A 57,024-nucleotide genomic window follows, 5' to 3' on the forward strand; every position below is an offset into this window, starting at 1 on the left:
CGGCCGTTGAGGCGGGCGCCGAACTGATCCTGGCGAACGATCCGGATGCCGACCGGCTCGCCGTGGCGATCCCGGACGGCGCGGGCGGATGGCGGCGCCTGAGCGGCAACGACGTTGGACTGCTGCTCGGCTGGCGAGCAGCCCGGCAGGCGCGCGCCGCGGGGGCGCCCGAGGGCTCGTCCCTGGCGTGCTCGCTCGTGTCGTCGCCGGGGCTCGCGGCGATCGCGGGGCACTACGGCCTCGACTTTCACGAGACGCTGACCGGGTTCAAATGGATTTCGCGTGCGCCCGGAATGGTCTTCGGCTTCGAAGAGGCGCTCGGATACCTCGTCGACCCGCACGTCGTTCGCGATAAGGACGGGCTCTCCGCCGCGGTCGCGCTGCTCGAGCTTGCGGTTCAGGCGCGCGCGTCCGGCTCGACGCTGGGCGGCATGCTCGCGGACATGGCGACGCAGTTCGGGCATTTCGCCAGTGCGCAGGTGTCGATGCGGGTCGATGACCTCGCGGTGATCGGGCACATCATGGCGCGGCTGCGGGCGGAGCATCCGACCGACATCGGAGGCATCCATGTCTCCCGTGTCGACGACCTGCTCGAGGGTTCGGGGGCGCTGCCTCCCGGCGACGTGGTGCGATTGTGGCTCGACGACGGGTCGCGGCTGATCGTGCGCCCGAGCGGCACCGAGCCGAAGCTGAAGGTGTACATCGACGTACGGGGCGATTCGGCAGAGGACGCCGCCTCTCGCACGGCCGTTTTGGAGGACGCGTCGCGCGCCCTGATCGCCCGGCTCCAGGGCTGAGATCGCCCATCTGACGCGCTGACGCGCTGAGGCGCGCGACTGGGGCAGGTTTGGTGCTCTGGGGCAGGTTCCTGCATGCCCCGCAGCACCAAACCTGCCCCAGTTTGCGAGCGCCCTCCCCAACGCCGGGCGAGGCTACCCCTCCCCCCGGCGGCTCCGGATTGCGTGGCAGCGTGCTGGTGCGCGATCAGGATGGGCCGATGATCGATCCGTACGATGTCGAACTCACCCGTACCTCTGACCTGACTCGAGCCGGGCTGACATCACGCCAGGTGCAAAAACTCATCGATGACGGCACGTTCGTGCGCGTCAGGCGCGGCATCTTCGCGCAGGGGAAGGGGTGGTCGGAGCTGCGGGCCGAAGGTCGGATGGTGGTGGTAGCTCGCGCCTGGCAGATGAGCGCCGGCATCGAGCCGGTTTTCTCGCACATCACCGCCGCCGCGTTGCACGGACTGCCACTGTTCCGGACCGGTCCTCATCGTGTGCACACCGTGATCCCCGAGCCCCGCAAAGGTTCGGCTCCCGGAGTCATCCGGCATCGCGGGGCGACAGATGTCGGACTGACGACTGTTCGCGGACTGGTCGTGACGGATGTCGCGCGCACGATCGCTGATACGGCGCGCGCATTCAGCGCGGAGACGTCCGTCATCGTCGCGGATGCCGCGTTGAGAGCTGTATCGACCGATCATGAGTATCCCGGGGTGGAGTTGCTTCGGGCGCGGGCGCGGGAAGTCGCCGCATCCCTCCCGCGTGGCTCGGCCCGGAGCCAGCGTGTGATCGAGTTCGCCGACCCTCGAGCGCAACTGCCCGGAGAGAGCGTGAGCCGGCTTTACCTCGTGCGCCTCGGCTTCGCGGTTCCGCGTCTGCAGGTCATGGTCGTGGGGCCGAACGGACGACGGTTTTTCGTCGACTTCGGCCTGGCCGACGTGAACGCGTTCGGCGAATTCGACGGAGACGCCAAGTACACCGATGCCGCGTACCTCGGCGGTCGCACGACTCAGCAGGCGCTCCTCGATGAGAAGTGGCGCGAGGACTGGATCCGGGGCACCACGCAATGGCGATTCGGTCGCTGGGGTTCGGCACACCTCGGGTCCCATCTCGTGCTGGGCACCCGGCTCGCCCAGTTCGGCATCGTGCCGAGGAGCCACCGTTGACCGGAATCCTGCGATGTGGGGCAGGTTTCGTGCTGTGGGGCATGGAGAAACCTGCCCCACAGCACCCAACCTGCCCCGCTTCCGGCCGGTGCCGCGTGAGGGGGCGCGAAAGACAGTACGGAGAGGACGACGCCGTGGCCCGCTACCCCGGGTCGAGAATGGCCTCGAGGCGGTCGAGTAGCGCCTCGGCCTCGGGCCCGTCGACCGCGACGACGATCGTCTCACCGCGATCGACGTCGAGCGTCATGAGCCCCAGGATGCTCGCGCCATCGACCGGCGGGCGGCCCTCCGCGCGCACCTCGACGGCCCCCGGGTGAGCACTCGCAAGGCGGACGAACTCGGCCGCCGGACGGGCGTGCAGTCCGGCCGTCGCCGCGACGGTGATGGCGCGCTCCACGCTGCCAACCCCCATGTCACCTCCCGCGACCCCGCAATCGATGAGCCCCGTGGGGCATGTGCGCCCACTGTACGTGACGGGCCATCACCCGCCCTGCGTCAGCCGTCGATGACCGCGACGAGTTCGTCGAGGAAAGCCGGAAAGTCGGTACCGCGGCGAAGGATCCGCTGCACGCTCTCTCGCTCCGAGAACACTTCGACGAGCTGCTCGAACACGGTCTGGAACGCGGCCCGATCACCCTCGCTGAAAGCCACCAATGCCACGACCTGGACGCGCGAATCGCCCCACGGCACGGACTGCTCGGACACCGCGATCGAGATCGCCGTGCGCGTCGCCGTCATCGTGAGCGCGTGCGGCACGGCGAGGGCGTCCGTGAAAGCGGTGGAAGACAGGCGTTCGCGCTCGATCGTGCGCTCGATGTAGTCGCCGTCGATCACCCCGGCCTCGAGCAGAGGCGCCCCGAGTCGCCGGATGATCGCCTCGTCCGATTCCGCGGGGTCGAGGCCCCGCACGAAGGCGGCGGCATCAAAATACTGCTCGAGTTCGCCCCGCAACCGGGCTAGGCGGCGTCCTCGCCGCACGCGCGCGGCGGCCGTGCCGACCCGTTCGACATCCCCTTCGGTCAAGAAGGGCTGCACGCGCACGATGCGATCGGATGCCTCGGGTGGCGCAATCGTCGTCAGCACCAGATCGGTCGAAATCGCCGCCCAATCCGGGTCGGCACGTGTCTCGACGGTCACGACCTCGATCGAGCGGCCGAGTGACCGGTCGACGCTCGATCGCAACAGCTCGTGCAGTTCGTAGTAGCCGGGGCAGACGATCGTGGCGGTGACGATCGCATCCGCTCGTCTGCTGCGCTCGAGCCGCCCCCCGACGTGCATCGCAATGTAGGCGAGCTCGTCGTCGTGCAGTTCGAGACCGAGGCGCTCCTGCAGTTGGAGCGCCAGGAACACCGCGACCTCGAAGATCATCGGATAGCTCGACTTGATCGAGCGCGTCAGCGGGTTGCGCGACCACGCACCGACGCGGGAGCGGTGCCGCAGGTTCTGCACGTGCAGGGCGAGGCGCAGCACGAAGTCCTCGTGGCCGAGGTCGACGCCGAACTCCTCGACGGCACGGCCCACGGCATTGCGCACGGCCGCTTCGACATCGGGTTCGAGGAGCTCGCGCTGGTCCCCGCCCTCGTCCGCGGGCGCGACCACACGCGTCTGCAACAGTGTGGCGAGGTGCCGCCGGTCGGCGAGGCCGAGATCGACGCCGAAGCGATCCTCCGCGAGCCTTCCGACGATCGCCGCGACACCCGAGTCAGCACCCGAGTCGGCAGCGTCGGCGATCACCCGGCGACGGCGCGTGCGGTCCACCGCGATCGCCACGTGGAGCAGCACATCGGTGATCGCGTACTCGTTGATGTAGAAGCCGTGGGCCGCGAGCTCGGCCACGAGATCGTCTTTGAAGCTGGCCAGCGCGTCCGGATCAACGTACTCGGCGGCCAGGGAGCGGCGCAGGAGAGGTGTTTCCAGAGCTCCGGCATCCATCTCGTCGTGGACGAGCCGACTGAGCAGACGCCGTTGGGCTTCTTCCGGCCCGCGCAACCGGAGGACGGAGCCCGAACGCTCGAGAGACAGGCCCGCACCGGCGAGCAGCGCCCGCACTCGAGCCAGGTCCCCCTCGAGCGTCGCCTCGCTGACGAAGAGGCTCGCTGCCGTCGCATACACCTCGATCCCGTCGTCGGCATCGAGAAGGGCACGCACGAGGGCATGCAGGCGGTCCCGCGGTGTCGAGGCATCCGGAGCCACATCGCGAAGGGATGCGACCGTCGCCGGATCGATGCGGTACCCGAACGGCCCGGACTCGATGGGGTCGATGTCGGCGAGACGTGCATTGATCGAGGTGACGTAACTCCGGATGCTTCGTGGCGTGACGCCGAGCGCGTCCGCAAGCGTCGCGGCGGTAACCCACTCGCCATCACGCGCCAGCAGGGCGATGACCCGGTCTTGTCGCGCCCTCGTCACGCGTCGCCACCTTTCCCGGATGACGCGCGGCGAGATCGCGCGTCCCGCTCAGTCAATCACGTCGGTCGTGTCCAGGGCTGGTCACCCGAAAGCGCTTTCCGCGGGGGCGGAAGGCGGAGTGCATTGTCGGCTCACAGCGATCTCACAACAATGGAACAGAAGGAGGTACGGATCGATGAGGATCCTCGTGATCTGTGGCGCGGGTGCGTCCAGCACCTTCGTGGCGATGCGACTGCGCCATGCTGCGCAGAACGCCGGGCTCTCCGTGCAGGCTCTCGCCGGCACCGTCGAATCGCTCGCCGTCGACCTCGACTCCACCGACATTCTTCTCGTCGCGCCGCACCTCGCCCGCGAACTCCCCGATCTCGAGCATCTCGCCGCGCAGCGGAGCGTTCAGGTCATCCTGCTGCCGGAAGACGTCTTCGCCGATATGGACGGCACGCGCACACTTCGAGCCGTTCTTCCAGCGCTGACCACCGATTTGCCCCTGACCCCAACCGACCACTGACTCCCCCATTGAAAGGACACCCCATGGCTGAGATCACTCGCACCGTGCGTATCGGATCTTCACACGGACTGCACGCCCGCCCGGCGAAGATGTTCGCACAGGCGGCGAAGGAGGCCGGTTTCCCGGTGACCGTCGCGAAGGACTCGGGCAAGCCCATCAACGCCGCCAGCATCCTCGGTGTCATCTCGCTGGGTGTCGAGCACGGCGACTACGTCACACTCGCGGTCGACACCGACGACCAGGATGCCGGTGAGGCGACGCTGGACCGCCTCGCCGAGCTGCTCACCACCGACCACGACGCGGCGTGAGCATGGCAGAGCTGCGGGGAGTCGGCATCGGACTGGGCGTCGCCCAGGGCCCGGTCGCCCGCATGGCCGAGCCCCTGCCGTCGCCCACCGACACAGCGAGCGAGCGGACTCCGGAAGAAGAGACCGCCCGCGCCCGCGCCGCGGTCGCGGAAGTCGCCCGCGAGCTCGAATCCCGCGCCGTCACGGCGGGCGGCATGGCTCAGGAGGTGCTCGAGGCCCAGGCCATGATGGCCGAGGACCCGACCCTCGAAGAAGAGCTCGACACGCGGATTCTGGCCGGCAAGACGGCCGAGTTCGCGGTGTTCGATGCCTTCCAGTCGTTCCGCGCGCAGCTCGAAGCGGTCGGCGGATATCTCGGCGAACGAGCCGCGGATCTCGACGACGTGGCGCAGCGTGTCATCGCGAACCTCCGCGGCGTGCCGGCCCCGGGTGTGCCCGACCCCGGGCATCCGTTCGTCCTCGTGGCAAAAGATCTGGCGCCGGCCGACACCGCGCTGCTGGACCTCGACATGGTGCTGGCGCTGGTCACGACCGAGGGCGGGCCGACGTCGCACACGGCGATCCTCGCCCGCGAGAAGTCCATCGTCGCCGTGGTCGGCGTCGCGGCCGCGAAAGAACTCGCCGACGGCGACACGGTGATCGTGGATGCCGCGGCGCACGTCGTCGTCACCGACCCGACCGCCGAGGAGCTCGCCCGGGCGCAGAACCGGGCGGACGCGCGACGTGACGCGGCGTCAGCCCCCATCACCCCGGGAGCCCTCGCCGACGGGACCCCGGTGCCGCTGCTCGCGAATCTCGGGTCGCCGAAGGGCGCAGCCGAGGCCATCGAACTCGGCGCCGAGGGCGTCGGGCTGTTCCGCACCGAGTTCCTGTTCCTGAGCGCCAGTCAGGCGCCGACGATCGCCCAGCAGCGGGACTCATACACCCAGCTGCTCGAAGCGTTCCCGGGCAAGAAGGTCGTCGTGCGGGTGCTGGATGCCGGAGCCGACAAGCCCCTGCCGTTCCTCAACGACGCGCACGAAGAGAACCCGGCGCTCGGGCTCCGGGGCCTGCGGGCGCTGCGCGCCAGCGAGGACATCCTGCGCGAGCAGCTGACCGCGCTAGCAGAAGCGGATGCCCGGACGTCGGCCGACCTCTGGGTCATGGCGCCGATGGTGGCGACGGTCGAAGAGACGGAGTACTTCGTCACGATCGCCCGCGAGTACGGCCTCAAGACGGCCGGTGTGATGATCGAGGTGCCCTCCAGCGCGCTGCTGGCGGACCGTGTTCTCGCGCACGCCGACTTCGCGTCGATCGGCACGAACGACCTGACGCAGTACACGCTGGCCGCGGATCGTCTGCTGGGGTCGGTCGCCTCGTTCCAGGACCCGTGGCATCCCGCGGTGCTCCGGCTGATCCGCGAGGTCGGCGACGCCGGCCGCGAAACGGGCAAGCCTGTCGGCATCTGCGGCGAGGCGGCGGCAGACCCGCTCCTGGCCGTGGTGCTCGTGGGTCTCGGCGCCACGACCCTCTCGATGGCGCCCACAGCGATCGCCGACGTTCGTGCGATCCTGCTCGACCACTCGCTCGGGGATGCACGCCGCATCGCCGAGGCCGCCCTCGCCGCGAACGACGCGGCATCCGCACGATCCGCGGCCTTGGCAGCAGCCACCGCCGCATCCACCCCGGCATCCTCGCCGACCGACACACGAGAGAAAGAGACACAGTCATGACGACGACGTCAACCCCTGCGAAGAGCGGGGTCAACAAGGCGCGAGTCGGAGTCCAACGCTTCGGCACGTTCCTCTCCGGCATGATCATGCCCAACATCGCGGCCTTCATTGCGTGGGGCTTCATCACCATGCTGTTCATCGCCGTGGGTTGGCTCGGCGGATGGACCCCGGTCGCACCGCTCCTCGGCGGCTTCGGCAACGCGGACCTGATCAACTGGCCGGGCGCCATGACGGCGCTGGCGGTCGATGAAGACGGCAACACGTTCCCGCAGTTCGTCGGCCTCGTCGGCCCGATGATCACGTACCTGCTGCCGCTCCTCATCGCCAACACCGCGGGACGCATGGTCTACGGCGAGCGCGGTGGCGTCGTCGCCACGATCGCCGTGATGGGTGTCATCGTCGGCACGAACATCCCGATGTTCCTCGGCGCGATGATCATGGGACCGTTCGCGGCCTACGTCACCAAGTGGATGGACAAGATCTGGGACGGCAAGATCAAGCCCGGGTTCGAGATGCTCGTGAACAACTTCTCGGCGGGCATCCTCGGCATGCTGCTGGCGATCCTCGGCTTCTTCATCTTCGGACCGGCGATCCTGTGGTTCAGCGACATCCTCGGTGCCGCGGTCGCGTGGCTCGTGAGCCTGAGCTTGCTGCCCTTCGTCTCGATCATCGTCGAGCCGGCGAAGGTGCTGTTCCTCAACAACGCGATCAACCACGGTGTCTTCACCCCGCTCGGCATCGAGCAGGCGACCGAGACCGGCAAGTCGATACTGTTCCTCATCGAGGCCAACCCCGGCCCGGGCCTCGGCCTGCTGCTGGCGTTCTCGTTCTTCGGTGTCGGCGCGGCGAAGGCCTCGGCACCGGGTGCGGCGGTCATCCAGTTCCTCGGCGGTATCCATGAGATCTACTTCCCGTACGCACTGTCGAAGCCGATGACGATCCTCGCCCTGATCGCGGGTGGCGCAACCGGTGTCACGACCAACATGCTTCTGAACGGCGGACTCGCTTTCCCGGCAGCGCCCGGCAGCATCATCGCCGTGACGGCCGCGGCTTCCAGTCCGGCTGCTGGTGGAATCACGAACCTGCTGGTCGTGTACTTGTCGGTGCTTCTCGCCGCGACGGTGACGTTCCTGATCACCGCGGTCATCCTGCGGGCTTCGCGCAAGCGGGACCTGCTCGCCGAAGCCGACACGTTCGGCGCCGCGATCGCTCAGACCGAAGCCAACAAGGGCAAGTCCTCGGCCGCGATGGACGCACTTCGCGTCTCGTCGGGTTCGGACCGCGCCGCCGACCGTGACGCGGATGCAGCGCTCGACAAGCTCGAGACGGAGCGCGAAACCGGCGGCCGCGCCGACGGCGGACTGCTCACCACGAAGCAGGTCAAGACGATCGTCTTCGCGTGCGACGCGGGTATGGGTTCGTCTGCCATGGGCGCGAGCGTCCTGCGCAACAAGATCAAGAAGGCGGGCATCGACGATGTCACGGTCACCAACAAGGCGATCGCGAACCTCGACGGATCGGCCGACCTGATCATCACGCAGAACCAGCTCACCGACCGGGCTCGCCAGAAGACGCCCGAGGCGATCCACGTCTCGGTCGACAACTTCATGAACTCGCCGAAGTACGACGAGGTCGTGGAACTCGTGCGCGACCAGCACCAGGATGGTGCGTAGGGTCTGATCCGTTGCGGGGTCGGTCGGCGCTCTGCCGCCGGCCCCGCAGCACCAGCCCCGTACGACCGTGTCCCACTTTTCCTCGCTATCGGCCACCCGAAGCGAGGAAAAGTGGGACACGCTAGAGGTTGTTCAACAGAAAGGCATCACCATGGCACGCGACGTCCTCACCCTCGGTCAGGTCCGCATCCACTCCGGCTCCGCGACGCGGGAGGAGGCCATGAAAGAGGCCGCCGACATCCTTGAAGCCGCGGGCGCCGTCACCTCGCAGTACTTCGATGCGATGCAGCAGCGCGAGATGACGGTCTCGACCTACATGGGCAACGAGCTGGCCATCCCCCACGGCACGAACGAGACGAAGGATGCGATCCTCGGGTCTGCGCTTTCGGTCGTTCGCTACGACGGCGGCGTGGATTGGGGCGGCGAACCTGTCACGTTCGTCATCGGTATCGCCGGCAAGGGTGATGAGCACCTCGAGATCCTGTCGCAGATCGCGCTGGTCTTCTCCGATGAGGACGAAGTCGCCGTTCTGAAGAACGTCTCGACCCCCGAAGAACTCTTCGCGATCCTCAGCGCGGTGAACGAGTCGTGAAGGCCGTCCACTTCGGCGCCGGAAACATCGGGCGCGGCTTCGTCGGGCTGCTTCTGCACGAAGCGGGCTACGAGCTCGTGTTCTCGGATGTCTCGGCGGCGCTCGTCGACGCGATCAACGCCGAGAAGAGCTATACGGTGCACGAGGTCGGCGCTGGCGGCGTCGACAAGGTCGTGACCGGGTTCCGGGCGATCAACAGCGCGGAGAACCCGCAAGAGGTGATCGACGAGATCGCGGGAGCGAATATCGTCACCACGGCGGTCGGCCCGACGGTCCTGAAATTCCTGGCCCCACTCATCCTGTCCGGCGTGGCGCTGCGCGATCCGTCCTCTCCCCCGCTGCAGATCATGGCGTGCGAGAACGCGATCAACGCCACCGACGTGCTGCGCGACCACATCCGCGAGCAAGCGGGCGAAGCCTGGGACGCCATCGCGAGCCGCGCCGTGTTCGCGAACACCGCCGTCGACCGCATCGTGCCGGCCCCCCAAGACAACCCGGGTGTGGACGTGACGGTCGAGCCCTTCTACGAGTGGGCGATCGAGCGTCCCCCGTTCGGCGACGACCCGCCGCAGATCCCCGGTGCGCATTTCGTGCACGACCTCGCCCCCTACATCGAGCGCAAGCTCTTCACCGTCAACACGGGTCACGCGACGACGGCCTATTACGGCGCGCGGGCGGGCGTGGAGCGGATCTCGGACGCTCTTGCGGTGCCCGAGATCGCGGAACGCGTCAGCGCGACGCTGGAAGAGACATCCGCGCTGCTCGTCGCGAAGCACGAACTCGACCCGCGCGGGCTCGCCGAATACCGCGAGCGGATCCTCGAACGGTTCCGCAATCCCGCTCTGCCCGACACGGTGTGGCGGGTGGGTCGCCAGCCTCTTCGCAAGCTCTCACGCCACGAGCGCTTCGTCGGCCCTGCCGCCGAAGCGGCTGAGCGTGGGCTACCCACGTCGGCTCTCGTCGCGGCTATGGGCGCCGCTCTCGCGTTCGAGGATGCGGAGGACCCCCAGTCGGCGGACGTACAGCGGATGCTGCGGGAGCTGGATGCGGCCGAGTTCACCGCGACCGTCACGGGCCTGGAGCGGGAGCATCCGCTCTTCGCACGGGTCGAGGCGGTTGTCGCGGCTCGACAGGCAGAGCTCCCCTGAGCGGAGCGAGCTTGTCGCATCGCTTTGCAAGGCTGCGCGTGTTCGCTTAGCCTTACCTAAGTGAACACTCAGACGCGGACCCTGCCGAAGCGCTCCCCCGACGTCGCCTTCGTGCCCATGCTGGCCGAGGTCGCACGCATCGAGGTCGTGAGCCCGACGTTCCGTCGTTTCACACTCACCGGCCCCGAACTGCACACGGTCGCCGACAACCGGTTCGACCAGCGATTCAAGATCCTCTTCCCCGTGCCGGGCTCGGACATCACCGAGCTGCCCCTCGACGTGTTGGTCGACAGCAACGACTGGTACGGAGCCTGGCGCGAGCTCGATAACGCGGTCCGTCCCCCCATGCGCACCTACACCGTGCGGACGGTCCGGCCCGAGGCATCCGAGTTCGATGTCGACATCGCGCTGCACGGCCGACTGGGCCCCGCCTCGGCCTGGGCACTCGACGCGAGCGTCGGAGACCGAATCATCGTGTGCGTGCCACACACGGGTTACACCGGTGGTTTCCACGGGGGTGTCGACTGGCGGCCGCCTGCCGAGGTCGGCCGCGTGCTCATCGCCGGCGACGAGACCGCACTGCCGGCCGTCTCCGGCATCTTGGAGCGTCTGCCCGCCGGCGCGCGCGGCATCGCGGTCGTCGAAGTGCCGGATGCCACGGATGCCCGAGCCCTCAGTCAACCGCCCCGGGGCGTGGAGCTGCGGGTCGTGGTTCGCGGCGATGCGGCCGTGGGCACCGCGCTGATTCCGGCTGTGCACGCCGCCGCGGCCGAGCTGCTGGACGCGCAGGACGCCTCGGCCGCCGTCCTCGAGGACGTCGACATCGATGCCGGGCTCCTCTGGGAGGTTCCGACCGACGCACAGGGCGACCCCCTGTTGGCGAAGGCACCCTTCTATGCGTGGCTCGCCGGTGAGGCTCAGCCGATCAAAGAATTGCGGCGGCACCTCGTCTCCGAGCGGGGCGTCGACCGCAAGGCCGTTGCCTTCATGGGTTACTGGCGGCGCGGCCGCGCCGAGATGTGACGCGAACGAGACCCGTCCGATTCGAAGCCTGCACTTCGTTAGGTTAGCCTTGCCTTAGCGAGAATCCTCGCGCCCTCCTCCCGAAAGGACCTCCCATGAGAGTGCCCCGCAGCATGGGTCTGCTCGCCGCAGCCGCCCTCACCTCGCTCGCCCTCACGTCGTGCTCCACGCCGGCCGGCGATGACAGCACCACGACCGAGGGATCGGCAGACGGCTTCCCCGTCACCGTCGAGCACGCCTACGGCGAAACCGTCATCACCGAGAAGCCGGAGCGCGTCGCCACCGTCGCCTGGTCGAACCACGAGGTGCCCCTCGCGCTCGGTGTCGTGCCCGTCGGCATGAGCAAGGCCACGTGGGGCGACGACGACGACAACGGCGTCCTCCCCTGGGTCGAGGACCAGCTCGAAGAGCTCGGCGCCGAAACCCCGGTGCTCTTCGACGAGACCGACGGCATCGACTTCGAAGCCGTCGCCGACACCGATCCCGATGTGATCCTCGCCGCATACTCGGGCCTGACGCAGGAGGACTACGACACCCTGTCGCAGATCGCGCCCGTCGTGGCCTACCCCGAGGTCGCCTGGGGCACCTCCTACGAGGACATGATCCGCCTGAACTCCGAGGCCATCGGTCTCGCCGAGGAGGGCGAGCAGCTGATCTCGGACCTGGAGGGCCAGGTCGCCGACGCGCTCGCGGCGTACCCCGAACTGGACGGCAAGAAGGTCCTGTTCTCGTACATCGACCCGACGGACTTCAGCCAGATCGGCTTCTACACGAGCCACGACACGCGCCCCGGCTTCCTCGAGGCGAACGGTCTTCCCGCACCCGCCATCGTCTCCGAGATGTCCGCGGACACCGAGGAGTTCTATCTGCAGGTCAGCGCGGAAGAGGCCGACCGCTTCTCGGACGTCGACATCTGGGTGACCTACGGCGACGCCGACGGTGCGCTCGTCGAGGCGATCAAGGCCGACCCCCTGCTGTCGCAGATCCCGGCGATCGCGAACGGACAGATCGCGGTGCTCGAAGACTCCACCCCCCTCGCGGCATCGGCGAACCCCTCGCCCCTGTCGATCGGCTGGGGCGTCGATGAGTACTTCGCGGTACTCGCCAGCGCGCTCTCGCAGAACGGCTAGCACCCACCCGTGACCACCGTCAGGCCGGGCTTACGACCGACCGGAGTCGCCGCGCTGCGGCGCCCGGTCGGCGTTCGCCTGGCCTGGCTGTTCGCGGGGCTCGTACTTCTCGTCATCCTGGGCGCGGCATCGCTCGCATTCGGTGCTCGGGATGTCTCACTCACCGAGATCTTCGCCGCCCTCGGCGGCGGCGCGGAGGATGTGGGCGAGGCAGCCGTCACCCTCCGGATGCCCCGCACCGTGCTCGCGATGCTCGTGGGCGCAGCCCTCGCCCTGTCGGGTTGCGCCATGCAGGCGATCACCCGCAATCCTCTCGCCGACCCCGGCATCCTCGGGGTGTCGTCCGGAGCGGCCCTGGCCGTTGTGATCGGCATCGCGTTCTTCGGCCTCAGCAATCCGTACTCCTATATCGGAGTCGCGACCCTCGGAGCGGCCGGGGCATCCGCCTTCGTGTATGCCGTCGGATCGATGGGACGAGGCGGCGCGACACCGCTCAAGCTCGCGCTCGCCGGGGCCGCATCCGCCGCCGCCTTCTCCTCGCTCGTGAGCGCCATCCTGCTGCCCCGCGTCGACATCCTCGAGACCTTCCGCTTCTGGCAGATCGGCGGCGTGGGCGGTGCGAGCTGGGATCGGATCCTCGTGGTCGCCCCCTTCCTCGGACTCGGTGCCCTGATCTGCCTGATCAGCGCGCGGGGCATGAATTCGCTCGCCCTCGGCGACGACATGGCCGCGGGCCTGGGCGTCCGAGTCGGACAGACGCGTCTCCTCGCGGCGGTCGGCGCCGTCATCCTCGCGGGGGCAGCGACCGCGATCGCCGGCCCCATCGGGTTCGTGGGCCTCGTTGTCCCGCACCTGTGTCGCCTGCTGGTGGGTACCGACCACCGCTGGCTGCTGCCCTTCTCCGCCATCGCGGGCGCCGCGCTCCTGACCCTCGCCGACGTCATCGGGCGCCTCATCACCCGCCCGGAAGAGATCGACGTCGGCATTGTCACGGCGTTCATCGGGGCACCCGTCTTCATCTGGATCGTCCGGCGACAGCGGGTGCGGGAACTATGACCCTCGACTCCGTCATCGCCGGGCGCCGCAGCCGGTTCCGCCGCCGCGCGGTGATCATCGCGATCCTCGGCATCGCCGTTTTCGTCGCGTACGCCGTCACGCTCATGGTCGGGCAGACGTTCTATTCGCCGGGCGAAGTGGTCCAGGTGATCCTCGGGCAACAGGTACCCGGCGCATCCTTCACCGTCGGCACCCTGCGCCTGCCGCGCGCCACCCTCGGACTCCTCGCGGGCGCCGCATTCGGCCTGGCCGGCGTGACGTTCCAGACCCTGTTGCGCAACCCGCTCGCCTCGCCCGATGTGATCGGTATCAGCGCCGGTGCCAGCGCCGCCGCCGTCTTCGCGGGGGTGACGCTCGGTCTGGGCGACCGTGAGGTCTCGATCTTCGCACTGGTCGCGGCCCTCATCACGGCCGGCACCATCTACCTCCTGTCGTACAAGGCGGGCTTCTCCGGCATCCGGCTCATCCTGATCGGTATCGGCGTCGGCGCGATGCTCGACAGCCTGATCACGTATCTCCTCTCCCGCGCCGCGGCATGGGACCTGCAGGTCGCGATGCAGTGGCTGACGGGAAGCCTGAACGGCGCCTCGTGGGAGCGGGTGCTGCCGCTCCTCGTAGTCGTCGCCCTGTTCGGGCCGCTCCTGATGGGTTCGTCGCGGTCGTTCGCCGCACTGCACCTCGGGGATGACTCTGCCGCGGCTCTGGGAGTGCGCACGAACCGCACACGCTTGCTCATGATCCTGGCCGCCGTCATCCTCCTTGCCTTCGCGACCGCCGCCAGCGGTCCCATCGCGTTCGTCGCGTTCATGGCCGGTCCGATCGCCGCGCGGATCGTCGGACCGGGTGGCTCGCTGATGCTGCCCGCCGCACTCGTCGGGGCGCTGCTGGTACTCGTCGCGGACCTCATCGGCCAGTTCGCCTTCGGCACCCGCTACCCCGTCGGTGTCATCACGGGCGTGCTCGGCGCCCCGTACCTGATCTATCTCCTCATACGGAACAATCGCGCGGGAGGCTCACTATGACGCACGCGGATCGGCTCTCAGCAGAGTCACTGACCCTCGCCTACGGTGACCGCGAGGTCGTGCACGACCTCGATCTGTCGATACCGTCGGGGCAGATCACCGCGATCGTCGGGGCGAACGGATGCGGCAAGTCGACCGTCCTGCGTGCCCTCGCCCGGCTGCTCAAGCCGCGCAGCGGCGCGGTGCTGCTCGACGGGGAAGAGATCCATCGGCTCCCCTCTCGTGAGGTCGCCCGGCGCCTGGGGCTCCTGCCGCAGAGCCCCACGGCACCGGAGGGAATCGTCGTATCCGACCTGATCGGCCGAGGGAGGCATCCGCACCAACGCTTTCTCGCCCGGTGGAGCGCAGCGGATTACGAGGCCGTCGCCGACGCACTCGACGCGACCGGAATCGCCGACCTCGCGGACCGGGCCGTGGACGAACTCTCCGGCGGCCAGCGCCAGCGGGTCTGGATCGCGATGGCGCTTGCGCAGCAGACCGACATCCTGCTGCTCGACGAACCGACGACGTTCCTCGATGTGACACATCAGATCGAGGTGCTGGACCTGCTCACCGACCTCAACCGGTCGCGGGGCACGACGATCGCCATGGTGCTGCACGACCTGAACCTCGCGTCTCGTTACGCCGACCGCCTCGTGGCGGTGTGTGAGGGCCGGATCTACGCATCCGGGGTCCCCGCCGAGGTCATCACCGAGGCGAACGTGGGGGCGGTTTTCGGCCTGGATTGCCAGGTGATCGCCGACCCCGTCTCGGGCGCCCCGCTGGTCCTCCCCCGCGGCCGCCACCACAGCTGACGCGCCCGCCCCCCCGGGTGTCCCACCTTTTCACCCCATGAAGTCCCATGGGGTGAAAAGGTGGGACATTCAGGGTTGCCATCCCCTCGCGATCAGCGCCTTGCGAACTCGGGAGACGGCCGGGCGGCCTCCGTCTCGCATGTGGTGGTTCAGGATGCGGACGTGCAGGATGCCTTCGTCGCGTATCGCGTCCCAACGGTCGGAATCTCGGCGATACTGACGCTCGTCGATCGCATGCTGCCGCCCGTCATACTCCACGGCAACGCGGTAGCGGCGATAGAAAAGATCCAGTCGCGCCACGAATTCGCCGTACCCGCCGTAGATACTCACGTTGAGTTCGGGTTCCGGTAGTCCGGCACCGGTGAGGATCAACCGCAGCTCAGTCTCCCGCGGGGACTCGGACCCGACTCTCAACTGCACGAGCGCAGCACGCAGGGCGGGCGTTCCCCCCATCACATGCAGCTCGTGCCGCAGTTCTTCGACAGTAGCGAGCGGCCGTCGCCCTCCGATGAGAAAGTCTCCGATCTGGGTGAGGGCAAGCGCACTCCACCTTCCGCCCACCTGCCGCCACGCTCGCACGGGGTGCTCGACGCGCAGTCCATGTACCCACAGCGTCGCGGAATCACGCACCTGCAGCCGATGTCCGACGACACCGCGCGTCCTCGGCTCGCGAGAAGGCCGGTGTGCGGCGACGTGCATCTCGCCCGACGCGCCCGAGGGAGTCGGCGCACCGATCAACCGAAGAGCCGTACCGTGCGAGAAAAATTGGTGATCGGGCATCCGTGCAGCGAACGCCCGGCAGCTGTCGAGAAACGAGTCATCGCTCGATTCCTCGGAACGCTCCCGGACGACGCCCCAAAACGGGTGTTCCACGGCGGGCGAAGCGAGACGGCGGCGGCCGATGCCATTCGCGACAGCGTCGTGAAACGACAACGGGTCGGCGAGCTCAACGATGGGCGAACGACGGCGAGGCATCCTCCACCCTGTCGCGCAGACAGTCGCCAGAACCTCGCCGAGCCTCGACCTGCACCCCACAACGCGCCGCTGGGCCGCTGTGGAGGAAGCAACCGCTCGTCGATGTCCCCTCTTTTCACCTCAAACGGAAGCTTGAGGTGAAAAGGTGGGACATTCAGCGAACGGACGCGGGTCAGGCCGCGAAACCCTCGGCAATCAGCTCGATCAACTCCTCGCGCTCTTCCACCGAGAGGAATGCTGCCGCCGCGGCATTCAACTGGAAAGCCTGCAGATCGTCGAGGTCGTAGTCGAACGTGCGCGCGAGAAGCGCGAGCTCGCGCGTGAGCGACGTGCGGCTCATCGTGCGGTTGTCGACGTTGACCGTCACCGAGAAACCCAGCTGGTACAGCAGATCGAAGGGATGATCCGCCAGCTCCGTGCCCCACGCCTCGATCGCCCCGGTCTGCAGGTTCGACGACGGCGAGAGCTCGAGGGGAATCTCGCGGTCACGCACCCAGCGCGCGACCGGTCCGAACGTGACCGCGACCTCATCGCCCGCGCGAGAGACGACGTTCAGATCGGATGCGAGGCGCACACCGTGACCGAGGCGGAGCGCCCGACCATCGATCAGCGCGGACCGGATCGAGTCGATGCCCGCCGCCTCGCCCGCGTGCACCGTGACGGGGAAGAACTCCGAGGCGAGATAGTCGAAGGTCTCGCGCAGGCGCGAGGGCGGGAAGCCGTCCTCGGGGCCCGCGATATCGAACCCGACGACGCCACGCTCGCGGTGACGCACGGCGAGCTCGGCGATCTCGAGCGAACGGTCCGTGTGGCGCATCGCGCTGAGGATCTGGCCGACGCGGATGCTCCGGCCCGAGCGGTCCGCGACATCCTCGCCCTCCTCGATCCCCGCCTGAACGGCCTCTACGGCCTCGTCAAGGCTCAGTCCCCCGGCGACATGCAGCTCGGGCGCCCAGCGCACCTCGCCGTAGATGACGCCGTCCTCGGCGAGGTCCTCGACGAATTCGCGGGCGATCCGTGTGAGCCCCTCGCGCGTTTGCATGACGCTCACCGTGACATCGAACGCCGACAGGTATTCGACGAGCGAGCCGGAGTCGGTGCGTTCGTCGTACCAGCTGGCGAGCCCGTCCACCCCCGCGCCCGGCAGATCGATCCCGGCCGCTTCGGCCAGCTGGACAACGGTCTCGATGCGCACAGCGCCGTCGAGATGATCGTGCAGGCTGACCTTCGGCAGCGATCGCACCGAGACCCCCTGCACCCTGAAGTCGCCGTTCGCGTCGATCGTCATGCGATCGCCTTCCTCTCGAGTGGGTCGTGCGTCATGCTGTGATGCGTTCGCGGACGAGCGGTGCGCGCTCGGCCACCTCTGCGGGGTCGCCGATCGACCACGCTCCTTCGAGCGCCGCGAGTGCGCGGTCGAAGCGTGCCGCGTCGTCCGCGAGCAGGGTGAAAACGGGCTGACCCTGCGACACGGTGTCGCCGGGCTTCACATGCAGGTCGATTCCCGCGGCGTGGACGACCGCGTCCTCGGCGCGGGCGCGTCCGGCGCCCAGCCGCCACGCGGCGATGCCGAACGGCAGGGCATCCATACGGGACACGGTGCCCGCCCGCCCGGCCGTGATGGTGTGCGTCTCGCGCGGCGTAGGGAGCGGGGCATCCGGGTCGCCGTCCTGCGCGCGAATGAGCGCGCGCCAGGCGTCCATGGCCCGCCCATCGGCGAGCGCACTCTCGACGTCGGCGTCGGGCTGCCCCGCGAGCGCGAGCATCTCCCGCGCGAGCGCGATGGTCAGCTCGACGACATCCGCGGGGCCACCACCCGCGAGCACCTCGACCGACTCGCGCACCTCGTTGGCGTTGCCGATCGCGAGGCCGAGCGGGGTGTTCATGTCGGTCAGCAGCGCGGTCGTCGCGACGCCCGAATCGGTGCCGAGCGCCACCATGGTGCGGGCGAGTTCGCGCGCACGATCGATGTCCTGCATGAACGCGCCCGAGCCGAACTTGACGTCGAGCACGAGCGCATCCGTGCCCTCGGCGATCTTCTTCGACATGATGCTCGACGCGATGAGCGGGATCGCCTCGACGGTGCCCGTCACGTCCCGCAGGGCGTAGAGCTTCTTGTCGGCGGGAGCGAGCCCCGAACCCGCGGCGCAGATCACCGCGCCGACGTCTCGGAGCTGGGCGAACATCTCATCGTTCGAGAGCGCCGCGCGCCATCCGGGAATCGACTCGAGCTTGTCGAGCGTGCCGCCGGTGTGTCCGAGGCCGCGACCCGAGAGCTGCGGAACGGCGACGCCGAAGGATGCCACGAGTGGCGCCAGCGGCAGGGTGATCTTGTCGCCCACACCCCCGGTGGAGTGCTTATCGACGGTCGTCTTGCCGAGACCCGTGAAGCTCATCCGCTCGCCGGAGGCGATCATCGCCTCGGTCAGCACGCGGATCTCGTCCCGCTCCATGCCGTTCAGCAACACCGCCATCGCGAAGGACGACATCTGCGCGTCGGAGACGTAGCCGCGCGTATACGCGTCGACCATCCAGCGGAGCGCGGGCTCGGGCACCGCTCCCCCGTCACGCTTGGCGCGGATGACGTCGACCGCGTCGTATGCCTCGATGGAACCGGATGCTTCGCTGCTCGCAGCGGTCACCGCGCAGCCTCTTCGAGGTCACGGGGACCGAATGCATCCGGCAGGACTTCATCGATCGTGCGGATGCCCGACACGGTCTCGAGCAGCATGCCCGGCAGGGCGAACTCGTTCAACAGTTGCCGGCAGCGTCCGCACGGCATGATCGTCTCGCCCGCATTGTTGACGCAGACGAACGCGACGAGCTGTCCGCCGCCCGACATGCGCAGGTCACCGACCAGCGCGCACTCAGCGCACAGGCCGACTCCGTAGGAGGCGTTCTCGACGTTGCAGCCCGAGACGATGCGGCCGTCGCTCACGAGCGCCGCAGCACCCACGCGGTACCGCGAGTAGGGGGCGTAGGCACGTTGCATGGCGTCGGTTGCCACCGCACGCAGCTCGTCCCAGTCGATATCGGTCACGATCACTCCTTGATGTAGGGCTTGCCCGCGGCCTTCGGACCGATCACTCGGCCCGCGACGACGGCGACCGCGATGATCGTGACGACGTAGGGCGTCATTTCGATCAGGTCGGGCGGAAGGGCGGAGCCGGCTTGGCCAGCCCACACCCGGAAGTTGCTGCTGAAGCCGAACAGCAGCGCGGCCGCGGCCATGCCCCACGGATTCCACCGACCGAGAATCACTGCGGCGAGCGCGATGAAGCCCTGCCCGGCGCTCATTTCTCGAACGAACGGCCCGACGGCACCGATCGTGAGGGCGGCACCGCCGAGACCGGCGATCAGCCCCGAGAGCGTCACGGTCCAAAAGCGCCACCGGTTGACGTTGATGCCCACGGTGTCTGCTGCCTGCGGATGCTCACCGAGGGCACGGATGCGCAGTCCCCACTTCGTGCGGAACAGGAAGAACCACACCAGCGGCACGAGCAGGAACATCAGGTAGGTCGTGATCCGCTGGTTGAAGATCACCGGACCGAGCACCGGGATGTCGGCGAGGAACGGGATCGCGATGCGCGGGAGCGTGCCGGGATTGTTCAGCTCAGCGGAGTTCTGCGACAGCACGGCCGAGTAGAGGAAGTTGGTGATCGCGCTGACGAGCACGATCAGAACGACGCCCACCACGACTTGGTCGACGAGGTATCGGATGGCGAACACCGCGAGGATCACGGACACCAGCGACCCGGCGACCATCGCCGCGACGAGAGCCACCAGGTAGTTGCCGGTCGATGAGGCGACGAACGCCGCAACGAACGCGCCGGCGAGCAACTGAGCCTCGATCGCGATGTTGACGACGCCCACGCGCTCGCCGAGAACTCCGGCGAGCCCGCCCAGCACGATCGGCGTGGACAGGGCGATCGCTCCGGTCAGCAGGAACACCACGGGCACGTTGCTGCCGCTCCCCACCCACGCGACCAGCCCCACGAGGAAGGCGAGGCCGACGATCAGGATGAGCCAGACCGGAACCTTGCGGCGGTTTGCGGCGTACCAGAACGAGGCCGCGGCGGCGATCGTCGCGATGAGGCCCATGACGATACCGACGAGACGGGAGGTCGAATCCAGCGCCGGCAGCACGACCGCATCGGAGGCATTCGACCAGACGAAGCGCACGGGCTCGTCTCGTCCGAAGAGTCCGAACGCGACGAGTCCGAGCACGGCGACGATTGCGAGCAGCACCGGGGTGCGCCACTTGCGCGGCGCGAGCGGCACGGCGTGTGCCACGGGTGACGGGGTGGGCGCGACGGCGGTCATTGCGCCCCCTCCTTAGCCTCGAGTTGCGGTTTGGCTCCCGTGTTCAGCTCCGTCACTTCCCGCTGTTTGGGCAGGAATCGGAAGATCGCGCGCACGAGCGGCGGGGCGGCGATGAACAGGACGATCAGACCCTGGATCACACCGAGGATCTCGGGTGAGACATCCGCGAGCTGCATCGTGGGGCTGGCGGCGCGGAACATGCCGAACAGGATGCCTGCCAGCAAGACGCCGGGCGCGGTGGAGCTGCCGAGAAGGGCGACGGTGATGGCGTCGAATCCGATGCCCGCGTCGATGTTGGGCCCGAAGTTGCCGTCGCGGCCGAGCGACTGATTCATGCCGGCGAGTCCGATGAACAGACCCGACAGCACCATGGCGGTGATGTACATCCGGCCGACGTTGACGCCTGCGGCACGTGCCGCATCGGGGTTGAGCCCGACCATCCGCAGCCGGAAGCCGAGCGACGAGCGCTCCATCAGCCACCAGTACACGATCACGGCGACGAGGCAGAGGATGAACCCCAGCCGCAGGTCGAAACCGTCGCCGAGGATGCGCGGGAACACCGCGGTCGGGTCGGGGGGTCGCGTCGACGGGTTGTTGCCCGCATCCATGTCGTGAAGGACGGGCGTGCGCATCAGGTAGGTCGCGAGCGAGACGGCGATGTAATTCATCATGATCGTCACGATGACCTCGTGCGCACCCGTCTTCGCCTTCAGGAATCCGGCGATGCCCGCCCAGAGACCTGCGCCGACGAATCCGAAGATCATGGCGACGATCAGGTGGATTCCCCAGGGCAGGTGCAGCTGGAAGGACGCCCAGGCCGACCAGATCGCGCCCATGATGAGCTGCCCCTGGCCACCGATGTTGAACAGCCCCGAGCGGAAGGTGAGGGCGACGCCGAGTCCTGCGGCGATCAGCGGCCCCGCGAACCGGAGCGACTCCAACAGAGGAGTGATGCCTGCCTCGAAGCTCGACGCGTTGTAGTTGTAGATCGCGCCGCGGAAGAGCGCGGCGTAGGCGTTGCCGATCGCCTGTCCGGCTGCCACGAAGAAGTCTCCGGGCCGGGAGAAGAAGTAGCTGAGGGTGCCGAGCACGTCGTCGTTCGTGAAGACGATCAGCACGGATGCGACGAGGAGCGACAGGATGACCGCCGCGATCGTCCGGACGAAGCCGCCCGCGGCGATGTCGTGCAGCACGTCGTTCCAGCGCGGCCGCGGAGAATCGGCGGGTGCGGGAGTGGGGGCCTTCGGGGAAGCCTGTGCCGTGCTCATTCCGTGACTCCTGCCATGAGGCGACCCAGCTGTTCGCGGGGTGTGTCGGCCGGGACGATGTCGATGATCGCGCCGCGGTACATCACGGCGATGCGGTCCGCGAGCGCGATGACCTCGTCGAGCTCTGTCGAGATGATCAGAACGGGAACGCCCGAGTCTCGCACCTCGATGATGCGCTCGTGGATGAACTCGATCGACCCGACATCGACTCCGCGTGTGGGCTGCGAAGCGACGAGAAGCTTGAGGTCCCGCCCGAGTTCGCGGGCCAGCACGACCTTCTGCTGGTTTCCGCCGGAGAGGCGGCCGACGAGCGTGTCTCTGTTGGGTGTGCGGATATCGAACTCCGTGATCGCCTGTTCGGCGAAGCTGTCGCGGTGTGCGAAGTCGATCGAGGGTCCCTTCGTGAAGGGGCCGGAGAATGAGCGGTCGGTCATCAGGTTCTCGGCGACCGAGAACTCGGCGACGAGCCCGTCGACCTTCCTGTCTTCGGGAACGAACCCGACGCCGCTCTCGAGAACGTGGCGAACGTCGGCAGAGACGAGCTCCTTGCCATACAGCGTGATGGAACCGCGCGCCTTTTCGCGCAGACCCACGATCGTCTCGGTCAGCTCGGTCTGCCCGTTCCCCTGCACGCCGGCGATCGCGAGGACCTCGCCCTCGCGGATCGAGAACGACACCTCGGCGAGTTGACGCTGACCACCCTCGCTGAAGAGCGTCAGGTCGCGGACGACGAAGACCTCGTCGCCGAGCTTCGGCTCGTTCTTGTGCACGGTCAGTTCGACGTCGCGGCCGACCATGAGAGCCGCGAGTTCGTCGGTGGATGCCGTGGGCTCCGCTTCGCCGACGACCTTGCCGAGGCGGATCACCGTGATCTTGTCCGCGACGGCCTTGACCTCGCGCAGCTTGTGGGTGATGAAGACGATCGATGTGCCGTGCTCGGCGAGGCGGCGCATCGTCGCCATGAGCTCGTCGGTCTCTTGCGGCGTCAGCACGGCGGTCGGTTCGTCGAGCACCAAGACCTTGGCGTCGCGCGAGAGCGCCTTGACGATCTCGACGCGCTGCTGTGCGCCCACGGGCAGATCTTCGACGAGCGCGTCCGGATCGATGTCGAAGCCGAACCGCTCGGAGATCTCGCGGACGCGTCGTCGCGCCTCGGGCAGGTCGATGACGCCCGCCTTCGTCGGCTCGTGGCCCAGCATGATGTTCTCGGCAACGGTGAAGACGGGAATCAGCATGAAGTGCTGGTGCACCATGCCGATGCCCGCGGCCATCGCCTGGCCGGGGCCGGAGAAATGCTGGGGAACGTCGTCGAGAAGGATCTCGCCGTGATCGGGCTGGTAGAACCCGAACAGCACGTTCATGAGGGTGGACTTGCCGGCGCCGTTCTCGCCGAGGAGGGCGTGGATCTGGCCCGACTCGACGGTGATGCTGATGGCGTCATTGGCAACAAGGGATCCGAATCGCTTCGTGATCCCGCGGAGCTCGAGTTTCATGGTCCACCCATCCTGCCGGATACCGGCCCCAGACGACACAAACCGGGGCGACCGATCGGCCGCCCCGGCGTGTGTTCGTGCGTTGTTGCTGTGATCGTTCCTAATTACATCGCAGCGAGCGGGTCGATCGACCCGTCGATGATGCCGGCCTTCAGCTCGTCGAGCTTGGTCTTGATCTCGTCGGAGACCTGGCCGTCGAATTCGCCGAAGCCGCTGAGCGCGGTTCCGTCGTTCTCGAGGGTGCCGACGTAGGGCTCGATGTCGAACTCTTCACCGTCGACCAGCGCGGCGATCACGTCATAGACGGCCTGCGTCATGCGCTTCTCTACCGAGGTCAGCGTGATGTCGGCGAGCTCGGGCTGCGTCACGGCGATGTCCTTGTCGACACCGAGCATGACGGCGTTGCCACCCGACTCGCGGATCGCTTCGGCCGTGGCCGTGAACAGTCCACCCGCGACCGGGAAGATCACGTCGGCGCCGGCGGTGAGCTGGCCTTCCGAGATCGACTTGGCGAGGCCCGTGTTCTCGAAGTCACCGACGAAGTCGGTCATGCCGACGACGGTGACCGGGGTGCCGGTCTCCGACTCGTAGTACTTGGCGCCGTTTTCGAAGCCCTGCATGAAGACGGTGACGGCGTCGATGTCCATGCCGCCGTACGTGCCGACCGTCTTGGTGGTCGAGTACGCCGCCGCAAGGTAGCCCGCGAGGAAGCTGGACTCGGCCATCGAGTACTGGATGGGCTTGAGGTTGGTCTCGCCCGAGTTCCAGCCGTCGATCCAGACGAAGTGCGAATCGGGGTTCTCGGTCGCGACGTTGGTCATGACGTCGTTCAGCGAGAAGTTGAAGCCGACGGCGAAGGTGACGTCGCAGCCCGCTCCGACCATGGCCTCGAGGTTGGGCTGGAAGTCTTCGGGGCTTCCCGACTCGGCGTCGTGGATCTCGATACCGAGGTCTTCTGCAGCCATCTCCAGACCGCCGTAGGCAGCCTCGTTGAAGCTCTTGTCCTGCCAGCTGCCCTCGTCGGAGACGGCGCAGGCCAGGAAGTCGTTCTCAGGCGCGGCCGAGCCGTTGCCTTCGTCCTCGGGCGCAGCGCCACAGGCGGAGAGCATGAGGGCGGCGACGCCGGCGATCGCTACGGCACCGAGTGCACGCTTGCGGGTGAATGATTTCACGGGATTCCTCTCTTGGTTCAGCCCCGGGCGGAGGAAACCGCGCCGGGACAGACAAAGAAACGTTACGTCGTGTGACGCGACTCTCGACACCGCCAACGGCCTCCGCGCACGAAGCGTTATCAAAGCGCTATCGATCCGAAACATGAGCGTTCGCCGGACAGCGCTGGGGGCGCGAAATCACGCGGTCAGAGGCCGCGGATGCTTCGGCTCGGGACGACGGCAGAAGTGAGGAGTTCGCGGATGTATACGAGGAATCCGTCCGCATCCACCCGCTCGATGACCCGTGCGTTCGGTTCGAGGTCGTGCACGCCCCACGACATGGCGGAGTACCCGCGCGTCAGGTCCGACGCGGTCTCGATGTCAACGGCGTACCGCGAGGACTGCAGGACGAGTTCCGGATGCACGAGCACCGCGGCCGTCAGCGAGTCGGGGTGCGTCGAGCCCGGGATGCCGACGGACTCGTCGAACGCGAGCGTGGTCTCGACGATGCGCGTGAAGAAGGCGGCCAGCGGTGTGCCGATCTCCGCGATCTCGGCGAGCCGGTCTCGCGAGAAGACGGCGTCGCGGAGGGTCAGCGGATCCCACGGGATGACGGTGATGTCGAAGCCCGCGGCGAAGACCGCCTTGGCGGCCTCGGGGTCGACGTAGAAGTTGTACTCGGCCGCGGCGGTGATGTTGCCGCGCCCGTTGTTCGAGCCGCCCATGATGTAGAGCTCGCCGACATTCCGGACGAAGTCGGGATCCTTCACCAGCGCCGTCGCGATGTTCGTGAGCGGCCCGATGGCGACGATGCGCAACTCTCCCGGGTTTTCTGCGGCGAGGCGAATGAGCGCGTCGACGCCGTGTTCCGCCGAGACCTCGAGCCCCTCTTCGTCGATTGAGAGTCCGCCCGAGCCGTCGCCGTGGACGTTCTCGGCCGAGACCCACTCGCGGACGAGGGGGCGACGGCAGCCGAGATGGATGGGCACCTCGCCGAGGCGACCGGCCGCGGCGAGTGTCAGATGGGCGTTCCGGACCTGCTGGTCGAACCCGACATTCCCGGCGACCATCGTGATCGCTCGAAGGTCCGCGGCGGGGTCCAGCAAACCGATGAGCAGGGCGACACAGTCATCCTGAGCAGTGTCGGTGTCGATGATGAGAGGAATCGGTCCCTGAGCCTGTCGAAGGGTCACAGCACTTCCCCCTGTCCGCTCAGCTTCAAGGCATCCACAACACCCTTCACGCGCTGCGCGTGCTCACTGGTCGTGACGAGGAGAGCGTCCTCGGTGTCGACGATGACGATGTCCTGCACGCCGATGACACTGATCACACGCTTGGTCTGAGAGACGACGATGCCGCTCGAGGCATCCGCCAGCACCCGTGCGTTGCCGCCGAGGATGGCGAGTTCGCCCCGGCCACGGGAGTTCAGTTTCGCGAGGCTGGCGAAGTCCCCGACGTCGTCCCAGTCGAAGTGCCCCGGAATGACGGCCAGCCGGCCGCGTTCAGCCGCCGGCTCGGCGACGGCGTAGTCGATCGCGATCTTCTTCAGCGTGGGCCAGATGCGGTCCACGACCGGACCCCGACGGTCGCGGTCGTCCCAGGCCTCGGCGAGCTCCATGAGCCCGGCGTGCAGCTCGGGCTCGTTGCGCTCGAGCTCGGCCAGCAGCACATCGGCGCGCGAAATGAACATGCCCGCGTTCCAGAGGTACGACCGGTCGGCGAAGTATTCCTTGGCGGTATCGAGGTCGGGCTTCTCGACGAATCGTTCGACAGCGGCGGCCTCGGGCGCGCCCTCGACGACGAGTTCGTCGCCCTTCTTGATGTAGCCGAAGCCGACGGATGGCTCGGACGGCTGAATTCCGATCGTGCAGATGTACCCGTCGCGCGCGACGGCGACGGCCTGCTGCACCGCGAACTCGAACGTCCGCATGCCACGGATCACGTGGTCGGCCGCGAACGAACCGATGATCACGTCGGGCTCACGGCGCGAGAGCACCGCCGCCGCGAGGCCGATCGCCGCTGCCGAATCCCGCGGCTCGGACTCGAGCAGAACGTTGGCGTCGGGTATGCCGGGCAGCTCAGCTTCCACGGCCGCACGGTGGGCGCGACCCGTGACGACCGCGATGCGGTCCTCGCCCGAGAGCGGCGCGAGCCGATCCCAGGTGTCGCGCAGAAGTGTCTGCCCCGAACCGGTCAGGTCGTGCAGAAACTTCGGGGCGTCAGCGCGCGAGAGCGGCCACAGTCTGCTTCCCACGCCGCCGGCCGGGATGACGGCGTAGAAGCCTTCTATCGGTTGTGCCATGCAGTCAGGGTAGCCGCGGCGCTCCCCCGCCATCGAACCCGCGCAAAGTTTCTCGATGTCGAGATAGTTAGGATGGCCTAATCGCCGCACCCGCGCAGAGCGGGAATAGGATGTTCGTAGCGCTCGAGCCGCGTCGGCCCGGCGCATCCGTACCTCGCACCGATCAGGGAGGACGACCGTGTCCGCAGACACCCGCCAGGCACTGTCGATCTCAGAGACCACCTCCAAGCGCCCGGCCGGCACGCTCTATCGCGGCCGTGAGGGCATGTGGTCCTGGGTTCTACACCGCATCACCGGCGTCGCCATTTTCTTCTTCCTCTTGGTGCACGTGCTCGACACGGCACTCATCCGCGTCTCGCCCGAGGCATACGACGCCGTCATCGGCTTCTACAAGAACCCGATCATGGGTCTTGGCGAGGTCGTCCTGGTCGCGGCGATCGCATACCACGCGTTCAACGGCCTGCGCATCATCGCGATCGACTTCTGGTCGAAGGGCGCGAAGTACCAGCGCCAGATGTTCTGGATCGTCATCGGGGTCTGGGTCGTCACGATGGCCGCCTTCACACCCCGACATCTCATCAACGTCTTCGCGGGAGGTGGTGAGTGATGTCCAGCAACACCCTGGCCGCTCCCCGTTCGCCCTACGCTCGACCGAAGCGCCGCGGCGTCAACCTCGAGAAGTGGGGTTGGGTCTACATGCGTGTCTCCGGCGCGATCCTCGTCGTCCTGATCTTCGGGCACCTCTTCGCCAACCTGATGGTCGGCGATGGAATCCACGGAATCGACTTCGGATTCGTCGCGGGCAAGCTGGCAAACCCGCTCTGGCAGTGGTGGGACGTCGCGATGCTCTGGCTCGCGTTGATCCATGGCGGCAACGGCATGCGCACCATCGTCAACGACTACGTCACGCACCAGACCGCGCGCCGCGTGCTGGTGTGGGCGATCGGGCTATCGGCCGGATTCCTGATCATCCTCGGCACCCTCGTTGTCTTCACGTTCGACCCCTGCATCGGGGTCACCGAATCGAGCACCCTCTGGGAGACGTGCCAGGCCGCTGCCTGACGCACGATCCCCAACGACCCCTCTCAGTAAGGCACCCCCTGTGACGACGACCGTGACCGGCACCGACAGCAAGACCGACGTGCACCACCATCAGTTCGACATCGTCATCGTCGGCGCCGGCGGCGCCGGCATGCGCGCGGCGATCGAGGCAGGTCCGCACGCGAAGACCGCGGTGATCTCGAAGCTCTACCCCACGCGCTCCCATACGGGCGCCGCGCAGGGCGGTATGGCCGCCGCGCTGGCGAACGTCGAAGAGGATTCGTGGGAGTGGCACACCTTCGACACCGTCAAGGGCGGCGACTACCTCGTCGACCAGGACGCGGCCGAGATCCTCGCGAAAGAGGCGATCGACGCGGTCATCGACCTCGAGAACATGGGTCTGCCCTTCAACCGCACGCCCGAAGGCAAGATCGACCAGCGCCGCTTCGGCGGGCACACGGCCGACCACGGCAAGACGCCCGTCCGCCGCGCCTGCTACGCCGCCGACCGCACCGGTCACATGATTCTGCAGACGCTGTTCCAGAACTGCGTCAAGCTCGGCATCAACTTCTTCAACGAGTTCTACGTGCTCGACCTGCTGACATCGAAGGATGCCGACGGCAAGACCCAGACGTCGGGTGTCGTCGCGTACGAACTCTCGACGGGCGACCTGCACGTCTTCCACGCCAAGGCGGTCATCTTCGCGACCGGCGGCTTCGGCAAGATCTACAAGACGACGTCCAACGCGCACACCCTCACGGGCGACGGCGTCGGCATCGTCTGGCGCAAGGGCCTGCCCCTCGAGGACATGGAGTTCTTCCAGTTCCACCCGACAGGGCTCGCAGGTCTCGGCATCCTTTTGACGGAGGGCGCCCGAGGCGAGGGCGCGATCCTCCGAAATGCGAGTGGTGAGCGCTTCATGGAACGCTACGCGCCCACCATCAAGGACCTCGCGCCACGTGACATCGTGAGTCGCTGTATGCAGCAGGAGGTCGCAGAAGGTCGCGGCGCCGGTCCTCACAAGGACTACGTGCTGCTCGACTGCACGCACCTGGGTGCCGAGGTGCTCGAGACGAAGCTCCCGGACATCACCGAATTCGCGCGCACCTACCTCGGCGTCGACCCGGTCGTCGAGCCGGTTCCCGTCATGCCGACCGCGCACTACGCGATGGGCGGCATCCCCACGAACGTGGCCGCCGAAGTGCTCGCCGACAATAACACCGTCGTGCCGGGGCTCTACGCCGCCGGCGAGTGCGCGTGCGTCTCGGTGCACGGATCGAACCGCCTCGGTACGAACTCGCTGCTCGACATCAACGTGTTCGGCAAGCGCGCCGGCAAGAACGCCGTCGAATATGTCAAAACCGCCGACTTCGTGCCGCTCCCCGAAGACCCCGCGGGCGCCGTCCGCGACCTGATCGAGGGTCTGCGTGCCGGAACGGGCACCGAGCGCATCTCGGTTCTGCGCAAGACGCTGCAGGAAGAGATGGACAAGAACGCGCAGGTGTTCCGCACCGACGAGTCCCTCACCCATGTCCTGAACGTCATCGAAGAACTCCGCGAGCGCTTCTTGAACATCCACGTCGACGACAAGGGCAGGCGCTACAACACCGACCTGCTCGAGGCCGTCGAGCTCGGCTTCCTCCTCGACATCGCCGAGGTTGTCGTCGTGACGGCCCGCAACCGCAAGGAAAGCCGTGGCGGCCACATGCGCGACGACTTCCCCAAGCGCGACGACGAGGTCTACATGAAGCACACGATGGCCTACCTCACCGGCGATCCGCACTCGTCGAAGGCCGACGACCATATTTCGCTCGATTGGAAACCCGTCGTGATCACGCGCTACCAGCCGATGGAGAGGAAGTACTGATGTCCTCCACGCTCGTCGTAGAGACGACCGACGCCCAGGCCGAAACCGAGGTCGTGAACGACACGGGCATCCAGTCCTTTCTGGTGACCTTCATCGTCCGCCGCTTCGACCCCGAAGTGGACGACGAACCGCGCTGGGTCGACTACGACGTCGAGCTCTACTCGACCGACCGTGTGCTCGATGCCCTGCACAAGATCAAGTGGGAGGTCGACGGTTCGCTGTCGTTCCGCCGCTCGTGCGCCCACGGCATCTGCGGATCCGACGCCATGCGCATCAACGGTCGCAACCGGCTGGCCTGCAAGACGCTCATCAAGGACCTCGACATCTCGCAGCCCATCTACGTCGAGGCGATCAAGGGGCTGCCGCTCGAGAAGGACCTGATCGTCGACATGGAGCCGTTCTTCGCGTCGTTCCGCGAGGTCAAGCCGTTCCTCATCTCGAACACCGCACCCGAGCCGGGCAAGGAGCGAGTGCAGTCGATCGTCAACCGCGAGATCTTCGACGACACCACCAAGTGCATCCTGTGTGCCGCGTGCACCTCGTCGTGCCCCGTGTTCTGGACCGACGGACAGTACTTCGGCCCCGCCGCGATCGTCAACGCGCACCGCTTCATCTTCGACTCGCGTGACGACGCGGGCGACATGCGCCTCGACATCCTGAACGACAAAGAGGGCGTGTGGCGCTGCCGCACGACCTTCAACTGCACGGATGCCTGCCCGCGCGGCATTCAGGTGACCCAGGCGATCGCCGAGGTCAAGCAGGCTATCCTCCGCGGCAAGTAGCCACCTCGTGACCGGCGCGCCTCCCCTCGAGATCCGCCGGTCACGTGTTGCGGTGACCGCCGCGTATGCGGCTCAGGGCCTCGGTTATGCCGTTGTCGTGACGTCCTTGCCGTCCTTCACGGGGCGTCTCGGCATCGACGACGTCGCGGTGTCGCTCATTGTGCTGCTGGTCTGCGCCACGGCGGCCGGCGGCTCGGTCGTCGCCGATCTGCTCGCGCGCTGGCGAGGAAGTCGGACAGCCCTCGCCGCGGGATTGATCGTCCAGGCCGCCGCGTTCGCCGTGATCGCACTCGGTCCGCCCTTGCCTGTTTTCGTGGCCGCCTTCGGTGTCTACGGGCTCGGTCTCGGCGCGGTCGACGCATCCGCCGCCATGCAGGGTGTGCTCATCCAGCGTCGCTACCGCCGCGACATCATGGGCGCCTTCTTCGCCGCGTACACCGCGGCCGCGATCGTTGGGGCACTCGTTGTGGCAGGATCCGCCGCGATCTCGATCGGCCCCGCCCTGGCGCTCGGCGCCGCCGCCGTCGTTGCGGTCGCGGTTGCTGCCAACGGCACGCGAGCCTTCGACCGCGCCCGCGCCGCCGCACCGGTCGGTGAACGACCGCGCATCCCGCTCCCCCGTCGCGGAATCTGGCTGTTCGGATTTGTCATTCTGGTGGCATTCACCCTCGATTCCGGTGTCAGCACCTGGAGCACGATCTATCTCAACGACGATCTCGTCTCCGGTGCGGCGATCGCACCGCTCGGTTATGCCGCCTACCAGGTCGCGATCCTGGTGACGCGTCTCACGACGGACCGCGCGACCGGACGGTGGGGGCGCACCGCGGTCGTCGTGACGGCGACGGCGGTCTCGATTGTGGGGCTGGTCCTGGTCGCGGCACTCCCGTGGACGATCGCGGCGATCGTCGGATTCGCTCTCGCCGGAGTTGCGGTCGGAGCGCTCGTGCCGCTGTCGTTCACGTCCGCGGGGGCGCTCGCACCCGCCCGGGGCGATGAGGTGATCGCGCGCGTCAACCTGTTCAACTATGCCGGCGCGGTCCTTGGGGCGGTTCTGCTGGGACTCCTCGCCGATGCCCCCGGACTTGGCGTCGCCTTCCTGCTTCCCGCCCTGATGCTGGTGCCGATCCTGTTCCTCGCCCGGCGTTTCGGTCGGGCGGTTGCGGCGACCGAGTCATCCGCCGGCGCCTCGGCGTATGCGGACGGCGCCGACCCGAGTCGCTAGCCTGGGGGCGTGAGTTCCCGACGATCGTCCGACCCCGAGGTGTATCCCGACGGCCCGGACGATGAGGGCGCGGCGGGCCGCACTGACGACGACGACGCCGGACGCTGGGAGTCCGCGCAGGAGACGCTCCGGCGCCACCTCGAAGAGCCGGTGCAACGCGCGACGCAACTGACCCGGCGGACGCTCGCCTGGTTTCCGATCCGGGTATGGCGGCACTTCCTGCGTCACAACGGGTTTCTGCTCGCGGCAGGGGTGAGTTACCAGTCGCTGTTCGCGATCTTCGGTGTTATCTACCTGGCGTTCGCGGTGGTCGGGCTGTGGATCGGTGCGAGTCCCGCGGCGATCGATCGGATGATCGACATCATCAACGAGTACATCCCGAACCTGATCAGCGAGAACGGGCTGGTCACCCCGGAACAGGTGGAGTCTGTCACCACCGCCACGGCGACGACCCTCGGCATCACGGGGGCCGTCGCGCTCGTCGTCGTCGTGTGGACGGCGATCGGATTCATCACCTACGCCCGCCGGGCCGTGCGAGATATCTTCGGCCTCCCCTTCGATACCCGCTCGTACGTCCTCTTGAAGGCCCGCGACTTCCTCGCGGCCGTGATCCTCGCCGTCGCACTTCTCGTCGGCTTCGCCGTCAGCGGCATCGCCACCTGGGCCCTGACGCTGCTGTTCACCCTTTTCGGGATCGGGGATCTGAGCGTGCTGTCGAACGTGACCGCGCGAACGGTGTCCCTGCTGGTCTCGTTCGCGATCAACGGGGCCGCGCTGGCCGCACTGTTCCGGTTCCTGACGGGGGCGGCACTCGCCTGGCACCGGATCTGGCCGGGCGCCCTGCTCGGCGGTGCAGCAATCACCGTGCTGCAGGTGGGCGCTGGTGTGCTCCTGATCTACACACCCTCGAACCCTCTCCTGGCCACCTTCGCTGTGCTGATCGGGTTTCTGCTGTGGTTCCGCCTGATCGGCATCGTCATCCTGGTCGCGGGGGCGTGGATCGCGGTCGGCGCCGCCGATCGAAACCTCGCACTGACGGAGCGCACGGAAGAAGAGGCGCGGCTCGACGAGTACCGGGCGCTGCTCGTGGCCGCGGAGGTCCGCCTACGCGAAGCACGGCTGACACGCGACACCGCGCCCTGGTATCGCTCCTGGCGCGCGGGCCGCGATGTGCGCCTGGCCGAAGATGAGCTCGCACGCCTCCGGGCTGATCCCCCGCCGGAGCCGAAAACCCGCGGCTTCCTGCTCGACTGAGCATCGGAGCGTAGCGCGGAGCGTGTCGGGGGCCGTGGCTACAGTAGATCGCGTGCCTCGACCCATCCGTATCGCCTCTGTCAACGTCAACGGAATCCGGGCGGCGGTGCGCAACGGCATGGCTGGATGGCTCGACCGGGCAGACGTTGACATCCTGGCGCTGCAAGAGGTGCGCGCCGAGCTCTCGCACGTCGAGAGTGCGCTGCCCGGGTGGAACCTCGTCCACGACGAGTCGCTCACCAAGGGGCGCTCAGGGGTCGCCGTGGCCAGCCGATTGCCGATCGCGGCCTGGCGTGTCGAGCTCGGCGACGAGACGGTCGACTCGCGCGGCCGATGGATCGAGGCCGACATCGACGTCGATGGCGAGCGCCTGACCGTCGTCAGCGCCTACGTGCACTCCGGCGAAGACGGTACCCCCCGTCAGGACGCCAAGTACGGATTCCTCGACGCGATGGAGCGCCGGATGCCCGACCTCGCCGCCGACGGCTCACTCGCCGTCATCATGGGCGACCTGAACGTCGGCCACCGCACGCTCGACATCAAGAACTGGAAGGGCAACGTCAAGAAGGCCGGGTTCCTCCCGCGCGAACGGGCGTACTTCGATCGGTTCCTCGGCGACGCCGGCGAGCCCGTGACGGGCGTCGACGGTTCGGTCGGGACGGGGCTCGGATGGGTCGACGTGGGGCGCCGCTTCCACGGCGAGGTGGACGGGCCATACACGTGGTGGTCGAATCGCGGTCAGGCCTTCGACAACGACACCGGCTGGCGCATCGACTATCAGCTGGCAGCACCCGCTCTCGCGGACCGAGTCACCGACTACCGAGTCGCCCGGGCGGCCGCCTACTCGGAGCGGTGGAGCGATCACGCGCCGGTCATCGTGGACTACCTGCTCGGCCGGTAGACCCGACAGCGCCGGCCTCCGGGCGACGGCGACCGGGCTGAGGCATCCCGCAACCTAGAATCGACGAGTGAGCAAAGCGCGCCTGTACTCCGGAATGCAGCCCTCGGCCGATTCCCTCCAGATCGGCAACTACATCGGTGCGCTGCTGCAGTGGCGCGATCTGCAGGAGTCCTACGATGCGTTCTTCTCCGTCGTCGATCTGCACGCGCTGACCCAGCCCAACGACCCCGCCGAGCTACGCGAGAAGACCCGCCGCACAGCCGCGCAGTACATCGCCGCCGGCATCGAGCCCGCCAAGTCGACGCTGTACGTGCAGTCGCATGTGCCCGCTCATGCCGAGCTCGCGTGGATCCTCGGCACGCTGACGGGCTTCGGCGAGGCGGGTCGCATGACCCAGTTCAAGGACAAGTCGAGCCGGTACGGCCAGGATGCGACATCCGTCGGTCTCTTCACGTATCCCGTGTTGATGGCGGCCGACATCCTGCTGTACCAGACCGCGGTCGTGCCTGTCGGCGATGACCAGAAGCAGCACATCGAGCTGACGCGCGACCTCGCCGAGCGCTTCAACGCACGCTACGGCGAGACGTTCCGCGTGCCCATGCCGATGATCCAGCAGGAGTCCGCCCGCATCTACGACCTGCAGAATCCGCTGGCCAAGATGTCGAAGTCGGCGGAGTCGGATGCGGGTGTGCTCTGGTTGCTCGATGACCCGGCCGCGACCGCGAAGAAGGTCATGCGCGCGGTCACCGACAGCGACGGCACGGTGCGGTACGACCGCGAGAAGAAGCCGGGCGTCTCGAACCTGCTCGTGATCTACGCGGCGCTGACCGGGCGTCAGATCCCCTCGATCGAGGACGAGTACGCGGGGCGCGGGTACGGCGACTTCAAGAGGGGTCTCGCAGACGTCGTGGTGTCGGAGTTCGAGCCCGTCCGCGCGCGGGCGCTTGAGTTGCTCGACGACCCGGCAGAGCTCGACCGTGTGCTTGCGGCCAACGCCGACCGAGCGGAAGCCGTCGCCGACACGACCCTCGACGCCGTGTACGAGCGCGTCGGGCTGCTCCGCCGCCGCTGAGCCGGCCCGGGCGCACTCACCCGCGTTCACAATTCAGTCCGCAGGCCGCATCCGTCGGTGCCGACCGCGAGATTCCGCGGGCTGGCCTCGATGGGCCGCTCGCGCAGACTGAATTGTGAACGCCATCAACGCACGGTTCCCTGTCGAAGAAGCCCTGTGAGCGCTGCAAACACATCCTGCTCGCGGTAGAGAATGTCTTCAGCAGTGAGTCGCAGGACGCAATAGCCCTGGCGCGCGAGCTCGAGATCCCGGCGGTAGTCCTTGCGTTGCTGCTCCCAGCTGCTGTGATGCGCTTTGCTGTCGCACTCGATGACCAGCCAGCCGTCCACGACGAGATCCACGAACCCGACGCCCACGATCGGCACTTGCAAATCAACGGCACAGCCCAACCGCAGCAACAGCAACCGCACCAGCGACTCGGGACCGGACTCGGCTCGCGGATCGAGAAAACGCCGCAGCACACGGAAGCGACTCGGTAGCGCCGCGAAGACGAAGTCCAGGTCATCCGGCCCCAGGAGTGCCTTGTGCAGCACACTGTCGAGTGTCGCAATCGCATGTTTCGGCTGCTGGCACCGGATGGCCTGGATGGTCGCATCGACGACATCCACCGCGCCCCGCAGAGGTGGCGCGACGAACCGGTGCCAGTGCAGCACCAACCCGTTTCGGGCTCGCTGGGGCACTGGCGTATCGACCGCGAGCGGTGAACGCATACGACTGTCGCCGCGCTCCATATGAACGTGAAGCGCCGAGGCATCGAAGACGAACACCCCCAGCGCTTTCAGCAGGGAGAGGCAGCCGAGCCGTCCGCCGACCCGCACCGCCTGGACGAGCTCCGCCGGTGCGTCGGCCGAGAGATAGTTATCGCGCCGGGCGCGGATGAGCGTACGCATTCGCACCGCAACCGTGATCGCTCGAGAAGTCATTCCGTTCGCGCGAAGCTCGGCGCGCGTCCACACATCCCACATGCGTCGAGATTGGCGGGGCGGGGAGTAGGCGCACGGGCCGTCTGCCGCAACCGGTGGATGACGGTGCACAGACCCTCGCTGGGGAGGACGGGCACTGCCCAGTCCGGCGCGGTTGCGAAACGATCGCCGTTCGCAATTCAGTCCCGGGTGAGAGCGCACCCCGGGCTCGGCCCGGAAAGACACGGGACCCCGCTGGAGCGCACCCCGACGAGACTGAATTAAGGACGGCGAGACGCGTGAGACAGGGGCCGGGTACGGCCGCGGGGCAGATAGGGTCGCGGGGTGGAACCCGTCACCCTGCGCACCGCGCGCCTCGAACTGTCGATCCCGACGCACGCCGATGTCGACGCGATCACGGAGGCCGCGCAGGATTCGGAAGTGCCGCGCTGGACAACACTGCCCTCGCCGTACACACGCGCCGACGCCGAAGAATTCATCGGGAAAGCCGCGAGCTGGTGGGAGTCGACGAGCGAGTTGACCTGGGGCATCCGCATCGACGGATCCTGGATCGGGATGATCGGGTTGCACGCCACGCAGCCGGGCGGTGACGCCGAGATCGGATTCTGGATGGCAAAGGATGCCCGCGGCAACGGGTACCTGACCGAGGCAGCCGTCAGCGTTATCGACTTCGGGTTCGCCGCGCCGCTCTCGCTCGCACGTATCCAGTGGCGCGCGATCGTCGGCAACGTCGCCTCGGCTCGCGCCGCGAGGGCGCTGGGCTTCCGCTACGAGGGCCTGTTGCGTCAGGGACTCTCCGACGTGCGCGGTCGGCACGACGGGTGGGTGGCCGGCTTGCTCGCGTCGGACGACCGGAGGCCACAACCCTGGCCCGTGCTGGACTGAGCGGGCCACGCGGCGCCACCCCGTGGCAGGATGGGCCCCATGCCGGAGATGCCCGAGGTACAGGGACTCGTCGAGTTTCTGCGCGGGCGCATCATCGGCCTGAGCATCGTCAAGGCATCCGTGGCGCAGATTGCGGCGCTCAAGACCTTCGACCCGCAGATCACGGCATTGCACGGGGCATCCGTCGTTTCGGTCGATCGGGCCGGCAAGTTCGTGGACATCGGATGCAGCGGCCCCGCGGACGAACCCGTGCACCTCGTCTTTCATCTCGCCAAGGCGGGGTGGCTCCGCTGGTACGACGCCGTTCCGACCGCGCTCGTCAAACCGGGCCGCTCCCCGATCGCCATCCGTGTTTCGCTGGGCGATGGGTCGGGGTTCGACCTGACCGAGGCGGGTACGAAGAAGTCGCTCGCGGTGTACGTGGTGCGGGACCCGGCCGATGTGCCGGGCATCGCGCGACTGGGTCCCGACCCCCTCGACCCCGCGTTCACTGTCGAGACGCTCGCGGGGCTTTTGGAGGGCCGGCGGACGCAGATCAAGGGTGTGCTGCGCGATCAGTCGATCATCGCGGGCATCGGCAACGCCTACTCCGACGAGGTGCTGCACGTCGCACGGATGTCGCCCTACGCGCTGGCCGCATCACTCACCGCGGCGGACGTGCAGGGGCTGTATGACGCGATGCACACAACGCTTCAGGATGCGGTGGCCACGGCATCCGGCAAACCACCCGCCGACCTGAAAGACGCCAAGCGCCGCGGGATGCGCGTGCACGGTCGACGCGGCGAGGCCTGCCCCGTCTGTGGCGATACCGTGCGGAGCGTCTTCTTCGCCGACAACTCGCTCGAGTACTGCGCCACGTGCCAAACGGGCGGCAAGGTGCTCGCCGACCGTCGCCTGTCGCGGCTGCTGAAGTAGTGGGCGAGATGGCGGGCGCGCCGGTCCCACCGAGCGGGAATGAAACGCGCATGAGCGCGTTGGATAGGATCAAGTAAGAACAACGTGCTCCGGGGTCGGTGAGAATCCGAACCGGCGGTGACAGTCCGCGAGCTGCGGCGCTTCGGCGGTGCGGCTGATCCGGTGAAATTCCGGAATCGACGGTGATGCGTGGGAAACCACGCGAGTCCGGATGAGAGGCAGCACGCGTTGACCGTCCCGACGGTCGACGACGCGCAATTCTTTGCGACACCCCGGATGAATCGAAGGATCCGGGATGACGTACAGCGACACCGAGTGGCAGGCCATGGGCCGCGCCAGAGAGCTGGCGCTCCTCGGTCCCCGGGGCATCAATCCTCAGGTCGGCGCCGTCGTGCTGAGCCCGGCCGGCGAGGTCCTCGCGGAGGGATGGCATCGGGGCGCCGGAAATCCGCACGCCGAGATCGAGGCGCTCTCGCGCCTGTCGCCCGAGGATGCCCGGGACGCGACCATGGTCGTCACCCTCGAGCCGTGCAACCACACCGGTCGCACCGGCCCTTGCGCGATGGCTCTGATTCAAGCCGGCGTTTCGCGCGTCGTGTACGCCGTCGCCGACCCGGCCGAGCCGTCCTCGGGCGGCGCCGAGCGCTTGCGCGACCACGGCATCGAGGTCGAGTCGGGGGTCCGCGCCGACGAGATCACCGAGATGCTCGACTCGTGGCTGTCAGTCGTTCGACTCGGCCGCCCGTTCGTGACCGTGAAGTGGGCGCAGAGCCTCGACGGTCGCGCCGCGGCCGCGGACGGCTCGAGCAAGTGGATCACCGGGTCGGACGCGCGTGCCGACGTGCACCGGCGGCGGGCTGAGGCGGACGCGATCGTGGTCGGAACCGGGACGGTTCTGGCCGATGATCCCGCCCTGACAGCCCGGCTTGCCGACGGCGAGCTCGCCGAATCTCAACCCCTGCCCGTGGTGATCGGGAATCGTGCGGTGCCGGCGGATGCGGCGCTGCGGATGCATCCGCGCGGCGTGCTCGAGGCCCGGACCCAGAACCTGCATCAGGTGCTCGATGACCTGCGCGAACGAGGCGTGCAGAGTGTCTTCGTCGAGGGCGGACCGACACTTGCGAGCGCGTTCGTGCGCTCGGGTCTCGCCGACCGCGTGCTGGCCTACATCGCCCCCGTCCTCCTGGGTGGCGAGAAGACGGCGATCGGCGACATCGGAGTCTCGACGATGACGCAGGCCCGCCGTCTGACCCTCACCAGCATCGAACGACTTGGCGATGACGTCTTGCTCATCGCCGAACCCGCGCGCATCTCCCCCGACGAAAGGACCGACTGACATGTTCACCGGAATCATCGAAGAGATCGGCGCCGTCACGGCGGTCGAACCGTCGGGCGACGGGGTGCGGCTCAGCGTCCGCGCTCCCCTGGCGATATCGGATGCCTCGCACGGCGATTCGATTTCGGTCAACGGAGTATGTCTGACCGTGGTCGCGAGCGACGAGTCCTCGTTCACGGCCGATGTGATGCGTCAGACGCTCGACATGTCGACACTCGCGAGTTTCGGCCCCGGGCGCTCCGTGAACATCGAGCGCGCAACGGCCGTTGGCACGCGCCTCGGCGGTCACGTCGTTCAGGGCCACGTCGACGGAAAGGGCGTGATCCTGGAGGTCCGACCCGGCGAACGCTGGCGTGTTGTGCGCGTCGGCGTGCCGGCGGCGCTCGCGCCCCTCGTCGTCGACAAGGGGTCGATCGCGATCGACGGCGTTTCGCTCACGATCAGCGCGGTGAGCGATCCGGACGCCGCCGAACAGTGGCTCGAGGTCTCCCTCATTCCCGAGACGCTCGAGGCGACGACGCTCGCCGATCGCAACCCCGGGGATGCCGTCAACCTCGAGACAGACATCCTCGCCCGCCACGTGCAGCGCATGCTCGCGTTCACCACAACACCGCCCGCAACACCCCCAAGTGAAGGAGGCTCACGATGAGCCTTTCCCCCATTTCCGTCGCCCTGGACGCGCTTCGCGCCGGGCGACCCGTGATCGTCGCCGACGACGAGAACCGAGAGAACGAGGGCGATGTCGTGCTGTCGGCCGAGCTCGCGACACCCGAATGGGTTGCGTGGACGGTCCGCTGGTCGTCAGGTTTCATCTGCGCCCCGATGCCGTCCGAGATCGCCGACACGCTCGATCTGCCGCCCATGGTGGCGCACAACGAGGATGCTCGGGGCACGGCGTACACGGTCAGCGTGGACGCCGCCGACCGTATCTCGACCGGCATCAGCGCCGCGGACCGCGCGCACACCCTGAACGTTTTGGCGAACCCCGAGTCGACGGCGGCGAGCGTCACCCGCCCCGGGCACGTCCTTCCCCTGCGCGCCGTCGACGGGGGCGTGCGTGAGCGCGGCGGCCACACCGAAGCCGCCGTCGAGCTGATGCGCCTCGCGGGCCTGCGGCCGGTGGGTGCGATCGCCGAGATCGTGGCCGAAGACGGCAGCATGATGCGCCTGCCCGGTCTGATGGAGCTCGGCGAGCGCGACGGGGTCCCCGTGATCACCATCGAGCAGCTGATCGCGTACCTCGAAGAACACGAGCCGCGCGAGGCCGAGACGCACAACGTGCACCGCCGTCGTGTCAGCCTGCGCGCCGAATCCCTCGTGCCGACGAATCACGGCACGTTCCGTTTTCTGGCGTACAAAGATCGCGTCACGGGCACCGACCACCTCGCGGTCGTATCGGGCGAGATCGCGGACGCACCGCTCGTACGCGTGCACTCGGAGTGCCTGACCGGCGAGGCGTTCGGGTCTCTCAAGTGCGAATGCGGCCCTCAGCTGGACGCCGCGCTCGACACGATCGCCGAGAAGGGCGGCGTCGTCGTCTACATGCGCGGTCACGAGGGCCGCGGCATCGGCCTCATCAACAAGCTCCGCGCATACAGCCTGCAGGAAGCGGGCCTCGACACGGTCGATGCGAACCTCGCCCTCGGGCTGCCCGCCGACGCCCGCGACTACGCCGCGGCAGCGGGCATCCTGTCCGATCTCGGCATCGAGCGTGTGCGGCTCATGACGAACAACCCTGACAAGGTCGACCAGCTGCGTGAGTTCGGCCTCGACATCGTGGAGCAGGTTCCCCTGCTGGTCGGCGTCGGCCCCAACAACCACCAGTACCTCGAGACGAAGCGTGACCGGATGGGTCACCTCATCGCCGAGCAAGAGCTCGCCGATGCATTCGCCGATATGAAGACGGGAAACGACGTATGAGCGGTAAGGGAGCGCCCGTCCTGCGGGCAGAGGACAAGCCGGATGCCTCGGGGCTGCGCGTCGTGATCGTCGCCGGTGAGTGGCACGAGCAGATCAGCGACGGCATGATCGCGGGCGCGACGCGTGCCCTGGACGAGTCCGGTGCGGACTACTCCCTCGTGCGCGTGCCCGGCTCGTTCGAGCTGCCCGTGGCGTGCAAAGTGGCGCTCGAGGCCGGAGCCGATGCCGTTGTCGCCCTCGGAGTCATCATCCGCGGCGGCACCCCGCACTTCGAATTCGTCTCTTCCGCGGCGACCGATGGTCTGACGCGCGTGGCGCTCGACACGGGCAAGCCGGTCGGTTTCGGTGTGCTCACGCTGGATGACGAGCAGCAGGGCATCGACCGGGCGGGCCTGCCGGGCTCACGCGAAGACAAGGGTTATGAGGCCGCGGATGCCGCGATCCGCACCGCCCTCGTTCTGAAGGCGCTGCGGGGCTGACCCGTTCACGCCGGTGAGGCCCACCTTGCTGGCGCAGTGGCACGAAGCACCCCTACCGTGGTGCCATGGAGATCCTGCGTCACATCGTCGTGTTCGTGCATATCACCGGCTTCGCGATCCTCTTCGGCGCGTGGGCCGCACAGGCCTGGGGCGGTAAGCGCCAGATCACCGGGCTGATGAACGTCGGCCTCGCGATCGCGGCCGTCGCCGGGCTCGTGCTCGCGGCCCCGTGGGGCATCGAGTACGACCTGAACTACGTGAAGATCGGCGTCAAGCTGGTCGTGCTGCTGATCATCGGTGCCCTCATGGGCATCGGCCAGGCCCGTGGTCGGCGGAGCGGTTCTGTGCCACCGCCGCTGTTCTGGTCGATCGGCGTACTGACCCTGCTGAACGCGGGCATCGCCGTCATCTGGCGCTAGCCCGGCAGGTTCAGTCCAGGAACAGGGCGCGCAGGCGCTTCGTCGTGAACACGAGGCCGATCGCGATCATCACGACGTAGTACAGCACGTGCCAGAGCATGCCCGGGTGCAGCGACCCCGTCGTGAGACCCCGCACCAGCTCGACGCCGTGCCAGAGCGGGAGCGCGCGCACGATCGCCTGCACCCACTCCGGATACACCGTGATCGGGTAGAACGTCGCCGAGAACAGGAACATCGGCAGCAGCACGAAGTTGATCCAGTCCATGTGCTGAAACGCCTTCATGTAGCTCGTCACGGCCATCCCGAGGCTCGCGAAGCCGAAGGCGATCAGCATGACCGCGGGCAGCGCAAGGATCGCGGTCCACGACAGGTTGAGGCCGGCGAACTGCATGATGATGAGGAATCCGGATGCGTAGAGCAGACCGCGCAGCAGCGCGTACAGGATCTCGCCGAGCGCGACGTCGAGCGGACCCAGCGAGGTGGCGAGCATGCCCTCGTAGAGCTTGCCGTAGTTGAGCTTGAAGAAGACGTTCCACGTCGAGTCGTAGATCGCCCCGTTCATCGCCGAGACGGCCAGCAGCGCGGGCGCGATGAACGCCGCGTACGACACCACGAGACCCGCGGATGTCTCAACCGAGCCGATCAGGGCACCGAGCCCGATGCCCATCGAGGCGAGGTAGAACACGGGCTCGAAGAAGCCCGAGAGCACCACGATCCAGCTCGACGATCGCGCGGCGAGCAGGCCGCGTTGCACGACCGCACCGGGGTTTCCGGCCCACAGCGCCCGCACCCCGCCGCCGCGGACCGGAGCGGCATCCGCCCTCATCGCCGACGCGCTCATCGTGCGAGCCTCCGCGTGAAGATCCGGCGTGCGAGCACGTACCCGCCGACGGCCAGCACGGTGAGGTAGACGATGTGGACGACGATCATCACGACCGACTCGTCGCGCCCGTATGTGAGGGCGCGGCCGAGCTCGGTGGCGTGCCAGAGCGGCGAGATCCAGCCGATCCACTGCAGCCACACGGGCAGGGTCGCCAGGGGGTAGAACGTGCCGGAGAACAGGAACATCGGCATGAACACGAAGCGCTGCACGAGCGCGAACTGGCCTCGATCATCCTGAATCGACGAGGCATACGCCAACAGCGGGGTGCCGAACGCGAGCCCCGCGAGCAGGCTGACGAGGACGGCGATCGATCCCGTGGCGAGGTTCGGCACAGCGCCGAACACGCACAGGAACGCGAAGTAGGCGACCGCGACGACGACCATGCGCGCCGTCGCCCCGAACACCACACCCGTGGCGATCTGCGAGCTGGAGAGCGGCGACGCGTTGAAGCCGAAGAAGTAACGGCGCCACTTGAACCCCGCCATGACCGGGTAGGTGAACTCTTCGCTCGCGACCGAGATCGTGGCGGTCATGAGCAGCGCCGGCGCCACGAACACGAGGTACGAAACTTCGCGCCCGCCGTCGACGATCGGCACGTCGATCAGCGCGGCGAGACCGACCGCGAGGCCGAGCAGATACAGGATCGGCTGACCGAGCGCGCCGACGACGATCGTCCAGCCGTAGGCGCGCATTGCGCGGACCATGTGTTCGGTGACGTACCAGGCACCGCGGGCGCGTGGGCGCCGGCCCCACTCGAGTGCCTCCTGGCGGAGCTCGTCGAGGGTCGGCGAGCTGATGGCCCGATCGCTCATTCGATCAGCGACCTTCCGGTGAGGCGCAGGAAGACGTCCTCGAGGCTCGATCGCCGCACGAGGGAGGTGATCGGCTCGAGCCCGAGCTGGGTGATCCGCTCGAGCGCGTGCTCGCCGTTGTCTGCGTAGATCAGAACGCGGTCGGGCAGGACTTCGACCCGCTCGCCGATGCCCTCGAGCTGCGGCGCCACCTCGGCGTTGCGGTCGGATCCGAAGCGCACCTCGAGCACCTCGCGCGTCGAGTGCGCACGGATGAGGGACGCCGGGGTGCCCTCGGCCATGATGCGGCCCTTGTCGACCACGATCAGGCGGTCGCAGAGCTGCTCGGCCTCGTCCATGTAGTGCGTGGTGAGCACGAGCGTCGTGCCGGTCTCTTTGAGCCGGAAGAGGCGGTCCCAGAGGACGTGCCGCGCCTGCGGGTCGAGCCCGGTCGTCGGCTCGTCGAGCAGCAGGATGCGCGGGTCGTTGACGAGCCCGCGCGCGATCGTCAGCCGCCGCTTCATCCCACCCGAGAGCTGATCGACCTTGCTCGTCGCCTTGTCTTCGAGCTGGGCGAACGCGAGCAGCTCCTCGGCCTTCTGCCGGCAGACGCTCGCGGGCAGACCGAAATAGCGGCCGTAGATGAAGAGGTTCTCGCGCGCGTTGAGCTCGCCATCCAGGTTGTCCTGCTGCGGCACGACACCCAGGCGCGAGCGGATGTCGGGGCCGTGGCGATCGGGGTCGAGCCCGAGGATCGACAGGTCGCCGCTCGTGCGCGTCGACACCGCGCCGATCATCTTCATGGTCGTGGACTTGCCGGCACCGTTCGGCCCGAGCAAGCCGAACGACTCCCCCGGTGCGATGTCGAAACTCAGCCCGTCGACGGCGACGAAGTCGGGCTTACCCTTCACTCGATAGGTCTTGACGAGCGAGTCGGCGGAGATGACGGCTTCTGGCACCGGACAACCCTACTCAACACAGGACTAACGGCAGCCGACGACATCGCCGGCTGCCGTTAGTTTGGACTCAGTGCTTGCGGCCCTCGAGGGCGGCGCGGTCGATCTCTTCCTGGTTCTCGACGAACGGCGTTCCATGGGTGTGGAAGGTCGCAACCGTCTTCATCCCCCAGGCCTGACCCTTCGCCCGCTCGGCGGCGGTCCACTCCACGACCGGCCAGTCGGGGTCCAGGATCAGGCGCGCACCGGCGTTGGCGAACTCGATGCGGTTGCCACCCGGCTCCCAGACGTACAGGAAGAACGTCTGGTTGATCGCGTGCTTGTAGGGGCCGTACTCGATGTAGACCTTGTTCTCGAGGAAGATGTCGGCGGCCTTGAGGATGTCTTCGCGCGTGTCGGGCGCGAGGGCGAAGTGGTGGAAGCGCCCGCGGGTGCCGGTCCAGTCCTCCGAGTACACGACGTCGTACGACTTCTGCGCGAAGCGGAACCACCAGGCCGCGTACCCGCCCTCGTCCTTCACGACCCGTTCGGACTCACGAGCGCCCATGACATCCCGCCAGAACTCGCCGGCCTTGGTGACATCGGCCGCGAGGTAGTTGATGTGGTCCATGCGGCGCACGTTCACGCCCCGCCCGGGGAATGCCGACGCCTGGTTCTTCAGGGCCGGGGTGTCCTTCTCATCCGGCACGTAGTGCTCGGTGTCGTAGTAGATGGCCATGAGGTGGCCGTCCGGGTCTTCGAACTCGTACGAGCGGCCGACGCCCACCTCGGGCTCGCGCCATCCGTGTCCGAGGCCCGCGGCCTCGATCGCCGCGACCCGACGCTCGAGTGCCTCTTCGCTCGAGGCACGGTACAGCGACCGGCCGACGCCGTTGGTGTCGGAGGCCGTGAGCTTGATCGTGTACAGCTGGTACTCGTCCCAGCAGCGCAGGTACGCCGAGTTGCCGATGCGCGCGACCTCGCGCATCGCGAGCAGGTCGCGGAAGAACCACAGGCTCTCTTCGAACTTCGGGGTGAACAGTTCGACGGCGCCGAGGTGGGCGATGTCGAAGTTCTCGGTGCGGGCCATGGGGTGTCCTCTCTGACGTTTCGTATTTCAGGCTAGAGTCGCGGCCGGGGAAAGACCGTGCCGTCGAAAATCTTGCGGGCGGTGCGCTCGGACACGGAGGTGCCGTACCACCGCCCGTCCGCACGCTGCTCGACGGCCACGCGGGCCGGGAACGATCCCGTCGGGTGCTCGATGAGCGTCGGGTCCGCATCGGCCCGCACCGCCAGGTCGGACCCCACGGCGCCCGGGATGCGGATGCCCGCGGCGACGGATGCCGCCATCAGCACCCCGATCGACGTGTGTACGCGTGACGGAATGAACGCCCGCGTCGAGATCGCGCCCCCCGCGCGCGGGGGCGACAGCAGGAACATCTTCGGCACCGTCTGGGCAGCAACATCCCCGAGGCCCATCAGCGGCCCGGCCTGAAGGCGGATCTCTTCGATAGCGCGCGCGAGCTCCGGCCGCGCCTCGAGCTCGTGCGGAGCCTCGTCGCCCGCGACGGCGAACTCCTCCGCCCGCAGCAGCACGACGGGCATCCCGTTGTCGATCAGCGTGACGTTGTGACCAGCGATCTCGTCGACGACCCTCCCGGTCGGCAGGAGGGGCGAGTCTCCACCGATCCGAAGCTCGATCGCGCACGAGATTCCCGGCACCCCGTCGATCGAGAAGTCACCGTCGTACTCCACCACGCCACCGGGTGTCCGGATGCGGGTGCTCGCGACATCACCGGTGTTCAGCATCCGGATCCGCACGGGGGTTTCACCATCGCGCGCCTCGACGAGCCCGCGCTCGATGGCGAAGGGTCCGACGCCCGCGAGCAGGTTGCCGCACGTCTGCGCGTCGCTGACGACGGGTTCATCAACCACGACCTGCAGGAACAGGTAGTCGACGTCAATGTCGGGTTCGTCGGAGCGCGACACGATCGCGACCTTGCTCGTGAGGGGGTGCGCTCCCCCGAGCCCGTCGATCTGAGCCGGGTCCGGGCTGCCCATGATCCGCAGCATCAGGTCGTCGCGTTCGGCGGGGTCCCGCGGCACGTCGTCGGCCACGAAGTACGCGCCCTTCGAGGTGCCGCCCCGCATGAGCATGCAGCGGATGCCGTCAGCGCCCGCCATGCTCCGCCTCGTACTCCGCTTCCGTCAGGTATCTGCCGCCGAGGTCGGCGAAGACCTGACGCAGACCCTTGCGATCCAGACTCAGCTGACCGCCCTGATAGGCGGCGCGGTCCGCCGCCTCCTTCTCGACGCGGGAATCGGATGCCTCGAGCACACGTTCGGCGTCGCCGCGCGGAACGCACATCACCCCGTCGTCGTCGGCGATGACCACGTCTCCCGCCCGCACGACCACTCCCCCGACGACGATCGGCACGTTGACCGAGCCCGCCGTCGCCTTGACGGTTCCCTGCGCGTTGATCGCGCTCGACCAGACCGGAAAGCCCATTTCGCGCAGGTCGACGACGTCCCGCACGCCCGTCGTCGTGACGAGCCCGCGCACGCCGCGCTGCGCCAGAGCCGTCGCGAACAGTTCGCCGAAGGCGCCGTCGACGGAGGGCGAGGTCGTTGCGACGACCAGGATGTCGCCGGGCTGGCACTGCTCGATCGCGACGTGGATCATCAGGTTGTCGCCGGGCCACGAGAGCACGGTCACCGCGGATCCGGCGATGCGCGAGCCATCCTGGATCGGACGGATGTCTGCTCCGACGAGCCCGATGCGTCCCATGGCTTCATGGACCGTCGCGACGCCGTGCACGCCGAGCGCGTCGATCGTGGCGGCGTCCGCCCGGGCGACATCCGTGATGACGATGCCGGTCTGCTGCGTTCCGGTCATGCCAGGACGTCCGTGACCTGCGGGTAGTAGCGCATGTACGCCTCGCCCATGGTGTCGACGGGCAGCCCCAGGTTGGGTCCGGCGTTCCGCTTGACCTGCACCCCGCGGCGCACGGCGAGCGAGGTGTAGTACTCCCACATGTGCTTCTGGGCGGGCAGGCACTCCATGGCCTTCTGCTTCAGCGGGAACGCCTCGGTGATATCGAGCAACACGTTGGGTTTGAAGTCGGATTGCTCGGGCTGATGGGGCTCGAAGAAGAACACCGGCGGCGCGCCGATGATGTCGTCCGTGCCGGGGTAGGTGCCGTCGGAGTTCGCAACCCCGATTGCCTGTGCGAGCACACGCGCCTGCAGCGCCATCCGCGCGGCGGCGGGGTGGTCGCCGTTGTAGGGATCGCTGAGCGGATGCGTCAGCACCACCATCGGCTGTGTGCGCCGGAAGACATCCACGAGCTTCTGCACCGCCTCGGGCGACTCGATCAGCGGGTAGTCGCCGAGGTCGAGGAATTCGATGTCGGCTCCCAGCGCGGCGGCCGCCGCGGAGGCCTCGTCGCGCCGGATGGCCTTGATCTCGTCCAGGGGCTTGCCCGCGAGCCACTGGCTCGCCGACTCGCCGCGCTCGCCATACGAGAGGCACACGACGGTTGCGCGTTCGCCGCGCAACGTGGCGGCGGCGATCGCTCCACCGGCGCGCCACACGAAGTCGCCGGCGTGTGCGCTGACGACAAGAAGCGAAGGGGACGTTTCTGCCATGCGGGAACTCCTGTCTGGTACCGACAGCGAATCACACCCCTAGCGGCATGGTCAAGAAATTGGTTACAATCCTGGCGACGCTAAATCCCTCTGGACATAGGGATATGCCCTCCGTACGATCAGGACCACCGACAAAGATGTTGAAAGGAACCACCATGGCCAGCAATCTGCAGCAGGTACTCGACGAGGCGGGCAATACCGTCGAGATGCTGCGCAACTCGAAGCTCGGCACGTACATCTATCCGGTGGTCCCGGCCGAGTTCTCGAACTGGCGCCGCGAGCAGATCGCCTGGCGAGAGGCCGCCGTCCTCTTCGACCAGACGCACCACATGGTGAACCTGTTCGTGTCCGGCCCCGACGCCCTGAAGCTCCTCGCCGACACCGGCATCAACAGCTTCACGAACTTCCCCGTGAACACGGCCAAGCAGTTCGTGCCGACCGCGTCCAACGGCGGAGTGATCGGCGACGGCATCCTGTTCCGCGAGGGAGAGAACGACTACGTCTACGTCGGACGCGCACCGGGTGCCAACTGGTTGCAGTACCACGCCGAGACCGGCGGCTACAAGGTCGACGTCACCTACGACGACCGCTCGCCCTCGCGCCCGTACGGCGAAGCCGTGTCGCGCAAGTACTACCGCTTCCAGATCCAGGGCCCGAACGCCTGGCCGATCATCGAGAAGCTCAACGGCGGCGAACTCGAGAAGGTCAAGTTCTTCCACATGGGAGAGCTCACGATCGCGGGCGAGAAGGTCCACACCCTGCGTCACGGCATGGCCGGAGCGCCCGGACTGGAGCTCTGGGGCCCGTACGAGCAGCACGGCAAGATCCGCCAGGCGATCCTCGAGGCCGGTGCCGAGTTCGGCATCGAGCCCTGCGGCTCTCGCGCCTACTCCTCCAACACGCTGGAGTCGGGATGGATCCCCTCGCCGCTGCCCGCCATCTACTCGAGCGAGGCCGAGCGCGCCTACCGCGAGTGGCTGCCTGCCAACAGCTACGAGGCGATCAACGCCCTCGCCGGATCGTTCGTCTCGGACGACATCGAGGACTACTACCTCAGCCCGTGGGAGCTCGGTTACGGCTCGTTCGTGAAGTTCGACCACGACTTCATCGGTCGCGACGCGCTCGAGAAGATCGATCCCGAGACGCAGCGCAAGAAGGTCACGCTCGCCTGGAACGACGAGGATCTGAAGAAGATCCTCACGAGCGTCATCGACCGCGAGGGCGTCGGCTACCAGTTCTTCGACCTGCCGAACGCTAACTACGGCTCGTCGAACTACGACGCGGTGATCGACGCCGATGGCAACACCGTCGGCCTGTCGCTGTTCACCGGCGTGACCGCGAACGAGAAGCGCGGCCTGTCGCTCGCGACCGTCGACCGCGACGTGCCGATCGGAACCGAGCTGCAGGTCGTCTGGGGCGAGCCGAACGGCGGATCCGGCAAGACCACGGTTCAGCCGCACGAGCAGATCGCCGTTCGCGCGGTCGTCAGCCCGGTCCCCTACGCCGTCACCGCCCGCCAGGAGTACCAGGGCGGCTGGCGCTCGACCGGTCAGCTCTGATCTGATCTGATCCTCCACCGCAGATGGCCCGCACCCTTTCGGGGGTGCGGGCCATCTGCGGTGGAAATCGCGCAACGACGACCCCGCTCACGTCGATATCGGCACGTACGCGACGACGGATGCCTCGTCGGCCTCCGAGTACTGGGGTCCGAGCCAGGCGGCTCCCTCCGCGGTCAGCTGCGCTCCCACCGCCTCGATGGGCTCCCCCTCGACCGCCGGCAGCACCGCAACGACGACGCGGGCTGAGCCCTCGCTCGGGACGACGCTCAGGAACGCGCGACCGTCACCGAATGCGAGCCACGGGTCACACGCGGTGATCCGCAGCATCCCCCGATGACCGATGATCTGGACCGTTCCCCCGAACCGCACCTCGCCGCGCGCGCGGGACACCTCGGGGAAGAAGAACCGTGGCGGGTGCGCGCCGTCGACGAGGTCCGCGACCCCGTCGACGGCGACGACGCCGTCAGGCAGATGCGCGACATAGCTGGTCAGGCTCTCGCGAATCCCCCATTCGAGACCGGAAGGACGTCGACTCTTGGTCCGACGAAACAACATCGGCGCTCACGCGAAGTGATAGATCGACTTGACCTGCTGGTACGCAGCGAGACCCTCGGCTCCGAACTCCTTGCCATAGCCGCTCTGCTTGACCCCACCGAACGGCGCCCCGATGTCGGGGATGTAGCCGTTGATGCCGATCGTTCCGGTCTGCACGCCGCGGGCGACCGCCATAGCCCGGTCGTCATCGGTCGACCAGACCGAACCTCCCAGGCCGTAGTCGGAGTCGCTCGCGATGCGGATGGCATCCGCATCGTCGTCGTAACCGATGACCGTGAGCACCGGTCCGAAGATCTCTTCCTGCGCGATCCGCGCGGTGTTGTCGAGGCCGGCGAACAGGGTGGGGCGCACAAAGTGGCCGCGGTCCCAGCCATCCGGTCGTCCGCTGCCCCCGACGACGACGCGTCCGCCTTCGCTCTTTCCGATCTCGATGTAGTTCGCCACGCGCTCCTGCTGGTTCTTGCTCGCCATCGGCCCGATCAGCGTCGCGTCGTCGAGCGGGTCACCGACGGGCGAGAACCGCATGAGGGTCGCCAGCACGTCGACGACCTCGTCGTACCGACGCCGCGGCGCGAGAACACGCGTGCCGAGGAAGCAGACCTGCCCGTTGTTGGCGAGCGTCGACGCAAAGAAGCTCTGACCCATCTTCTCCAGATCGAGGTCGGCATCGTCGAGGATGATCGCCGCCGACTTTCCGCCGAGCTCGAGGCTGACGGGGCGCAGCAGTTCGGCGCAGGCTTTGGCGACCGCGCGCCCCCCGGTTGTCGAGCCCGTGAACGCGACCTTGTCGACGCCCGGGTGCGACACGATGTAGGCGCCGAGCTCGCGCCCACCGGGCAAGATGCTGACGACGCCCTCGGGCACACCCGCGGCCTCGATCGCGTCGGCAAGAATGAAGGCGTCGAGGACCGTTTCGGGTGAGGGCTTGAGGATGATCGTGTTGCCCGCCGCGAGCGCGGGCGCGAGCTTGGTCATCGTGAGCGACTGCGGCACGTTCCACGGCACGATCCCGGCCACGACGCCGATGGGCATGCGGCGCACCGTCGTGCGGGAGACGAAGATACCGGGGCGCTCTTCTTCCACGGCCTGGTTGCGTGCAAGGTCGGCGTAGAAACGCAGTGTGGCGGCCGGGTAGGGGGCTTCAAGAGCACGAGCGATCGTGATGGGCATGCCGTTCTGCATCGAGATCACGCGCACGGTCTCGTCGGCACGTGCCTGGACCTCGTCGGCGAGCTTCTCGACGACCGCTGCACGCTCGGCCGGGTCCCACGTCGACCAGCCCTGCGGGTCATCGAACGCACGACGTGCCGCCGCGACCGCGCGGTCGACGTCGGCCTCAGTCGCTTCGGGAACGGACCCGATGACCTCTTCGGTCGTCGCGGAGCGCACCGTGATGCGCCGGTTCGATGCGGGCTTCTGCCAGGCACCGCCAATGAACAGGTCGGTGCGATCGACGTTGGTCGACAGGTTCGTGGCCATCGTGAGGCTCATGATCTCTCCTTCGGGATCAGCGGCGGAATGGTTGCCGTATTACATCTGGCCACACGGCGGGCACGGCAAGCACCGTCCGCGAGTCCAGAGAATCCGATCGGTCCTGGTACTGCGGTACGGCATCCCCGCCTCAGGGTGGGAGAACGAGAGCTTCAGGACTCGGACTGCTCCAGCAGATGAGCAAGCAGCGCCGCGGCGTAGAGCTCGTGACGACGCGAGGCGATCGGACGGCCGATCGCCTGTTCGATACGCTTCAGCCGGTAGACGACCGTGTTCCGGTGAATCCGCAAACGCTCGGCCGTATCCGCCAGGGATTGCCCCGTCTCGAGGTAGAGCCGCAGCGTCTCGCGGTTCTCTCGATCCGAGACGGCCCCGGTTGCGAGCGCCCCGAGTTCGGTCGCGACGAACCATTCGGCACGCTCGGGATCGCGCAGCAGCAGGCTGAGATAAGACATCCTCTCGGTATCGGCGATATCCGGGGCGATGCCGGGCGGCAGGCGACCGGCGACCGCCGCGTATTCGCGGGCCAACAGATGGCTCCTCCGGAACCCCTGCACGCCACGGGCCACAGGCCCGATGGCGACACCGACTCGTCCTGGGTCACGCGGGATAGATCGAACGCGCTCCAACACCGCGGGGGGCGGGTCGTCGGCGAACGTCAGCCAGATCCACAGGGTCCGATCATCGCCCGGCACGACGGTGACGGCATTCGCGAACGCGCTCATGCCGATCTGCCGGGCTGCAGTGTCGAGGTGAGGCCCGATCCCTGCGGTGGGATGCCAGAGCACGACGGCGACGTGGTGGCCGGACAGGTCGATGCCCAGGTCGTCGAAACCCTTCGCGTCCCGAACGCCGGGCTTCAGGAGGGCGTCGATCAACGCGCGCTTCGTGGCGAGCATCTCCCCGTCCAGCTGCGCCTGGGCGACGACGTAGTCGGTGACGAAGCTGTCGACGACGGCGTCGTAGATGGCCGCGCTCGCACTCAGCACGCTGTGCGCGATATCCCCCGCGCGCTCCCCGGCCGCGGTGAGGAGCTGATCGACCCAGCGCCGCTCGGTGACGCGCACCGCTTGGATGACGAGCGAGGACTCGATTCCGAGGCGAGCTGCCGGAGCGGCGAAGCGGAAGGGAAGATCGAGAAAATGTCGATCCGGGTCGTCGTGCATGAGCCGGTAGGCGAACTCGAGCAGCATCCGCGCCGCGGCACGTTCGACCTCCCGGTAGGGCACCCGCGAATCGCCCTCGTTCTGATCGCTCACGATGGCCTGAGCGACACGCGCCTCGGCTGCCAACCATCCGAAGAACGACGGGGGAAGCGCCGCCCGCGCGGTTCGTTCTTCGCGTTCGTCGAGCAGGGTGGATACGTCCGCGTCGACAAAGCCAGCTGTGACGGCTTCGATCAGCCAGGCGAGGGGAACGCCGGACGCTTCGCGGGATCGCAGCGCGGCCATGGATGCTCCCTCGTTGCGGACTTCTGTGTCGCCTGCGCCCGACTTTACCCACACCGCGCGAGCGCATCGTGTGTTCTTTTCGTTCATGTTCCGCGGCTGGACCGTGGTACCAAGTCGACAGGTCCCTTTCGTATCGCGCACCGATGTGCGCGCGCTCCGCCCGGGCGCAGGGTGGATCAGCACTTATCGGCCACCGACGCCCGAGGAATGAACGCATGCGCACCAAACCACGCAAATGGATCGAAGCCGAACTCGAGCAGCTCGATCCCCATGTCGACTACGAGCGAATCGTCGCGCTCGGAACGAGCTACTACGTGAGCGACTTCCTGATGGATTACATCTACGCGTTGACGTTTCCGAACTTCATCGCGCCGGCTCGTGGTGCCGAGGCCGTCCTGCGCGCGGGGACGGGCAAGATCTACGCAGCCCCGAACAAGCGCATGGACGACACCGGTCGCCACATGTTGATCTGGTGGGAGAACGGCCCGTCACACCCGGCCACCCAGCGCTCCGTCGAATCTCTCAACCGCCTGCACGAACACTGGGCGAAACAGTATCCGGGCAACTTCTCGCACAACGAAGACTACGTTTACACCCTCTGCTACGAGGCGGCCTTCATGCATCGAATGCGCCTGAGGATCGGTCTGCCGGGCTTCCCCGAGAAGGTCCAGATGGCCTCGGTCGAGTTCTGGAGCCGGATGGCAAAGCTGTTCCGCAACGCAGGCACGGGCGAACCGCTCCACGGCTTTCCGGCGGATTTCGCGGGGATCATGGCGTACATGGACGACTACGAGGCGCGCGACTGGGGCGACAACTCGCACGGAGCGGCCGTCATGGAGCGGATGCTGACGCCGTTCGCCGAACGTCACTTCCCCCGTCCCCTGCACGGGGTGGCGCGCGCGATGGTCCTGGGGATGTATCCGGACCACATCTTCCGCACCTACGGCATCGCCCGACCCGGACCCATCACCCGGTGGTTCGGACGATCCTTCATGAAGGTCGGCTTGACGATGAGCGAGCGCTACCTACCGGATCCCGAGGTCACTCTCGCTGAGAAGCATCGCCAGGCGCGCGCGGCCAAAGTGCAGACGCTCTTACGTCATGCCGATCGGCCCAGCGCGATTCGAGAAGCCGAGGACGTCGCGGCGACCAGCTGATCGGGATCGGGGGGACGGCGCACGCCTTATCCGGGGCGATGACCACGGGATCAGGCGTGCGCCGCATTCACGACCGGGCCCCATTCACGACCGGGCTTGGGCGACGAGTTCGGTCGGGTGGGCGACGGACTCGGCGTTGAGCCGATGCCAGGTGCGGTTCTGATAGACCAGGCCATCCGGCATCTCGGCACCGCCGTCGAGACGCGACTCGACCGCCGTGGCAACGAATACCGTCGACCCACCGGCGTCGATCCGGTGCAGGATGCGCGCGCGCAACCAGGTATGGGCATCGTCGAAAACGGGTTCGCCCGTGTCGAGTCGCCTCCAGCGCGTCGTGTCGGCGAACCGATCGATGCCACTCGTCGCACCCAAGACGGCCAGATCGAGATTCTCTGCCGAGAGAAGGTGGACGACGACCGTATCGGCCAGTCGGAGCACGACGGCGCTGGAACTGTGCACCGAAACCGAGAACATCAGCAGGGGCGGGTCGGCGCTGACGGCCGACACGGAAGACGCGGTCAGCGCGATCGGGACGCCGTGCGCGTCGGCGGTGATCAGGGAGACCCCCGCCGGATGCGAGCGGAATGCGGCCTTGAAGTCATCGGGGCTGATCATCGTCGGTCCGCTCTCATGAGACCGAGGCAAGGTACCGGATGGCGCCCTGGCGCCAGTTCAGGGTCACGTGATGCGAGATCATCTCGACATCGCGCTTGGCGCGCGAGATCGGGTGCTCGGCATTACCCGCCCGTGCACCGACGAGCGAGAAGATCTGCTGTACCGAGCGCAGTGCTGTGCGCGTCACGAGCGCATTGTCACGGGCCTCTCGGGCGGTGTCGGCCTCGCTGGACTCCTCGCGCAGGCGCGCTCGCTCGGATGCCTCGAAGCTTCGCTTCTCGATCAGCAGGCGCGCCATCTGAATGTCACCCTGCGCCTGGGCGAATTCGCTGGCCACGTACTCCTGCTCGGAGAGGCTCACGGAGCCGCCGAGCGCGTTGGCGACACGGGTAGACGACCCGACCGTCTCGGCGAAGTGCTCGGCAGCACCCCACGCGGCACCGACGGCACATGACGCAAACGGGAAACGACCGTGAGAGGGCCATGTGGCGTACATCGTGTCGAACGTGGGATGCATCGACCGGCGTTCCTTCAGCTTTCGCACGGTGTCCGCCGTCCGCTGGACACGGTGCTCGGGAACGAAGACATCAGTCACCGACATCGAACGACTGCCCGTGCCGCGCATGCCGGTCGGGTGCCAATCGTCGATCGTCTCCGCATCGTCGTGCGGCACGAGGAACATGTGACCCTCGCCGTCGTCACCGACGGGGGCGTTGAAAATGAGCCACTCGGAGAAGTCAGACCCGCTGCAGAATCCCCACTTACCGGTCAACAGGTATCCGCCGTCCACCTTCTTCGCGACGGCCTTCGGATTGAGGTTGGTGTTGCCGGCGAGAGTGGCGTAGGTATCGGATCCCCAGATCTCGTCTTGGACCTCTTCGGGGTAGGCGAGGATCGCCATGTTGTCGGAGCTGAGGATCGAGAACACCCACGCCGTGGAGGCGCATCCGCGCGCCAGGTTCATCGCGATGCGCGCGTGCTCGTGCTCACTGAGTTCGAGCCCGCCGTACTTCTTCGGCTTCAGAACGTGCAGCAAGCCCGCGTCGCCGAGTCGGCGGTAGGTGTCGTCGGGGATCCGGCGCTCGCGATCTACCTCGGCTGCTCGTTCTCGCAGCAACGGGATCAGTTGGACGGCCGAGTCGACGACATCGTCGGCGGATAGGTTCGGCGCGGGAGCGACTCGAGCGGACGTAGGGGTGAGGATGGACATCGGAACCGCCTCTCGCGTGGCGTCGGTGCCGCGCTGGTTGTGGGGAGTAGTCCCTCCATCCTGATTACGAGTCCATTTGCGGTCAAACAGAACAATTCGACGATAAAGCTCACGAAAATCGCTTTAGTCAGTACCCGTGTAGGCGTCTCCGCGCGCGTACTGCTGGCGTACGAGGTCGGCGAGCGCCCGCGCCCGGCTCGAGAGAGCCACTCCTCGAGCCCAGGCAAAGACTACCGACACCGATGGCGGCGGCGGCACGATCTCGCGTTCGAGGATCGGCAGCCCTTCGTAGCTCAGCTTGTTGGCCGGACGTTGCACCAATACGGCGTAGGCGGAGTCGGAGCGGGCGACGATCGAGCGAGTGAGCTCGAACGCGTGCGTGAGGTGCCGTACGCGCGGAGTCAACCCCCGCGCCTCGAAGATCGACATGGCGTAGCGGGTGCTGGGCGTCTGATCGAACAGGACGAAGGGAAGGTCGGCCAGCTCCTCGAGCGCCACGACCTTCTTGTTCGCGAGCGGGTTGCCGGCGCCGAAGAGGGCGTATCCGCGCGCCGCGTACAACTCGAACGTCTCGAGTGCCTCGAACCCGCCCATGTCGTACATGATCGCCACGTCGATCGCGCCCGAACGCAGCGCGGCGGTGAGTTCGTCCTGCGCTCCTACGACGAAGTCGATCGAGACCTGCGGATGCAGCGTCTCGTACTCCTCGAGGATGCGTGGGAGCACGGCGGGCGCGAGCGTAGCGAAGCACCCCAGCACGACGGGCCCGACCAATTCGGACCCGCCACCCTGCACGGCGTAGTTCAGCTCGGCGACATCGTTCAGCAGGCGCCGCGCTTTCTCGAGGACGAGAGTCCCCGTGGAGGTGAGCGTGA

The 57,024-nt window shown here is 67.5% G+C and carries 56 protein-coding genes and 1 riboswitch (2 of these 57 only partly in view); of the genes, 30 read left to right on the forward strand and 26 right to left on the reverse strand.

Annotated features, from left to right (window positions below; all coding sequences use genetic code 11):
- Both CGU34_RS11050 and CGU34_RS11055 read left to right on the forward strand, forming a co-directional pair.
- Positions 1-797 carry the 3' end of a phospho-sugar mutase gene (locus CGU34_RS11050; RefSeq protein WP_051513459.1) on the forward strand. 931 nt of this gene lie to the left of the window's left edge, so 797 of the gene's 1,728 nt are visible here — the last part of the coding sequence; the start codon falls outside the window, past its left edge; the stop codon is at positions 795-797.
- 200 nt (positions 798-997) lie between these two features.
- Positions 998-1,951 carry a type IV toxin-antitoxin system AbiEi family antitoxin domain-containing protein gene (locus CGU34_RS11055; protein ID WP_051513462.1) on the forward strand — a complete coding sequence of 318 codons (954 nt, stop codon included), beginning with the start codon at positions 998-1,000 and terminating at the stop codon, positions 1,949-1,951.
- Positions 1,952-2,093: 142 nt separating this feature from the next.
- On the opposite strand, the gene CGU34_RS11060 is transcribed toward CGU34_RS11055, so the two are convergent.
- Both CGU34_RS11060 and CGU34_RS11065 read right to left on the reverse strand, forming a co-directional pair.
- Positions 2,094-2,363 carry an HPr family phosphocarrier protein gene (locus CGU34_RS11060; RefSeq protein WP_036298384.1) on the reverse strand — a complete coding sequence of 90 codons (270 nt, stop codon included), beginning with the start codon at positions 2,361-2,363 and terminating at the stop codon, positions 2,094-2,096.
- A gap of 83 nt (positions 2,364-2,446) precedes the next feature.
- Positions 2,447-4,360: a BglG family transcription antiterminator gene (locus CGU34_RS11065; RefSeq protein WP_198517755.1), complete on the reverse strand. Its 1,914-nt coding sequence runs from the start codon at positions 4,358-4,360 to the stop codon at positions 2,447-2,449.
- A gap of 175 nt (positions 4,361-4,535) precedes the next feature.
- Here CGU34_RS11065 and CGU34_RS11070 point away from each other — a divergent pair, with 175 nt between their 5' ends.
- From CGU34_RS11070 to CGU34_RS11120, 11 genes are all read left to right on the forward strand, one after another.
- A complete protein-coding gene (locus tag CGU34_RS11070; protein WP_036298386.1) occupies positions 4,536-4,868 on the forward strand; it encodes a PTS sugar transporter subunit IIB in 333 nt (110 codons plus the stop codon).
- Positions 4,869-4,891: 23 nt separating this feature from the next.
- Positions 4,892-5,176: an HPr family phosphocarrier protein gene (locus CGU34_RS11075; protein WP_036298388.1), complete on the forward strand. Its 285-nt coding sequence runs from the start codon at positions 4,892-4,894 to the stop codon at positions 5,174-5,176.
- Positions 5,177-5,178: 2 nt separating this feature from the next.
- Positions 5,179-6,888, forward strand: a complete 1,710-nt coding sequence (ptsP, locus tag CGU34_RS11080) for a phosphoenolpyruvate--protein phosphotransferase (RefSeq protein WP_100814124.1) — start codon at positions 5,179-5,181, stop codon at positions 6,886-6,888.
- Entirely contained in the window at positions 6,885-8,561 is a 1,677-nt protein-coding gene (locus CGU34_RS11085) for a PTS mannitol transporter subunit IICB (protein WP_100814125.1), read from the forward strand. Before ptsP ends, CGU34_RS11085 begins: the two co-directional genes overlap by 4 nt.
- Positions 8,562-8,712: 151 nt before the next feature.
- Positions 8,713-9,153 (forward strand): PTS sugar transporter subunit IIA, encoded by a 441-nt coding sequence (locus CGU34_RS11090; protein WP_036298394.1) that lies wholly within the window; start codon positions 8,713-8,715, stop codon positions 9,151-9,153.
- Positions 9,150-10,301: a mannitol-1-phosphate 5-dehydrogenase gene (locus CGU34_RS11095; protein WP_036298396.1), complete on the forward strand. Its 1,152-nt coding sequence runs from the start codon at positions 9,150-9,152 to the stop codon at positions 10,299-10,301. Before CGU34_RS11090 ends, CGU34_RS11095 begins: the two co-directional genes overlap by 4 nt.
- 60 nt (positions 10,302-10,361) lie before the next feature.
- Positions 10,362-11,324 (forward strand): siderophore-interacting protein, encoded by a 963-nt coding sequence (locus CGU34_RS11100; protein WP_232711647.1) that lies wholly within the window; start codon positions 10,362-10,364, stop codon positions 11,322-11,324.
- A 95-nt stretch (positions 11,325-11,419) separates the two neighbouring features.
- The gene (locus CGU34_RS11105) at positions 11,420-12,454 is read left to right on the forward strand and encodes an iron-siderophore ABC transporter substrate-binding protein (RefSeq protein ID WP_036298398.1); all 1,035 of its coding nucleotides are present in this window, start codon (positions 11,420-11,422) and stop codon (positions 12,452-12,454) included.
- Positions 12,455-12,463: 9 nt separating this feature from the next.
- Positions 12,464-13,510: a FecCD family ABC transporter permease gene (locus CGU34_RS11110; protein ID WP_100814126.1), complete on the forward strand. Its 1,047-nt coding sequence runs from the start codon at positions 12,464-12,466 to the stop codon at positions 13,508-13,510.
- The gene (locus CGU34_RS11115; RefSeq protein ID WP_100814127.1) at positions 13,507-14,532 is read left to right on the forward strand and encodes a FecCD family ABC transporter permease; all 1,026 of its coding nucleotides are present in this window, start codon (positions 13,507-13,509) and stop codon (positions 14,530-14,532) included. Before CGU34_RS11110 ends, CGU34_RS11115 begins: the two co-directional genes overlap by 4 nt.
- A complete protein-coding gene (locus CGU34_RS11120) occupies positions 14,529-15,326 on the forward strand; it encodes an ABC transporter ATP-binding protein (protein ID WP_100814128.1) in 798 nt (265 codons plus the stop codon). The genes CGU34_RS11115 and CGU34_RS11120 overlap by 4 nt, the downstream gene beginning before the upstream one ends.
- A gap of 69 nt (positions 15,327-15,395) precedes the next feature.
- Here the strand turns inward: CGU34_RS11120 and CGU34_RS11125 are convergent, their stop codons facing one another.
- From CGU34_RS11125 to CGU34_RS11170, 10 genes are all read right to left on the reverse strand, one after another.
- Positions 15,396-16,301 carry a hypothetical protein gene (locus CGU34_RS11125; protein ID WP_100814129.1) on the reverse strand — a complete coding sequence of 302 codons (906 nt, stop codon included), beginning with the start codon at positions 16,299-16,301 and terminating at the stop codon, positions 15,396-15,398.
- Positions 16,302-16,473: 172 nt separating this feature from the next.
- Positions 16,474-17,589: an adenosine deaminase gene (locus CGU34_RS11130; protein ID WP_100814130.1), complete on the reverse strand. Its 1,116-nt coding sequence runs from the start codon at positions 17,587-17,589 to the stop codon at positions 16,474-16,476.
- Between the two features lie 31 nt (positions 17,590-17,620).
- Positions 17,621-18,943: a thymidine phosphorylase gene (locus tag CGU34_RS11135; RefSeq protein ID WP_100814131.1), complete on the reverse strand. Its 1,323-nt coding sequence runs from the start codon at positions 18,941-18,943 to the stop codon at positions 17,621-17,623.
- A complete protein-coding gene (locus CGU34_RS11140) occupies positions 18,940-19,341 on the reverse strand; it encodes a cytidine deaminase (RefSeq protein WP_100814132.1) in 402 nt (133 codons plus the stop codon). Before CGU34_RS11140 ends, CGU34_RS11135 begins: the two co-directional genes overlap by 4 nt.
- A gap of 2 nt (positions 19,342-19,343) precedes the next feature.
- Positions 19,344-20,624, reverse strand: coding sequence for an ABC transporter permease (locus tag CGU34_RS11145; RefSeq protein WP_100814133.1), 1,281 nt, complete (start codon positions 20,622-20,624; stop codon positions 19,344-19,346).
- Positions 20,621-21,892 carry an ABC transporter permease gene (locus CGU34_RS11150; protein WP_081766300.1) on the reverse strand — a complete coding sequence of 424 codons (1,272 nt, stop codon included), beginning with the start codon at positions 21,890-21,892 and terminating at the stop codon, positions 20,621-20,623. The genes CGU34_RS11145 and CGU34_RS11150 overlap by 4 nt, the downstream gene beginning before the upstream one ends.
- Positions 21,889-23,385 (reverse strand): ABC transporter ATP-binding protein, encoded by a 1,497-nt coding sequence (locus tag CGU34_RS11155; RefSeq protein WP_100814134.1) that lies wholly within the window; start codon positions 23,383-23,385, stop codon positions 21,889-21,891. The genes CGU34_RS11150 and CGU34_RS11155 overlap by 4 nt, the downstream gene beginning before the upstream one ends.
- 104 nt (positions 23,386-23,489) lie before the next feature.
- Positions 23,490-24,557 carry a BMP family lipoprotein gene (locus tag CGU34_RS11160; protein ID WP_157811291.1) on the reverse strand — a complete coding sequence of 356 codons (1,068 nt, stop codon included), beginning with the start codon at positions 24,555-24,557 and terminating at the stop codon, positions 23,490-23,492.
- A gap of 185 nt (positions 24,558-24,742) precedes the next feature.
- Entirely contained in the window at positions 24,743-25,729 is a 987-nt protein-coding gene (locus CGU34_RS11165; protein WP_232711648.1) for a nucleoside hydrolase, read from the reverse strand.
- The gene (locus CGU34_RS11170) at positions 25,726-26,838 is read right to left on the reverse strand and encodes a mannose-1-phosphate guanylyltransferase (RefSeq protein WP_036298413.1); all 1,113 of its coding nucleotides are present in this window, start codon (positions 26,836-26,838) and stop codon (positions 25,726-25,728) included. The genes CGU34_RS11165 and CGU34_RS11170 overlap by 4 nt, the downstream gene beginning before the upstream one ends.
- Before the next feature lie 178 nt (positions 26,839-27,016).
- Here CGU34_RS11170 and sdhC point away from each other — a divergent pair, with 178 nt between their 5' ends.
- From sdhC to trpS, 8 genes are all read left to right on the forward strand, one after another.
- The gene (gene sdhC / locus CGU34_RS11175; protein ID WP_081766302.1) at positions 27,017-27,445 is read left to right on the forward strand and encodes a succinate dehydrogenase, cytochrome b556 subunit; all 429 of its coding nucleotides are present in this window, start codon (positions 27,017-27,019) and stop codon (positions 27,443-27,445) included.
- Positions 27,445-27,900: a succinate dehydrogenase hydrophobic membrane anchor subunit gene (locus CGU34_RS11180; protein ID WP_036298414.1), complete on the forward strand. Its 456-nt coding sequence runs from the start codon at positions 27,445-27,447 to the stop codon at positions 27,898-27,900. Before sdhC ends, CGU34_RS11180 begins: the two co-directional genes overlap by 1 nt.
- 40 nt (positions 27,901-27,940) lie before the next feature.
- Positions 27,941-29,746 (forward strand): succinate dehydrogenase flavoprotein subunit, encoded by a 1,806-nt coding sequence (gene sdhA / locus CGU34_RS11185; RefSeq protein ID WP_051513470.1) that lies wholly within the window; start codon positions 27,941-27,943, stop codon positions 29,744-29,746.
- Positions 29,746-30,528 carry a succinate dehydrogenase iron-sulfur subunit gene (locus CGU34_RS11190; protein ID WP_036298416.1) on the forward strand — a complete coding sequence of 261 codons (783 nt, stop codon included), beginning with the start codon at positions 29,746-29,748 and terminating at the stop codon, positions 30,526-30,528. Before sdhA ends, CGU34_RS11190 begins: the two co-directional genes overlap by 1 nt.
- A gap of 7 nt (positions 30,529-30,535) precedes the next feature.
- The gene (locus CGU34_RS11195) at positions 30,536-31,750 is read left to right on the forward strand and encodes an MFS transporter (protein WP_198517756.1); all 1,215 of its coding nucleotides are present in this window, start codon (positions 30,536-30,538) and stop codon (positions 31,748-31,750) included.
- Positions 31,751-31,759: 9 nt separating this feature from the next.
- The gene (locus tag CGU34_RS11200; protein WP_232711649.1) at positions 31,760-33,004 is read left to right on the forward strand and encodes a YihY/virulence factor BrkB family protein; all 1,245 of its coding nucleotides are present in this window, start codon (positions 31,760-31,762) and stop codon (positions 33,002-33,004) included.
- A 52-nt stretch (positions 33,005-33,056) separates the two neighbouring features.
- A complete protein-coding gene (locus tag CGU34_RS11205; RefSeq protein ID WP_198517757.1) occupies positions 33,057-33,905 on the forward strand; it encodes an exodeoxyribonuclease III in 849 nt (282 codons plus the stop codon).
- A gap of 67 nt (positions 33,906-33,972) precedes the next feature.
- Entirely contained in the window at positions 33,973-34,977 is a 1,005-nt protein-coding gene (trpS, locus tag CGU34_RS11210) for a tryptophan--tRNA ligase (RefSeq protein ID WP_100814137.1), read from the forward strand.
- 125 nt (positions 34,978-35,102) lie between these two features.
- Here the strand turns inward: trpS and CGU34_RS11215 are convergent, their stop codons facing one another.
- Positions 35,103-35,867, reverse strand: coding sequence for an endonuclease domain-containing protein (locus CGU34_RS11215; RefSeq protein ID WP_232711650.1), 765 nt, complete (start codon positions 35,865-35,867; stop codon positions 35,103-35,105).
- Between the two features lie 357 nt (positions 35,868-36,224).
- Here CGU34_RS11215 and CGU34_RS11220 point away from each other — a divergent pair, with 357 nt between their 5' ends.
- The 7 genes from CGU34_RS11220 to CGU34_RS11250 all read left to right on the forward strand — a co-directional run bounded on the left by CGU34_RS11220 (position 36,225) and on the right by CGU34_RS11250 (position 41,854).
- Positions 36,225-36,785, forward strand: coding sequence for a GNAT family N-acetyltransferase (locus tag CGU34_RS11220; protein WP_100814138.1), 561 nt, complete (start codon positions 36,225-36,227; stop codon positions 36,783-36,785).
- A gap of 39 nt (positions 36,786-36,824) precedes the next feature.
- A complete protein-coding gene (locus CGU34_RS11225) occupies positions 36,825-37,700 on the forward strand; it encodes an Fpg/Nei family DNA glycosylase (protein ID WP_100814139.1) in 876 nt (291 codons plus the stop codon).
- A gap of 81 nt (positions 37,701-37,781) precedes the next feature.
- Positions 37,782-37,928, forward strand: a riboswitch (FMN riboswitch).
- Positions 37,929-37,995: 67 nt separating this feature from the next.
- Positions 37,996-39,036, forward strand: coding sequence for a bifunctional diaminohydroxyphosphoribosylaminopyrimidine deaminase/5-amino-6-(5-phosphoribosylamino)uracil reductase RibD (gene ribD / locus CGU34_RS11230; protein WP_100814140.1), 1,041 nt, complete (start codon positions 37,996-37,998; stop codon positions 39,034-39,036).
- A 1-nt stretch (position 39,037) separates the two neighbouring features.
- Positions 39,038-39,685 (forward strand): riboflavin synthase, encoded by a 648-nt coding sequence (locus tag CGU34_RS11235; RefSeq protein ID WP_100814141.1) that lies wholly within the window; start codon positions 39,038-39,040, stop codon positions 39,683-39,685.
- Positions 39,682-40,956: a bifunctional 3,4-dihydroxy-2-butanone-4-phosphate synthase/GTP cyclohydrolase II gene (locus tag CGU34_RS11240; RefSeq protein WP_036299292.1), complete on the forward strand. Its 1,275-nt coding sequence runs from the start codon at positions 39,682-39,684 to the stop codon at positions 40,954-40,956. Before CGU34_RS11235 ends, CGU34_RS11240 begins: the two co-directional genes overlap by 4 nt.
- Complete coding sequence (ribH, locus tag CGU34_RS11245) at positions 40,953-41,435, forward strand: 6,7-dimethyl-8-ribityllumazine synthase (RefSeq protein ID WP_100814142.1); 483 nt, start codon at positions 40,953-40,955, stop codon at positions 41,433-41,435. The genes CGU34_RS11240 and ribH overlap by 4 nt, the downstream gene beginning before the upstream one ends.
- 65 nt (positions 41,436-41,500) lie before the next feature.
- Complete coding sequence (locus tag CGU34_RS11250) at positions 41,501-41,854, forward strand: hypothetical protein (RefSeq protein ID WP_036299296.1); 354 nt, start codon at positions 41,501-41,503, stop codon at positions 41,852-41,854.
- 10 nt (positions 41,855-41,864) lie between these two features.
- On the opposite strand, the gene CGU34_RS11255 is transcribed toward CGU34_RS11250, so the two are convergent.
- The 7 genes from CGU34_RS11255 to CGU34_RS11285 all read right to left on the reverse strand — a co-directional run bounded on the left by CGU34_RS11255 (position 41,865) and on the right by CGU34_RS11285 (position 48,111).
- Complete coding sequence (locus tag CGU34_RS11255) at positions 41,865-42,695, reverse strand: ABC transporter permease (RefSeq protein ID WP_036299298.1); 831 nt, start codon at positions 42,693-42,695, stop codon at positions 41,865-41,867.
- Positions 42,692-43,549, reverse strand: a complete 858-nt coding sequence (locus tag CGU34_RS11260; RefSeq protein WP_100814143.1) for an ABC transporter permease — start codon at positions 43,547-43,549, stop codon at positions 42,692-42,694. The genes CGU34_RS11255 and CGU34_RS11260 overlap by 4 nt, the downstream gene beginning before the upstream one ends.
- The gene (locus tag CGU34_RS11265; protein ID WP_100814144.1) at positions 43,546-44,487 is read right to left on the reverse strand and encodes an ABC transporter ATP-binding protein; all 942 of its coding nucleotides are present in this window, start codon (positions 44,485-44,487) and stop codon (positions 43,546-43,548) included. The genes CGU34_RS11260 and CGU34_RS11265 overlap by 4 nt, the downstream gene beginning before the upstream one ends.
- A gap of 67 nt (positions 44,488-44,554) precedes the next feature.
- Positions 44,555-45,553, reverse strand: a complete 999-nt coding sequence (locus CGU34_RS11270) for a VOC family protein (RefSeq protein WP_100814145.1) — start codon at positions 45,551-45,553, stop codon at positions 44,555-44,557.
- A gap of 32 nt (positions 45,554-45,585) precedes the next feature.
- Entirely contained in the window at positions 45,586-46,647 is a 1,062-nt protein-coding gene (locus CGU34_RS11275) for a 4-oxalomesaconate tautomerase (protein WP_100814146.1), read from the reverse strand.
- Positions 46,634-47,359, reverse strand: a complete 726-nt coding sequence (locus CGU34_RS11280) for a 4-carboxy-4-hydroxy-2-oxoadipate aldolase/oxaloacetate decarboxylase (RefSeq protein ID WP_100814147.1) — start codon at positions 47,357-47,359, stop codon at positions 46,634-46,636. The genes CGU34_RS11275 and CGU34_RS11280 overlap by 14 nt, the downstream gene beginning before the upstream one ends.
- Positions 47,356-48,111 carry a PIG-L deacetylase family protein gene (locus CGU34_RS11285; protein ID WP_100814148.1) on the reverse strand — a complete coding sequence of 252 codons (756 nt, stop codon included), beginning with the start codon at positions 48,109-48,111 and terminating at the stop codon, positions 47,356-47,358. Before CGU34_RS11285 ends, CGU34_RS11280 begins: the two co-directional genes overlap by 4 nt.
- 155 nt (positions 48,112-48,266) lie before the next feature.
- On the opposite strand from CGU34_RS11285, the gene ligM reads away from it, so the two are divergent.
- Positions 48,267-49,670: a vanillate/3-O-methylgallate O-demethylase gene (gene ligM, locus CGU34_RS11290; RefSeq protein WP_100814149.1), complete on the forward strand. Its 1,404-nt coding sequence runs from the start codon at positions 48,267-48,269 to the stop codon at positions 49,668-49,670.
- A gap of 87 nt (positions 49,671-49,757) precedes the next feature.
- On the opposite strand, the gene CGU34_RS11295 is transcribed toward ligM, so the two are convergent.
- From CGU34_RS11295 to CGU34_RS11305, 3 genes are all read right to left on the reverse strand, one after another.
- A complete protein-coding gene (locus CGU34_RS11295; RefSeq protein ID WP_036299315.1) occupies positions 49,758-50,225 on the reverse strand; it encodes an HtaA domain-containing protein in 468 nt (155 codons plus the stop codon).
- Positions 50,226-50,231: 6 nt separating this feature from the next.
- On the reverse strand, positions 50,232-51,716 hold the full coding sequence (locus CGU34_RS11300) for an aldehyde dehydrogenase (protein ID WP_232711651.1): 1,485 nt from the start codon (positions 51,714-51,716) through the stop codon (positions 50,232-50,234).
- Positions 51,717-51,868: 152 nt separating this feature from the next.
- Positions 51,869-53,167 (reverse strand): PucR family transcriptional regulator, encoded by a 1,299-nt coding sequence (locus tag CGU34_RS11305; RefSeq protein ID WP_036299317.1) that lies wholly within the window; start codon positions 53,165-53,167, stop codon positions 51,869-51,871.
- A 215-nt stretch (positions 53,168-53,382) separates the two neighbouring features.
- On the opposite strand from CGU34_RS11305, the gene CGU34_RS11310 reads away from it, so the two are divergent.
- Positions 53,383-54,324: an oxygenase MpaB family protein gene (locus CGU34_RS11310; protein WP_157811292.1), complete on the forward strand. Its 942-nt coding sequence runs from the start codon at positions 53,383-53,385 to the stop codon at positions 54,322-54,324.
- Positions 54,325-54,408: 84 nt separating this feature from the next.
- On the opposite strand, the gene CGU34_RS11315 is transcribed toward CGU34_RS11310, so the two are convergent.
- The 3 genes from CGU34_RS11315 to CGU34_RS11325 all read right to left on the reverse strand — a co-directional run.
- On the reverse strand, positions 54,409-54,939 hold the full coding sequence (locus CGU34_RS11315; RefSeq protein WP_051513159.1) for a flavin reductase family protein: 531 nt from the start codon (positions 54,937-54,939) through the stop codon (positions 54,409-54,411).
- 13 nt (positions 54,940-54,952) lie between these two features.
- Positions 54,953-56,149 carry an acyl-CoA dehydrogenase family protein gene (locus CGU34_RS11320; RefSeq protein ID WP_036296839.1) on the reverse strand — a complete coding sequence of 399 codons (1,197 nt, stop codon included), beginning with the start codon at positions 56,147-56,149 and terminating at the stop codon, positions 54,953-54,955.
- Positions 56,150-56,272: 123 nt separating this feature from the next.
- On the reverse strand, positions 56,273-57,024 hold the 3' portion of the coding sequence (locus CGU34_RS11325) for a LysR family transcriptional regulator (protein WP_051513157.1). 214 nt of this gene lie beyond the right edge of the window; only the last 752 of its 966 coding nucleotides appear in the window; its start codon lies off the right edge, out of view; the stop codon is at positions 56,273-56,275.

The sequence above is a fragment of the Microbacterium lacus genome (assembly GCF_002812805.1).
GTDB classification, from domain to species: Bacteria; Actinomycetota; Actinomycetes; order Actinomycetales; family Microbacteriaceae; genus Microbacterium; species Microbacterium lacus_A.

Bases quoted from the DNA above. Each gene is read 5' to 3' on its own strand.
- CGU34_RS11320 (WP_036296839.1), bottom strand. From the start codon at position 56,149: ATGTCCATCCTCACCCCTACGTCCGCTCGAGTCGCTCCCGCGCCGAAC.
- CGU34_RS11255 (WP_036299298.1), bottom strand. From the start codon at position 42,695: ATGAGCGCGTCGGCGATGAGGGCGGATGCCGCTCCGGTCCGCGGCGGC.
- CGU34_RS11300 (WP_232711651.1), bottom strand. From the start codon at position 51,716: ATGAGCCTCACGATGGCCACGAACCTGTCGACCAACGTCGATCGCACC.
- CGU34_RS11190 (WP_036298416.1), top strand. From the start codon at position 29,746: ATGTCCTCCACGCTCGTCGTAGAGACGACCGACGCCCAGGCCGAAACC.
- CGU34_RS11235 (WP_100814141.1), top strand. From the start codon at position 39,038: ATGTTCACCGGAATCATCGAAGAGATCGGCGCCGTCACGGCGGTCGAA.
- CGU34_RS11075 (WP_036298388.1), top strand. From the start codon at position 4,892: ATGGCTGAGATCACTCGCACCGTGCGTATCGGATCTTCACACGGACTG.
- CGU34_RS11240 (WP_036299292.1), top strand. From the start codon at position 39,682: ATGAGCCTTTCCCCCATTTCCGTCGCCCTGGACGCGCTTCGCGCCGGG.
- CGU34_RS11070 (WP_036298386.1), top strand. From the start codon at position 4,536: ATGAGGATCCTCGTGATCTGTGGCGCGGGTGCGTCCAGCACCTTCGTG.
- ligM (WP_100814149.1), top strand. From the start codon at position 48,267: ATGGCCAGCAATCTGCAGCAGGTACTCGACGAGGCGGGCAATACCGTC.
- CGU34_RS11225 (WP_100814139.1), top strand. From the start codon at position 36,825: ATGCCGGAGATGCCCGAGGTACAGGGACTCGTCGAGTTTCTGCGCGGG.
- ptsP (WP_100814124.1), top strand. From the start codon at position 5,179: ATGGCAGAGCTGCGGGGAGTCGGCATCGGACTGGGCGTCGCCCAGGGC.
- CGU34_RS11115 (WP_100814127.1), top strand. From the start codon at position 13,507: ATGACCCTCGACTCCGTCATCGCCGGGCGCCGCAGCCGGTTCCGCCGC.
- CGU34_RS11125 (WP_100814129.1), bottom strand. From the start codon at position 16,301: ATGCCTCGCCGTCGTTCGCCCATCGTTGAGCTCGCCGACCCGTTGTCG.
- CGU34_RS11215 (WP_232711650.1), bottom strand. From the start codon at position 35,867: ATGCGTACGCTCATCCGCGCCCGGCGCGATAACTATCTCTCGGCCGAC.
- CGU34_RS11155 (WP_100814134.1), bottom strand. From the start codon at position 23,385: ATGAAACTCGAGCTCCGCGGGATCACGAAGCGATTCGGATCCCTTGTT.
- ribD (WP_100814140.1), top strand. From the start codon at position 37,996: ATGACGTACAGCGACACCGAGTGGCAGGCCATGGGCCGCGCCAGAGAG.
- CGU34_RS11055 (WP_051513462.1), top strand. From the start codon at position 998: ATGATCGATCCGTACGATGTCGAACTCACCCGTACCTCTGACCTGACT.
- CGU34_RS11090 (WP_036298394.1), top strand. From the start codon at position 8,713: ATGGCACGCGACGTCCTCACCCTCGGTCAGGTCCGCATCCACTCCGGC.
- CGU34_RS11275 (WP_100814146.1), bottom strand. From the start codon at position 46,647: ATGGCGGGCGCTGACGGCATCCGCTGCATGCTCATGCGGGGCGGCACC.
- CGU34_RS11315 (WP_051513159.1), bottom strand. From the start codon at position 54,939: ATGATCAGCCCCGATGACTTCAAGGCCGCATTCCGCTCGCATCCGGCG.
- CGU34_RS11060 (WP_036298384.1), bottom strand. From the start codon at position 2,363: ATGGGGGTTGGCAGCGTGGAGCGCGCCATCACCGTCGCGGCGACGGCC.
- CGU34_RS11120 (WP_100814128.1), top strand. From the start codon at position 14,529: ATGACGCACGCGGATCGGCTCTCAGCAGAGTCACTGACCCTCGCCTAC.
- CGU34_RS11085 (WP_100814125.1), top strand. From the start codon at position 6,885: ATGACGACGACGTCAACCCCTGCGAAGAGCGGGGTCAACAAGGCGCGA.
- CGU34_RS11260 (WP_100814143.1), bottom strand. From the start codon at position 43,549: ATGAGCGATCGGGCCATCAGCTCGCCGACCCTCGACGAGCTCCGCCAG.
- CGU34_RS11285 (WP_100814148.1), bottom strand. From the start codon at position 48,111: ATGGCAGAAACGTCCCCTTCGCTTCTTGTCGTCAGCGCACACGCCGGC.
- CGU34_RS11105 (WP_036298398.1), top strand. From the start codon at position 11,420: ATGAGAGTGCCCCGCAGCATGGGTCTGCTCGCCGCAGCCGCCCTCACC.
- CGU34_RS11170 (WP_036298413.1), bottom strand. From the start codon at position 26,838: ATGGCACAACCGATAGAAGGCTTCTACGCCGTCATCCCGGCCGGCGGC.
- CGU34_RS11280 (WP_100814147.1), bottom strand. From the start codon at position 47,359: ATGACCGGAACGCAGCAGACCGGCATCGTCATCACGGATGTCGCCCGG.
- CGU34_RS11180 (WP_036298414.1), top strand. From the start codon at position 27,445: ATGTCCAGCAACACCCTGGCCGCTCCCCGTTCGCCCTACGCTCGACCG.
- CGU34_RS11310 (WP_157811292.1), top strand. From the start codon at position 53,383: ATGCGCACCAAACCACGCAAATGGATCGAAGCCGAACTCGAGCAGCTC.
- CGU34_RS11295 (WP_036299315.1), bottom strand. From the start codon at position 50,225: ATGTTGTTTCGTCGGACCAAGAGTCGACGTCCTTCCGGTCTCGAATGG.
- ribH (WP_100814142.1), top strand. From the start codon at position 40,953: ATGAGCGGTAAGGGAGCGCCCGTCCTGCGGGCAGAGGACAAGCCGGAT.
- CGU34_RS11270 (WP_100814145.1), bottom strand. From the start codon at position 45,553: ATGGCCCGCACCGAGAACTTCGACATCGCCCACCTCGGCGCCGTCGAA.
- CGU34_RS11305 (WP_036299317.1), bottom strand. From the start codon at position 53,167: ATGGCCGCGCTGCGATCCCGCGAAGCGTCCGGCGTTCCCCTCGCCTGG.
- CGU34_RS11145 (WP_100814133.1), bottom strand. From the start codon at position 20,624: ATGACCGCCGTCGCGCCCACCCCGTCACCCGTGGCACACGCCGTGCCG.
- CGU34_RS11130 (WP_100814130.1), bottom strand. From the start codon at position 17,589: ATGACGATCGACGCGAACGGCGACTTCAGGGTGCAGGGGGTCTCGGTG.
- CGU34_RS11150 (WP_081766300.1), bottom strand. From the start codon at position 21,892: ATGAGCACGGCACAGGCTTCCCCGAAGGCCCCCACTCCCGCACCCGCC.
- CGU34_RS11250 (WP_036299296.1), top strand. From the start codon at position 41,501: ATGGAGATCCTGCGTCACATCGTCGTGTTCGTGCATATCACCGGCTTC.